General features: G+C 73.8%; 56 protein-coding genes and 1 pseudogene (1 of these 57 cut by a window edge). 22 read left to right on the forward strand and 35 right to left on the reverse strand.

The genetic code is table 11. The features are described 5' to 3' along the window. Positions 1 to 135: 135 nt before the first annotated feature. From AB0O40_RS02775 to AB0O40_RS02790, 4 genes are all read right to left on the reverse strand, one after another. Complete coding sequence (locus AB0O40_RS02775) at positions 136 to 1863, reverse strand: ABC transporter substrate-binding protein (protein ID WP_365034920.1); 1728 nt, start codon at positions 1861 to 1863, stop codon at positions 136 to 138. A 193-nt stretch (positions 1864 to 2056) separates the two neighbouring features. Then, positions 2057 to 2152, reverse strand: coding sequence for an Ms4533A family Cys-rich leader peptide (locus tag AB0O40_RS02780; RefSeq protein ID WP_365034922.1), 96 nt, complete (start codon positions 2150 to 2152; stop codon positions 2057 to 2059). Between the two features lie 79 nt (positions 2153 to 2231). Continuing rightward, entirely contained in the window at positions 2232 to 3923 is a 1692-nt protein-coding gene (locus AB0O40_RS02785; RefSeq protein ID WP_365034923.1) for a DUF3152 domain-containing protein, read from the reverse strand. Between the two features lie 8 nt (positions 3924 to 3931). Further along, on the reverse strand, positions 3932 to 4900 hold the full coding sequence (locus AB0O40_RS02790; protein ID WP_365034925.1) for an alpha/beta hydrolase: 969 nt from the start codon (positions 4898 to 4900) through the stop codon (positions 3932 to 3934). Between the two features lie 138 nt (positions 4901 to 5038). Between AB0O40_RS02790 and AB0O40_RS02795 the strand changes: the two genes are divergently transcribed. The 4 genes from AB0O40_RS02795 to AB0O40_RS02810 all read left to right on the forward strand — a co-directional run bounded on the left by AB0O40_RS02795 (position 5039) and on the right by AB0O40_RS02810 (position 6913). Further along, the gene (locus tag AB0O40_RS02795) at positions 5039 to 5251 is read left to right on the forward strand and encodes a hypothetical protein (RefSeq protein WP_365034926.1); all 213 of its coding nucleotides are present in this window, start codon (positions 5039 to 5041) and stop codon (positions 5249 to 5251) included. A gap of 210 nt (positions 5252 to 5461) precedes the next feature. Continuing rightward, positions 5462 to 6103 (forward strand): TetR/AcrR family transcriptional regulator, encoded by a 642-nt coding sequence (locus tag AB0O40_RS02800; RefSeq protein WP_365034928.1) that lies wholly within the window; start codon positions 5462 to 5464, stop codon positions 6101 to 6103. Between the two features lie 132 nt (positions 6104 to 6235). Further along, complete coding sequence (locus tag AB0O40_RS02805; protein ID WP_365034930.1) at positions 6236 to 6463, forward strand: DUF3107 domain-containing protein; 228 nt, start codon at positions 6236 to 6238, stop codon at positions 6461 to 6463. 153 nt (positions 6464 to 6616) lie between these two features. Continuing rightward, positions 6617 to 6913: a hypothetical protein gene (locus AB0O40_RS02810; protein ID WP_365034932.1), complete on the forward strand. Its 297-nt coding sequence runs from the start codon at positions 6617 to 6619 to the stop codon at positions 6911 to 6913. Positions 6914 to 6983: 70 nt separating this feature from the next. Here the strand turns inward: AB0O40_RS02810 and AB0O40_RS02815 are convergent, their stop codons facing one another. Next, positions 6984 to 7772: a ferritin-like fold-containing protein gene (locus AB0O40_RS02815; protein ID WP_365034934.1), complete on the reverse strand. Its 789-nt coding sequence runs from the start codon at positions 7770 to 7772 to the stop codon at positions 6984 to 6986. 340 nt (positions 7773 to 8112) lie between these two features. Here AB0O40_RS02815 and AB0O40_RS02820 point away from each other — a divergent pair, with 340 nt between their 5' ends. Both AB0O40_RS02820 and AB0O40_RS02825 read left to right on the forward strand, forming a co-directional pair. Beyond that, positions 8113 to 10044 (forward strand): DEAD/DEAH box helicase, encoded by a 1932-nt coding sequence (locus AB0O40_RS02820; protein WP_365034936.1) that lies wholly within the window; start codon positions 8113 to 8115, stop codon positions 10042 to 10044. Positions 10045 to 10147: 103 nt separating this feature from the next. After that, positions 10148 to 11005, forward strand: a complete 858-nt coding sequence (locus AB0O40_RS02825) for an alpha/beta hydrolase (RefSeq protein WP_365034938.1) — start codon at positions 10148 to 10150, stop codon at positions 11003 to 11005. A gap of 581 nt (positions 11006 to 11586) precedes the next feature. On the opposite strand, the gene AB0O40_RS02830 is transcribed toward AB0O40_RS02825, so the two are convergent. From AB0O40_RS02830 to AB0O40_RS02850, 5 genes are all read right to left on the reverse strand, one after another. Next, positions 11587 to 11739: a hypothetical protein gene (locus tag AB0O40_RS02830; RefSeq protein WP_365034939.1), complete on the reverse strand. Its 153-nt coding sequence runs from the start codon at positions 11737 to 11739 to the stop codon at positions 11587 to 11589. A gap of 112 nt (positions 11740 to 11851) precedes the next feature. After that, complete coding sequence (locus AB0O40_RS02835; RefSeq protein ID WP_365034941.1) at positions 11852 to 12457, reverse strand: MarC family protein; 606 nt, start codon at positions 12455 to 12457, stop codon at positions 11852 to 11854. 169 nt (positions 12458 to 12626) lie between these two features. After that, the gene (locus AB0O40_RS02840) at positions 12627 to 13493 is read right to left on the reverse strand and encodes a PHP domain-containing protein (RefSeq protein WP_365034943.1); all 867 of its coding nucleotides are present in this window, start codon (positions 13491 to 13493) and stop codon (positions 12627 to 12629) included. 107 nt (positions 13494 to 13600) lie between these two features. Next, complete coding sequence (locus AB0O40_RS02845) at positions 13601 to 14239, reverse strand: DUF6758 family protein (protein WP_365034945.1); 639 nt, start codon at positions 14237 to 14239, stop codon at positions 13601 to 13603. 153 nt (positions 14240 to 14392) lie between these two features. After that, a complete protein-coding gene (locus AB0O40_RS02850; protein ID WP_365034946.1) occupies positions 14393 to 14977 on the reverse strand; it encodes a suppressor of fused domain protein in 585 nt (194 codons plus the stop codon). Between the two features lie 493 nt (positions 14978 to 15470). On the opposite strand from AB0O40_RS02850, the gene AB0O40_RS02855 reads away from it, so the two are divergent. Then, positions 15471 to 16595, forward strand: a complete 1125-nt coding sequence (locus AB0O40_RS02855) for a magnesium and cobalt transport protein CorA (RefSeq protein ID WP_365034948.1) — start codon at positions 15471 to 15473, stop codon at positions 16593 to 16595. A 147-nt stretch (positions 16596 to 16742) separates the two neighbouring features. After that, positions 16743 to 17642, forward strand: a complete 900-nt coding sequence (locus tag AB0O40_RS02860) for an AfsR/SARP family transcriptional regulator (protein ID WP_365034950.1) — start codon at positions 16743 to 16745, stop codon at positions 17640 to 17642. 213 nt (positions 17643 to 17855) lie between these two features. On the opposite strand, the gene AB0O40_RS02865 is transcribed toward AB0O40_RS02860, so the two are convergent. The 5 genes from AB0O40_RS02865 to AB0O40_RS02885 form a co-directional block, all read right to left on the reverse strand. Then, positions 17856 to 18377 (reverse strand): flavin reductase family protein, encoded by a 522-nt coding sequence (locus AB0O40_RS02865; protein ID WP_365034951.1) that lies wholly within the window; start codon positions 18375 to 18377, stop codon positions 17856 to 17858. 7 nt (positions 18378 to 18384) lie between these two features. Continuing rightward, positions 18385 to 20523: a tetratricopeptide repeat protein gene (locus tag AB0O40_RS02870; RefSeq protein WP_365034953.1), complete on the reverse strand. Its 2139-nt coding sequence runs from the start codon at positions 20521 to 20523 to the stop codon at positions 18385 to 18387. A 46-nt stretch (positions 20524 to 20569) separates the two neighbouring features. Next, the gene (locus AB0O40_RS02875) at positions 20570 to 21796 is read right to left on the reverse strand and encodes a hypothetical protein (RefSeq protein ID WP_365034955.1); all 1227 of its coding nucleotides are present in this window, start codon (positions 21794 to 21796) and stop codon (positions 20570 to 20572) included. Positions 21797 to 22188: 392 nt separating this feature from the next. Next, complete coding sequence (locus tag AB0O40_RS02880) at positions 22189 to 22698, reverse strand: hypothetical protein (protein ID WP_365034956.1); 510 nt, start codon at positions 22696 to 22698, stop codon at positions 22189 to 22191. 88 nt (positions 22699 to 22786) lie between these two features. Beyond that, positions 22787 to 23599: a hypothetical protein gene (locus tag AB0O40_RS02885; RefSeq protein WP_365034958.1), complete on the reverse strand. Its 813-nt coding sequence runs from the start codon at positions 23597 to 23599 to the stop codon at positions 22787 to 22789. 217 nt (positions 23600 to 23816) lie between these two features. Here AB0O40_RS02885 and AB0O40_RS02890 point away from each other — a divergent pair, with 217 nt between their 5' ends. The 3 genes from AB0O40_RS02890 (at position 23817) to AB0O40_RS02900 (ending at position 26856) form a co-directional block, all read left to right on the forward strand. Continuing rightward, a complete protein-coding gene (locus AB0O40_RS02890) occupies positions 23817 to 25088 on the forward strand; it encodes a CBS domain-containing protein (RefSeq protein WP_365034960.1) in 1272 nt (423 codons plus the stop codon). Positions 25089 to 25104: 16 nt separating this feature from the next. Then, positions 25105 to 25653 carry a DUF1003 domain-containing protein gene (locus AB0O40_RS02895; RefSeq protein ID WP_365035195.1) on the forward strand — a complete coding sequence of 183 codons (549 nt, stop codon included), beginning with the start codon at positions 25105 to 25107 and terminating at the stop codon, positions 25651 to 25653. A 69-nt stretch (positions 25654 to 25722) separates the two neighbouring features. After that, positions 25723 to 26856, forward strand: coding sequence for an Mrp/NBP35 family ATP-binding protein (locus tag AB0O40_RS02900; protein ID WP_365035196.1), 1134 nt, complete (start codon positions 25723 to 25725; stop codon positions 26854 to 26856). A 54-nt stretch (positions 26857 to 26910) separates the two neighbouring features. On the opposite strand, the gene AB0O40_RS02905 is transcribed toward AB0O40_RS02900, so the two are convergent. The 5 genes and pseudogenes from AB0O40_RS02905 to sigE all read right to left on the reverse strand — a co-directional run bounded on the left by AB0O40_RS02905 (position 26911) and on the right by sigE (position 31374). Beyond that, entirely contained in the window at positions 26911 to 27642 is a 732-nt protein-coding gene (locus tag AB0O40_RS02905; RefSeq protein WP_365034962.1) for a hypothetical protein, read from the reverse strand. Between the two features lie 112 nt (positions 27643 to 27754). Next, positions 27755 to 28186 (reverse strand): sec-independent translocase, encoded by a 432-nt coding sequence (locus AB0O40_RS02910; protein WP_365034964.1) that lies wholly within the window; start codon positions 28184 to 28186, stop codon positions 27755 to 27757. 156 nt (positions 28187 to 28342) lie between these two features. Next, complete coding sequence (locus tag AB0O40_RS02915; RefSeq protein ID WP_365034966.1) at positions 28343 to 29806, reverse strand: trypsin-like peptidase domain-containing protein; 1464 nt, start codon at positions 29804 to 29806, stop codon at positions 28343 to 28345. 375 nt (positions 29807 to 30181) lie between these two features. After that, positions 30182 to 30619: pseudogene (locus AB0O40_RS02920) on the reverse strand (zf-HC2 domain-containing protein); the annotation flags it as partial. Next, positions 30616 to 31374, reverse strand: a complete 759-nt coding sequence (sigE, locus tag AB0O40_RS02925; protein ID WP_365034968.1) for an RNA polymerase sigma factor SigE — start codon at positions 31372 to 31374, stop codon at positions 30616 to 30618. The pseudogene AB0O40_RS02920 and the gene sigE, both read right to left, overlap by 4 nt. Positions 31375 to 31517: 143 nt before the next feature. Between sigE and AB0O40_RS02930 the strand changes: the two genes are divergently transcribed. After that, the gene (locus AB0O40_RS02930) at positions 31518 to 32180 is read left to right on the forward strand and encodes a class I SAM-dependent methyltransferase (RefSeq protein WP_365034970.1); all 663 of its coding nucleotides are present in this window, start codon (positions 31518 to 31520) and stop codon (positions 32178 to 32180) included. 112 nt (positions 32181 to 32292) lie between these two features. Here AB0O40_RS02930 and AB0O40_RS02935 read toward each other — a convergent pair whose 3' ends face one another. Beyond that, the gene (locus AB0O40_RS02935) at positions 32293 to 32460 is read right to left on the reverse strand and encodes a DUF3117 domain-containing protein (RefSeq protein ID WP_003966491.1); all 168 of its coding nucleotides are present in this window, start codon (positions 32458 to 32460) and stop codon (positions 32293 to 32295) included. A gap of 342 nt (positions 32461 to 32802) precedes the next feature. On the opposite strand from AB0O40_RS02935, the gene AB0O40_RS02940 reads away from it, so the two are divergent. Continuing rightward, complete coding sequence (locus AB0O40_RS02940; RefSeq protein ID WP_365034972.1) at positions 32803 to 33603, forward strand: enoyl-CoA hydratase-related protein; 801 nt, start codon at positions 32803 to 32805, stop codon at positions 33601 to 33603. A 35-nt stretch (positions 33604 to 33638) separates the two neighbouring features. Here the strand turns inward: AB0O40_RS02940 and AB0O40_RS02945 are convergent, their stop codons facing one another. Together AB0O40_RS02945 and AB0O40_RS02950 are read right to left on the reverse strand one after the other, a co-directional pair. Continuing rightward, positions 33639 to 34208, reverse strand: a complete 570-nt coding sequence (locus AB0O40_RS02945) for a DNA-3-methyladenine glycosylase I (RefSeq protein ID WP_365034974.1) — start codon at positions 34206 to 34208, stop codon at positions 33639 to 33641. Next, on the reverse strand, positions 34205 to 34597 hold the full coding sequence (locus AB0O40_RS02950) for a DivIVA domain-containing protein (RefSeq protein WP_365035198.1): 393 nt from the start codon (positions 34595 to 34597) through the stop codon (positions 34205 to 34207). Before AB0O40_RS02950 ends, AB0O40_RS02945 begins: the two co-directional genes overlap by 4 nt. Positions 34598 to 34687: 90 nt before the next feature. On the opposite strand from AB0O40_RS02950, the gene folP reads away from it, so the two are divergent. Then, complete coding sequence (folP, locus tag AB0O40_RS02955; RefSeq protein WP_365034976.1) at positions 34688 to 35548, forward strand: dihydropteroate synthase; 861 nt, start codon at positions 34688 to 34690, stop codon at positions 35546 to 35548. Between the two features lie 9 nt (positions 35549 to 35557). Here folP and AB0O40_RS02960 read toward each other — a convergent pair whose 3' ends face one another. Beyond that, positions 35558 to 36313 carry a TIGR00730 family Rossman fold protein gene (locus AB0O40_RS02960; RefSeq protein WP_365034978.1) on the reverse strand — a complete coding sequence of 252 codons (756 nt, stop codon included), beginning with the start codon at positions 36311 to 36313 and terminating at the stop codon, positions 35558 to 35560. 65 nt (positions 36314 to 36378) lie between these two features. Continuing rightward, on the reverse strand, positions 36379 to 37458 hold the full coding sequence (gene dapE / locus AB0O40_RS02965) for a succinyl-diaminopimelate desuccinylase (RefSeq protein ID WP_365034980.1): 1080 nt from the start codon (positions 37456 to 37458) through the stop codon (positions 36379 to 36381). Positions 37459 to 37544: 86 nt separating this feature from the next. Here dapE and AB0O40_RS02970 point away from each other — a divergent pair, with 86 nt between their 5' ends. Both AB0O40_RS02970 and AB0O40_RS02975 read left to right on the forward strand, forming a co-directional pair. Then, positions 37545 to 38459, forward strand: a complete 915-nt coding sequence (locus AB0O40_RS02970) for a hypothetical protein (protein WP_365034982.1) — start codon at positions 37545 to 37547, stop codon at positions 38457 to 38459. Positions 38460 to 38696: 237 nt separating this feature from the next. Next, positions 38697 to 39011, forward strand: coding sequence for an ATP-binding protein (locus tag AB0O40_RS02975; protein ID WP_365034984.1), 315 nt, complete (start codon positions 38697 to 38699; stop codon positions 39009 to 39011). A 73-nt stretch (positions 39012 to 39084) separates the two neighbouring features. On the opposite strand, the gene dapC is transcribed toward AB0O40_RS02975, so the two are convergent. Together dapC and fdxA are read right to left on the reverse strand one after the other, a co-directional pair. Continuing rightward, positions 39085 to 40179 (reverse strand): succinyldiaminopimelate transaminase, encoded by a 1095-nt coding sequence (gene dapC / locus AB0O40_RS02980; RefSeq protein ID WP_365034986.1) that lies wholly within the window; start codon positions 40177 to 40179, stop codon positions 39085 to 39087. Between the two features lie 110 nt (positions 40180 to 40289). Further along, entirely contained in the window at positions 40290 to 40619 is a 330-nt protein-coding gene (gene fdxA, locus AB0O40_RS02985; RefSeq protein WP_365034988.1) for a ferredoxin, read from the reverse strand. A gap of 117 nt (positions 40620 to 40736) precedes the next feature. On the opposite strand from fdxA, the gene AB0O40_RS02990 reads away from it, so the two are divergent. The 3 genes from AB0O40_RS02990 (at position 40737) to AB0O40_RS03000 (ending at position 43658) form a co-directional block, all read left to right on the forward strand. Further along, positions 40737 to 41795: a GNAT family N-acetyltransferase gene (locus tag AB0O40_RS02990; protein ID WP_365034989.1), complete on the forward strand. Its 1059-nt coding sequence runs from the start codon at positions 40737 to 40739 to the stop codon at positions 41793 to 41795. Beyond that, positions 41792 to 42631 carry a transglutaminase-like domain-containing protein gene (locus AB0O40_RS02995; RefSeq protein WP_365034991.1) on the forward strand — a complete coding sequence of 280 codons (840 nt, stop codon included), beginning with the start codon at positions 41792 to 41794 and terminating at the stop codon, positions 42629 to 42631. The genes AB0O40_RS02990 and AB0O40_RS02995 overlap by 4 nt, the downstream gene beginning before the upstream one ends. 94 nt (positions 42632 to 42725) lie before the next feature. After that, positions 42726 to 43658, forward strand: a complete 933-nt coding sequence (locus AB0O40_RS03000) for an alpha/beta hydrolase (protein WP_365034993.1) — start codon at positions 42726 to 42728, stop codon at positions 43656 to 43658. On the opposite strand, the gene AB0O40_RS03005 is transcribed toward AB0O40_RS03000, so the two are convergent. The 7 genes from AB0O40_RS03005 to mshB all read right to left on the reverse strand — a co-directional run bounded on the left by AB0O40_RS03005 (position 43632) and on the right by mshB (position 51187). Beyond that, entirely contained in the window at positions 43632 to 44249 is a 618-nt protein-coding gene (locus AB0O40_RS03005; protein ID WP_365034995.1) for a response regulator transcription factor, read from the reverse strand. The genes AB0O40_RS03000 and AB0O40_RS03005 overlap by 27 nt on opposite strands. A gap of 58 nt (positions 44250 to 44307) precedes the next feature. Then, complete coding sequence (locus AB0O40_RS03010) at positions 44308 to 45504, reverse strand: sensor histidine kinase (RefSeq protein WP_365034997.1); 1197 nt, start codon at positions 45502 to 45504, stop codon at positions 44308 to 44310. Further along, complete coding sequence (locus AB0O40_RS03015) at positions 45501 to 46244, reverse strand: ABC transporter permease (RefSeq protein WP_365034999.1); 744 nt, start codon at positions 46242 to 46244, stop codon at positions 45501 to 45503. Before AB0O40_RS03015 ends, AB0O40_RS03010 begins: the two co-directional genes overlap by 4 nt. Beyond that, positions 46241 to 47164 carry an ABC transporter ATP-binding protein gene (locus tag AB0O40_RS03020; protein WP_365035001.1) on the reverse strand — a complete coding sequence of 308 codons (924 nt, stop codon included), beginning with the start codon at positions 47162 to 47164 and terminating at the stop codon, positions 46241 to 46243. The genes AB0O40_RS03015 and AB0O40_RS03020 overlap by 4 nt, the downstream gene beginning before the upstream one ends. Before the next feature lie 149 nt (positions 47165 to 47313). Beyond that, complete coding sequence (locus AB0O40_RS03025; RefSeq protein WP_365035003.1) at positions 47314 to 49497, reverse strand: peptidoglycan binding domain-containing protein; 2184 nt, start codon at positions 49495 to 49497, stop codon at positions 47314 to 47316. 335 nt (positions 49498 to 49832) lie between these two features. Next, complete coding sequence (locus AB0O40_RS03030) at positions 49833 to 50297, reverse strand: DUF6113 family protein (RefSeq protein ID WP_365035005.1); 465 nt, start codon at positions 50295 to 50297, stop codon at positions 49833 to 49835. Next, positions 50294 to 51187: an N-acetyl-1-D-myo-inositol-2-amino-2-deoxy-alpha-D-glucopyranoside deacetylase gene (mshB, locus tag AB0O40_RS03035; RefSeq protein ID WP_365035006.1), complete on the reverse strand. Its 894-nt coding sequence runs from the start codon at positions 51185 to 51187 to the stop codon at positions 50294 to 50296. Before mshB ends, AB0O40_RS03030 begins: the two co-directional genes overlap by 4 nt. A 145-nt stretch (positions 51188 to 51332) precedes the next feature. On the opposite strand from mshB, the gene AB0O40_RS03040 reads away from it, so the two are divergent. After that, positions 51333 to 51749, forward strand: a complete 417-nt coding sequence (locus AB0O40_RS03040) for a hypothetical protein (RefSeq protein ID WP_365035008.1) — start codon at positions 51333 to 51335, stop codon at positions 51747 to 51749. A 36-nt stretch (positions 51750 to 51785) separates the two neighbouring features. Here the strand turns inward: AB0O40_RS03040 and AB0O40_RS03045 are convergent, their stop codons facing one another. Beyond that, a complete protein-coding gene (locus AB0O40_RS03045; RefSeq protein ID WP_365035010.1) occupies positions 51786 to 51980 on the reverse strand; it encodes a hypothetical protein in 195 nt (64 codons plus the stop codon). 520 nt (positions 51981 to 52500) lie between these two features. Between AB0O40_RS03045 and AB0O40_RS03050 the strand changes: the two genes are divergently transcribed. Next, positions 52501 to 53529, forward strand: a complete 1029-nt coding sequence (locus AB0O40_RS03050; protein WP_365035012.1) for an ABC transporter permease — start codon at positions 52501 to 52503, stop codon at positions 53527 to 53529. 83 nt (positions 53530 to 53612) lie between these two features. Continuing rightward, a protein-coding gene (locus AB0O40_RS03055) for an ABC transporter substrate-binding protein (RefSeq protein WP_365035014.1) crosses the window boundary here: on the forward strand, positions 53613 to 55204 show its 5' portion. 217 nt of this gene lie beyond the right edge of the window; only the first 1592 of its 1809 coding nucleotides appear in the window; it begins with the start codon at positions 53613 to 53615; its stop codon lies beyond the right edge, outside the window.

The raw sequence follows: 55204 nt of genomic DNA on the forward strand, positions 1-55204 counted from the left end.
TATAGTTATTTCGTGCGGAGTGCGCTTGGTGTCCCCGCTGTCTGCGGGGGGGCGCGGCGGGGCGCCGGCGGGGGGGGGGGGGGCCCCCCCCCCCCCCGGGCCCGGCCGGGGCCGGGCGGACGGACGGTACGGCGGTCACTTCACCGACACCTGCGAGATGTCGAGGACGCCGGTCCAGTCGCTGATGACGACGTTCTTGACGCTCTTGCCGACCAGGCGCTTGTAGACCGGGTGGAAGAGCGGGACGTCCAGCGCCTGCTCGCCGATCTTCTTGTCCAGGGCGCCCCAGCGCTTGGCGGCGGCGGCCAGGTCGGTGAGCTTGTTGATCTCGTCGACCTCCTTGTTGACCGCCGGGTCGTTCAGCTGCGCGTGGTTGTAGTTGGAGCCGTTGGTGACGATCTGCCGGCCGTCGAAGATCGGGGCCAGGAAGGGACCGCCGGAGGGCCAGTCGGCGCCCCAGCGGGAGATGAAGAAGCCGGGGGCCTTCTTGGCGTCCCAGCGGAGCTCGTTGAAGGCGTTGTTCTCCAGGCCCGCCAGCTTGACCGTGATGCCGGCGGCGGCCAGCGCCTGCTGGACGGCGGTGGCGACCTCGGGGCTGGTCTGGCGGTTCTGGGCGGTGGAGTGGGTGAGCGTGACGGTCAGGCCGTTCGGGAAGCCGGCCTGCTTCAGCAGCTCCTTGGCCTTGGCCGCGTCGCCCGTCTTGCCGGCCGGGAAGTGGTCGTACGGCGTGTAGCCGAAGGCGGCCTGGTTCGGCAGGAAGGTGGTGGCGGCCTCGGCGAGGGCGGAGCCGCCGGCCGCGTTGACCACGCTGGTGCGGTTGATCGCGTAGGAGATCGCCTGGCGCACCTTCGGGTTGTCGAAGGGCTTCACCTTCGGGTTGAAGGCCAGGTAGTTGGTGTAGCCGAAGTGGCCGGTGCCGACCCGGGCGGCCAGCTCCGCGTTGCCGCCGATCTGGGCGAGTTCGGCCGGGCCGAGGTTGGTGTCGGTGGTGACGGCCGCGGCGTCGGCGCCGGAGCTGGTGGAGAGCCGCTGGTTGATGACGGCCGCGTCGAGACCGGAGCGGACGTCGATGCTGTCGGGGTAGGCCTTGCGCTCGGCGTCGGTGGCCTCGGACCAGTTCGGGTTGCGCTCCAGGACCAGCCGCTCGCCGTCGTTCTCGTTCTTGACGACCTTGTACGGGCCCGAGGAGACCGGGTGCTCCTCGTACTTCGCGCCGGTGTCCTTGGCCTTGGGCACGGGGGCGAACTGCGTCTGGGTGGCGACGAAGGGGAACTCGCCCTCGGGCTTGCGCAGCTTGAAGACGATCGTCTTGGCGTCCGGGGTGACGATGGAGGCCAGCCCGTTCTTGTCCTTGTACGGGCCCTGGTACTTCTCGCCGCCGACCAGCCAGTCGCGCAGGTAGGGCGCGCCGCCCGACAGCTCGGCGGCGAAGGACCGCTCGATGCCGTACTTGATGTCGGCGGTGGTGATCGGGGTGCCGTCCTCGTACTTCAGGCCGTCCTTGAGGGTGTACGTCCACTCGGTGGCGTCCGCGTTGGGGCGGCCGGTGTCGGTCGCCAGGTCGGGGACGACCTCGGTGCCGGCGGCGCCGTTCTCGCGGTTGCGGGTGGTCAGCGTGCGGAAGACCAGGGACGGGACGTTGCCGCCGCCGGAGGTGTAGAGCCGGGCGGGGTCGAAGTCGTTCTGCGGCTCGGAGTTGAGGACGGTCAGGGTGCCGCCCTTCTGCGGCGCGCCCGCGGCGCCGGCCTTCGCACCGCTCTTCGCCGTACCGCCGTCGGGTCCGCAGGCGACCGCGCCGCCCGCCAGGACGATGCTGACGGCGGCCGCGGCCACGGCACGGGATATCTGGGACTTGGGGTACATCGGAAGGGGACCTCTCGGCGTGTTTCGGGAAACGGCGAAGGCCACGCGAGGGGCAGCGGTGTCCGGCGGCCGGGGCCGGGGACGGGAGGTGCCGCACCTGCGGGCGGGAACGCCCGGGCGCGGCGGAATGGAGACGGGGGAACGCTTCCCGCAGAGGTGCGGGAGGGGCCGTCGACGCGCGCTCAGGCTGCGGTCAGCGACAGAGAATGTCGGCCACGCTGTGCGCGGTCACGCCGAGGAGCGCCAGCTCGATGGCGGCGCTCGCGGAGGCGGCGTGGTGGTGCGACATGCCGAGAACAATTACCGATCGCCTGTGCGATGTCAACGCGGATCATCGCGCCCCGGCCGGGGCGCGCTCGAGCCGGTCGTCAACTGCCGGGGTACACCCACGGGTTGGGCCGGCACTTGATCCCGTCGATGTCCAGGGACTTCGTTTGCTGCTGCATGATCGGCGCGAGCGCGCCGGGGGTGCTGCAGCTCACGTGGCCGTGGCCGAGGCGGTGCCCGACCTCGTGGTTGATGAGCATCTGGCGGTAGGCGTACATCTTGTCCGCGCCGTAGGTGACGGAGCCCTGGGCCCACCGGAAGGCGTTGATCATCACGCGGTCGGTGGAGGCCGAGTCGCAGGAGACGTTGTCGACGGTGGTGTCCAGGCCGGACTTGGCGCACCAGGCGCCGGTGGTGCCGGGGCTGGCGAGGGTGATCACGAAGTCCGCCTCGCCGGAGGGCACCCGCTCGAAGGTCATCTCGCCGCCGTGCGACCAGCTGCGGCGGTCGTTGAGGGTGCGCTGGACGGCTTCGGCGAAGAGCGCGCCGTCGAGGCCGAGGCCCTTCTCGACGTCGACGCGGTAGCGGACCTTGCGGCCCTGGCCGGGAGCGGCGGCGACACCGGGCACGGTGTCGAACTCGCCGGAGCCCTTGAGCTTGGGGTCGATGGGGTACCGGGCCGCCATCTTCTGGTCGTACGAGAGTTCGGGGGCGACGGCCGGGGCGGAGGGGGTGCGCCGCTCGTCGGAGCGCGAGGCGGCCGAGGCGGTCCCGCCGCGCTGTTCGTTGTCGCCGGCGGCGCTGGTCTTGGCGCGGTCGCTCTCGTGCCCGGCGACCTGCCCGGTCACGACCACGGCCAGGACGGCCGTCACCGCGGCGGCGGCCAGTCCGGTGTAGAGCTTGCCGCGGCCCCGGCGCTCGGTGCCGGGGCGCCGGTGCGTGCCGGTGGTGCTGCCGTCCTCCTCGCGCCGCGGCCGCGGCACGGCCGAGGGGTCCGCGGCCGGGTCGGCGCCGGGCGCCCCGGGGTCCTGCACCGCCGGGAACGCCCCGGTCCCGCGCACCGCCTCGAAGCTCCCGGTGTCGCGGAAGGCCTCGAAGGACCCGGTGTCGTGCACCCGCGGGAAGGCGCCGGTGTCCTGCACGCGCGGGAAGGACCCGGTCTCCCGGACGGCCTCGAAGGAGCCGGTGTCCCGGACCGCTTCGAAGGAGCCGATGTCGTGGACCCGCGGGAAGGCGCCGGTGTCGTGCACCGCGCGGAACGAGCCGGTGTCGTGGACCGCCTCGAAGGAACCCGTGTCGTGGACCTGCGGGAAGGAACCCGTGTCCCGGACCGCCCGGAAGGAGCCGGTGTCCTGTGCGCGCGGGAAGGAGCCGGTGTCGTGCGGACGCGGGAAGGACCCCGTGTCGTGCGGACGCGGGGTGAAGGGGTCCGGCTCCTCGAAGGGCGGGAAGGGGTCGGCGGGGCGGGCGGGGGCCGTCGCGGCGGGGCGGCGGGTGCCGCGCCAGTCGCCGTAGACGGAGCCGGCGCCCTCGCCCCAGGCGCCGCCCGGCTCCCGGGCCTCCGGGTGGCCGCCCCGGACGTGCGCCGGTGCGGTGTAACCCTCATGAGTGACCGTCGGATCGACCGGACCCGGCCGCCCGGCCGGGTCACCGGCGCCCGCGGGTGCGGGGAAGGCGGCGGGGAAGTCGTCGGCCGGGAAACCGGCCCCGAGGAAGGCGTCGTCCGGGAAACCGGCGTCCTCGGACACCGTGCCGGCGCTCTCGGCCGGCCCCTTGCGGCTATGTCGTCCCACCGGACCCCTCAGCTCCCACCCTGTTCGGCGGCGCGGACCAGGTCGCGGAAGGCCGCCGCGACCACCTCCGGGTACTCCATCATCGCCACGTGCCCCGCCTCCGGCAGGCTCAGCAGCCGCGAACCGCGGAAGGCGGCGGCGGCCCGGCGCGCCATCCGGTACGAGACCAGCTGGTCCCGCCCGCCGTACACCAGCAGCGTCGGCGCGAGCACCCGCTCGGCCTGGCGCCACAGCCCATGCTGCCCGCCCAGCGTGTACGCGTCCACGATCCCGCGCGAGCTCCTTGTCATGGCGTCCCAGAAGTAGGGCAGCAGCAGCCGCCGCTCCATCTCCTCGACCGCGTCGCGCAGCCCCTCGGGGGTGACCCGCGACGGGTCTCCGTAACAGAGGCCGAGGATGCCACGGACCCGCTGCTCCGCGCTGAGGCCCTTCGTCAACCGGGCGAACAGCGCGGCCACCCCCGGAAGGGCGAGCAGTGCCGTCGGCACGGCCGAGGACTGCACGCGCAGTTCCGGCAGGGCGGGCGAGACCAGCGTCAGGGTGCGGACCAGGTCCGGCCGCGCCGCGGCGACCCGGGTGGTGACCGCGCCGCCCAGGGAGTTGCCGAACAGGTGCACCGGGCCCCGGCCGCTCGCGTCCAGGTGCCGGATGACGGCCCGGGCCAGCGCGGTGACGGAGTAGTTGCCGTCCTCGGGCGGCGGGGAGGCCCCGAAGCCCGGCAGGTCGACGGCCTCGCCGTCCACCTCCTCGGCCAGCTCGGCCATGAGGGAGGACCAGTTCAGGGAGGACCCGCCGAGCCCGTGCACGAACAGCGCGGGCGGCAGGCCGGTGCGGGCCGGCGGCCGGGACCGCACGGTCAGGGTCAGCCCGGGCAGCGAGACGCTGCGCAGCTGCTCGCCCTCGGCCACGCGCACGGTGCCCACCTGGGAGGACACCGCGGAAGTGGCGCGGATACCCGGCAGCTCGGTCGACGACATGCGGCCAATGTTACGAGACGATCACGCGGGGACCCGTGTGTTCGCGCTCACAGGCGGGGCCGGATCCGTATAGCGGCCCCACCCCGACTCTCCTAGGCTCGTAAGAACAGGGGAAGAGAAGGAAAAGAGGGGAGCCCCATGACTGCCGACCCGACGGAGCCGGACACCTTCCAGGACAGTTCCCCGGCGCTGGACGCCGAGGCCCCCGAGGCCGACGCGGCGGAGCAGCAGGCCGAGCTGACCCCGCGCGAGGACCAGCCGCTGACCGGACTCGAGCGCGGCGAGGCGGCCGACGGGGACGCCGCCGAGCAGGCCCGGGTGGTCGCGCTGGACGAGGACGACTACCGCTGACCGGGCCCGGGAGCAGGGCCCGGGCGGCGGGCGGCCCGCCAGTCCGGGGCATTCGTACAGGTCCGCACCGTGCGTGCGGGTGTCCGTAGACCGAGAAAACTCCGTCCGGACCCCCCACATTCGGTTACCGAAAAGTACGATGGCGGGCGCGGCGCACAGCGCACGTGGCGGCGCACAGTGCACGTGACACAGAAGAAAGTGGGAGGCGGCGTGACAGCCATCGAGCAGACCGAGGCGGCGCGCCCGCGGGGTACTCGCCTGCCGCGCCGGGCCCGGCGCAACCAGCTCCTGGGCGCGGCCCAGGAAGTGTTCGTCGCGCAGGGGTACCACGCGGCGGCGATGGACGACATCGCCGAGCGCGCCGGGGTCAGCAAGCCGGTGCTGTACCAGCACTTCCCGGGCAAGCTCGACCTCTACCTGGCGCTGCTGGACCAGCACTGCGAGGCGCTGCTGGTGGCCGTCCGCACGGCCCTGGAGTCGACCAACGACAACAAGCTCCGGGTGGCCGCCACCATGGACGCGTACTTCGCGTACGTGGAGGACGAGGGCGGCGCCTTCCGGCTCGTCTTCGAGTCGGACCTGACCAACGAACCGGCGGTGCGCGAGCGCGTGGACCGGGTCTCGCTGCAGTGCGCCGAGGCGATCTCCGACGTGATCGCCGAGGACACCGGGCTGGCGAAGGACGAGTCGATGCTGCTGGCCGTGGGCCTGGGCGGGGTCTCGCAGGTGGTGGCCCGCTACTGGCTGTCCAGCGAGAGCCCGGTGGACCGGGACAAGGCGGTCGGCCTGCTGACCTCGCTGGCCTGGCGCGGCATCGCCGGCTTCCCGCTGCACGGCTCCGAGCAGCACTGACCCCGGCGGCGGCGGGCGGCCTGTTCGCTCGCAGCGTGTCCGCCGCGGGCCGTTCCCGTCCCCTCTCCGGGCTAATGTGTCCGGGTAGGGCGCGGCAGACCGCGCGTGGCAGACCGTCGGAGGGACGAAGCCGTGGAGGTCAAGATCGGCGTGCAGCACGCACCCCGGGAGATCGTGCTGGAGAGCGGACTCAGCGCCGAGGAGCTGGAGAGCCTCGTCTCGGACGCCCTCACCGGCAAGGCGCAGCTGCTCAGCCTGACGGACGTGAAGGGCCGCAAGGTCCTGGTGCCGACCGACCGGCTGTCGTACGTGGACATCGGCGAGCCGAGCATCCGCAAGGTCGGGTTCGGCGCCGCGTAGTCCCGGCGTAACACACAACTGAGAGAAACGGCCCGGTGGTTGCTCCCACCGGGCCGTTTCCGTGTCCACGGGGGTTGCTGAGGGTTGCGTTCCGCCCACTCCGGGTAGGACCGCCTCGACCCGATTTGCCCCTGGCTGTGCGGGAGGGACCTCATGCTCGTGGAAGCGTTCGGCTCGGCTGTCCTGGGTCTCGCCCTGTCCTGGGCGGCGGTCCGGAGACTGCCCGGCCGGCTGCCCCCGGTCCGCGTGGTCCTGGCCACCGGCGCGCTCGGCGCGCTGTTCGGCGCCGCGCTGGTGCACTACTCCCTCGGGCCCGGGCACCGGACCCTGACGGCGACGTTCCTGGGCGCGGCCCTGGTGGGCGCGGCGGGGCTGTCACTGCTGCTGCGCCCGGGTCGGCCGGGTGCGGGGGCCGGGCGGGCCCCCTTTTCCGTCCCCTCGGGCGGCTGAGCGCGCCGCCCGGCTGGTGCGGTGGCGGCGGCGGTGAGCCCGCCGGGGTGCGGGCTCCTCCGGCGTCGGGTCAGGCGGCCAGGCCGAGGGCGGCCATGCGCTTGGTGTGGGCCTTGGTGATGCGGGTGAACATCTCGCCGACGGCGGCCAGGTCGAAGCCCGCGGCCATCCCGTCCACCCCGCCGACCAGCATGGTGGAGAGGGCGTCGCGCTCGGCGACCACCCGCTGGGCCTGCGACAGGGCCTCGCCCATCAGGCGGCGGGCCCACAGCGCGAGCCGGCCGCCGACCCGCGGGTCGGCCTCGATCGCGGCGCGGACCTTCTCCACGGCGAAGTTGCCGTGGCCGGTGTCGTCCAGCACGCCGAGCACCAGGGAGCGGGTGTCGGAGTCCAGGTGGGTGGCCACCTCGCGGTAGAAGTCGCTGGCGATGGAGTCGCCGACGTACGCCTTGACCAGGCCCTCGAGCCAGTCGGAGGGAGCGGTCTGGCGGTGGAAGTCGTCCAGGGCCTTGGCGAAGGGCTCCATGGCGGCGGTGGGCTCGGCGTCGACCGCCGAGAGCCGGTCGCGCAGCCGCTCGAAGTGGTGGAACTCCGCGGAGGCCATCTTCGCGAGCTCGGCCTTGTCCGCCAGGGTGGGCGCGAGCTTCGCGTCCTCGGCCAGCCGCTCGAAGGCCGCGAGCTCGCCGTAGGCCAGCGCGCCCAGCAGGTCGACCACCGCGGCGCGGTACTGCGGGGAGGCGGCGGCGGTGGCCCAGTCCTGGGCGGCGATGCCGACGGGCGCGGTCTCTCCGGCGGCGTTCCCCGCCGGCTCGGCGTTGGCGGCGTGCTCGGCGTTTTCAGCGGTCTCCATGCAGCGCACAATAGCCCGCCCGGGGGCGGGGGGAAGTGCCTGGTCAGTCACCCCGGACACGCCGCCCTGGTGAATTCGCCCGACACACCTGCGCGATTCCGGGGTACAGTGGTAATGCGCCTGCCGAGTAGTTCGGCGGGCCATCCGAATGAGGATGCCCGGTCGGTGGCCCGATCGGCTCCAACCGACCGCCCTCAACGGGGCGTGCACGTCCTTGCGTGCCGCCGTCCGAGAGGGGCCCCCTCAGCGGTATGAGCGCTTGAGCGAAGGCAGTGGTCCCGCGCCATCCCGGCCAGGCGGCTCTTTTCGAGCTGCGGCCCGGGTGCTCCCGGCAGCAGCCGGGGGCGACATGCCAGGCACGGTACGACCCCCCTCGCCGCCTCGTGCCGCGTCTCACAGAAGAGGCAGCACCCTGACTACGTTCCGAGACCTCGGGATCTACCCCGAGACCGCCGAAGCGCTTGAAGCCGTCGGCATCGTGTCCCCCTTCCCCATCCAGGAGATGACCCTCCCCGTCGCCCTCTCGGGCACGGACGTCATCGGCCAGGCCAAGACCGGTACGGGCAAGACCCTCGGTTTCGGCCTGCCGCTGCTGGAGCGCGTCATCGTCCCCGCGGACGTCGAGGCCGGCCGGGCCAAGCCCGAGCAGCTGACCGACGCCCCGCAGGCGCTGATCGTGGTCCCGACCCGCGAGCTGTGCACCCAGGTCACCAACGACCTGCAGACCGCCGGAAAGGTCCGCAACGTCCGCGTGCTGGCCATATACGGCGGCCGCGCGTACGAGCCGCAGGTCGAGGCGCTCAAGAAGGGCGTCGACGTGATCGTCGGCACCCCGGGCCGCCTGCTGGACCTGGCCGGCCAGAAGAAGCTCGACCTGTCCAAGGTCAAGGCCCTGGTCCTCGACGAGGCCGACGAGATGCTCGACCTGGGCTTCCTGCCGGACGTCGAGAAGATCATCAACCTGCTTCCGGCGAAGCGCCAGACCATGCTGTTCTCGGCGACCATGCCGGGCGCGGTCATCGGCCTGGCCCGCCGCTACATGTCGCAGCCCACGCACATCCGCGCCACCTCGCCGGACGACGAGGGCGCGACGGTCGCGAACATCACCCAGCACGTCTTCCGTGCGCACAACATGGACAAGCCGGAGCTCGTCTCCCGGATCCTGCAGGCCGAGGGCCGCGGACTGGCGATGATCTTCTGCCGCACCAAGCGCACCGCCGCCGACATCGCCGAGCAGCTGGAGCGCCGCGGCTTCGCCTCCGGCGCCGTCCACGGCGACCTGGGCCAGGGCGCCCGCGAGCAGGCCCTGCGGGCCTTCCGCAACGGCAAGGTCGACGTCCTGGTCTGCACCGACGTCGCCGCCCGCGGCATCGACGTCGAGGGCGTGACCCACGTCATCAACTACCAGACGCCGGAAGACGAGAAGACCTTCCTGCACCGCGTCGGCCGCACCGGCCGCGCGGGCAACAAGGGCACCGCCGTCACCCTGGTCGACTGGGACGACATCCCGCGCTGGCAGCTCATCAACAAGGCGCTGGAGCTGGACTTCCACGAGCCGGAGGAGACGTACTCCACGTCCCCGCACCTGTTCGAGCAGCTGAACATCCCGGCCGGCACCAAGGGCATCCTGCCCCGTGCCGAGCGCACCCGCGCGGGCCTGAAGGCCGAGGAGATCGAGGACCTGGGCGAGCCGGGCGGCCGCGGCCGCCGGTCCGCCGCGGCCCCGGCCGCCGAGGAGCGCCCGGCCCGCACCCGCACGCCGCGTCAGCGCCGCCGCACCCGCGGTGGTGCGGAGGTGGCCGAGGGCGCCGCAGCGGTGACCCCGGTCGCCGAGGCCCCGGCCGAGGAGTCGGCCGAGCCGCGCCGTCCGCGCCGTCGCCGCACCCGCGGTGCGACCACGGCCGTCGCGGCCGCCGCCGCGACCGCGGTGGCCGAGGCCCCGGTCGTCGAGGCCGCCCCCGTCGCCGGGGCCCCGGCCGAGGAGGCGCCGGCCAAGCCTCGCCGGACCCGCACCCGCAAGGCCGCGGTGGCCGAGCCGACCGTGACCGAGGCGCCCGCCGCCGAGGCCCCGGCCGAGGAAGCCCCCGCCAAGCCCCGCCGGACCCGCACCCGCAAGGCCGCCGAGGCCCCGGTCGTCCCGGCCCAGGCCACGGACGAGCCGGCCGCCAAGCCGCGCCGCACCCGCAAGGCCGCGGTCGCCGCCGAGGCCCCCGCGGCCGAGGAGGCGCCGGCCAAGCCGCGCCGTACCCGGACCCGCAAGGTCGCGGACGCCGCGGAGTAGTCCGAAAGCCCGGTCCGAAGGCCCGGTTCCCCCTCGGGGGAGCCGGGCCTTCGGCGTTCCCCCGGCCGCCGGGACGCAACCGACCGGCCAGTAACGTAGGGGCATGAGCAAGCCTCCCCGGCTGTCCCTGCCGCCGTACGCCACCGCCCGGACCCTCGCCACCGCCCGCGGCGAGTTCGCCGTCCACGACGCCGTCCCCACCGGGGCCGTCCGGGGCACCGCCCTGCTCGTGCCCGGCTTCACCGGCAGCAAGGAGGACTTCATCGGGCTGCTGGAACCGCTCGCGGTGGCCGGCTACCGGGTGGTCGCCGTGGACGGGCGCGGGCAGTACGAGAGCGACGGGCCCGCCGACGAGGCCGCGTACGCCCAGCACGAGCTGGCCCTCGACGTACTGGCCCAGGCCGCGGCACTGGGCACCCCGGTGCACCTGGTCGGGCACTCCCTGGGCGGCCTGATCTGCCGGGCCGCGGCCCTGCGGGACCCGGCCGCGCTGCGCAGCCTCACCCTCATGAGCAGCGGTCCCGCCGCGATCACCGAGGCCCAGCAGGAGCGGACGAAGCTGCTGGTGGCGGGCCTGGAGCTGATGGGCGACGACATGGAGGCGATCTGGCGGGCGATGCGCGCCCAGGACCCCGAGGACGCCCGCGAGGACTCCCCCGAGCTCGAGGAGTTCCTGCACCGCCGCTGGCTGGCCAACCGCCCGCAGCAGCTGATCGCCACCGGCCGGCAGCTGATCTCGGAGCCCGACCGGATCGCCGAACTGGCCGCCGGCACCCCGGGGCTGCCGAAGCTGGTGCTGTCCGGCGCCGTGGACTACGCGTGGCCGGTACCGCTGATGGACGAGATGGCCGAGCGGCTGGGCGCCCGCCGCGTGGTCGTCCCGGGCACCGAGCACTCCCCCAACGCGGAGGACCCCCTGACGACGGCGGCTGCGCTGGCGGCCTTCTGGGAGCGGCACTAACAGGTCAGCCCGGCCCGATGGGTCCGCCGCGCCCGTCCCGCTGTACGCCTCCCCAGGCCGTCCGTGGTGTGTGGGGCAGCCCCTTGACGGGGTGTGGCAGGCTGGTCCGGAGGCAGGCCCGGGCCGGGGATGACCGCAGGTCACGGCGAAGCCGCTTGTCCCCGGGTTGGGCCTGCCGCAGGGCCTGCAGGCCACCCCCCGTCAAGGGGCGCGGGGCCCCACACACCACGGACGGCCCCGCCGCTTGCCGCTGCGCGGAGCCACCCCCACCCCGCCCCTTCCCGAAACCGGTGGGCGCCGCCCCCGGACCCCCCGCGTCTCAAACGCCGGCGGGGCTGGAAGGGGGGACAGCCCGGCTCCGCCCCGAACCCCGCACCGCCGCTGCCGCGACGGTCGCCTCAAACGCCGGCGAGGCTGGGAGGGGGGACAGCGGGGCTCCGCCCCGAACCCCGCGCCTCAAACGCCGGCGGGGCTGAGAGGGGGGTCGGCGGGGCCGGCTTTGCCACCCCCTCGCACACGCGAAGCGCCCCCTCACCTGTGTGGTGTGGGGGCGCTGTCACGTGTGGTGCACGGCGGGCGTCTTACGAAGCCGTGCTCTCGGCCGGTCGGATCCAGATGCGCTGGCCGATTGCGGCGGCCTGCTGCACGATCCGGTTGACGGAGGCCGCGTCGACGACGGTCCGGTCCACGGGGGTGCCGTCCACGTCGTCCAGGCGCAGAATCTCGAAGCGCATGGGCTTCTCCCTTCGTCGGTTTCGCTGCTTGCACAGGTCATAACGAAGTGTAAGAGGCAAACATTCCCTACGCTAAGGAAATTTTTTCACTCGCTAAAGATTCAAGCGGGAGTCAGGCGGTGTGAACGACCTGGAGGACGCCGTTGATGATCTGCTGCACGGCGATCGCGGAGAGCATCATGCCCGCCAGCCGGGTCACCAGCACGACGCCGCCGTCCTTGATGATCCGGATGATGACCAGCGAGTAGCGCATGGTCAGCCAGAGCACGATGTGCATGGCGAGGATGGCCGACCAGACCGAGAGCTGCTGGCCGAAGCCGTCGGCCCGCTGGACGGCCAGGATCACCGAGACGATCGCACCGGGACCGGCCAGCAGCGGCATGCCCAGCGGCACCAGCGCGACGTTGACGTCCTTGGTCTGCTTGGGCTCGTCGGTCTTGCCGGTCAGCAGGTCCAGGGCGATCAGGAGCAGCAGCAGGCCGCCCGCGATCATCAGCGCGGGCACCGAGACGTGCAGGTAGTCGAGGATCTGCTGGCCGCAGATGCCGAAGACGGCGATGACGCCGAAGGCGACGCAGACGGCCTGGAAGGCCATCCGGCGCTGGACCTTGGTGGCCCGGCCCGAGGTCAGGGCGAGGAAGATCGGGGTGATCCCCGGGGGGTCCATAATCACAAAAAGCGTGAGAAAGAGGGATCCGAAGACAGCGAAGTCGAACACAGTGATGGCCTTGCAGGGAGTGGTCTTACCGACGGAAGTGGGGGCGCGCGGCATGCCGGCTCGGCGGCACAGGGCTCCGCGGCCCGCCCGGTCCGGCCACGGGGGCCGGGAAGAGGAAGGAAGGTGCCGGCGTCCCGGTCCGCGACGGGGCGGACGGGGCCGGCGGGGATCAGCGGTCCGCGGGTCCGCCCGCGCCCGGCACCGGGAAGGCCCCCGTCGCACGGCGGGTGATCTCGCCGTAGATCTCGGGGTCGGTGGTGTACTCGCCGAGCCGGCAGGTCTTGCGGCTGCCGTGGTAGTCGCTGGAGCCGGTGGCCAGCAGCCCGAGGTCGGCGGCGATCCCCCGCAGCCGGTCCCGGGTCGGGGCGTCGTGGTCCATGTGGTCGACCTCGATGCCGTCCAGGCCCGCGGCCGCCAGCTCGGCTATCACGCGCTCCGGCACGACCGCGCCGCGCTTGACGGCCAGCGGGTGCGCGAAGACGGTGACCCCGCCCGCGGCCTTGACCAGCCGGACCGCCTCGAAGGGGTCCAGCTCGTGCTTGGGGGCGTACGCGCGGCCGCCGTCGGCCAGCCACTCGGGCGTGAAGGCGTCCGAGACGGTCGCCACCACGCCCAGCTCGACCAGTGCGCTGGCGACGTGCGGCCGGCCGACCGAGCCGTCACCGGCGATCCGGGCCACCTGCTCCCAGGTCACCGGGACGCCGAGGGCCTGGAGCTTGGCGACCATCGTCCGGGCGCGCGGCACCCGGTCGTCGCGGACCAGCTCCCGCTCCCGGGACAGCTCGGGCTCCTGGGGGTCGAAGAGGTACGCCAGCAGGTGCATCGGTACCCCGCCCACCCGGCAGGAGAGTTCCGCGCCGGTGACGAGGGTGAGTCCCGCGGGGGTGGCCGCGATCGCCTCGGCGTAGCCGGCGACGGTGTCGTGGTCGGTCAGCGCCACCACGTCGAGCCCGGCCGCGGCGGCGGCCCGCACCAGCTCGGCGGGGGTGTCCGTGCCGTCGGAAGCGGTGGAGTGGGCGTGCAGGTCGATGCGCACGGCACGGCTCCAGGGGCAGGACGAACGGGGGACACCCCAGGATAACCGGGCCTTCGGGCCCTTCCGGACAGGCGCCCCGGCCGCTCAAGGCGCCGGAAGCGCCCCGGCTACTCCAGGATCCGCGGGCTCAAGGCCCCGCACGGCAGGAGTTCCACCTCGGCGCCCGCGTCCCGCAGGTCGGTCAGGACCAGTTCGTCGTAGAGGAGGAGGCCGGACTGCTCGGGCCAGACCACCGCCCACAGCCACAGGCCGCGGGCCTCGCCGGCGAAGACGGCGCGGTCGTCGGGGGTGCCCGGGACGTGCCACAGCGGGGTGGGGCGGCCGGCGGCCACCACCTTGGCGTGCGGGGTGGCCGAGACGTTGATGTAGGGGCCGGGGTCGGGGCCGTCGATGCCGGCGTACCGCGCGCCGAGGCCGACGCCCAGCTCCTCCGCGATCAGCAGCAGCTCGCCCATGCCGCCCAGCGGGCCCGGACCCGAGCAGGCCACCGCGGTGGCCCGGCCGCCGCTGCGGTCGTCCCCGGCGGTGGCGATGCCGGTGAACAGCCAGCCCAGCGGCAGCGGCCAGGGCATCCAGACCGGCACCTGGGCGCGGTTCACGACCACGCCGAGCCCTTCGACGCTGGGCGGGATCACGGGTTGCAGGGGGTGGACGGTGCCGTGCAGCGTGCACTGCCAGGAGTCGGCGAAGAGTCCGGGCGCCCTGACCCGGCCACCGCACTTCGGGCAACTCGGTTCGCCCCTCATAGGGATCCACGCTCCTCCCCGGCCGCCGCCCCGTCAAGGGACGATCACCCGTCCGGATGCGATGCGTACCCGCGGTGGCGGGTATCAGTCACATTCCGGCGGCCTAGTCCAGCAGGACGGCCCAACGACGCCCGGGTCGCGAGGGGTCGGCTGCTAGTCGAGCGCCACCGAGGTGCGCAGGGGGTCGCGCAGGTCCGTGCCGCCGGCCAGCCAGCGCTCCTGGAGGGCCGCCGCGCCGTGCACCCGCTTCCAGGCGGCCTCGTTGTGCGTCATGGGGAGCAGCGGGAGGAAGCGGACCGGGTCGCGGGGGGCGTCCAGTTCCAGGTCCTCGACCAGCCCGCCGGGCTCGGCCACCAGCACGGAGCTGAAGGGCGCCCCGGGCCAGAGCGGTTCGCCGGTGTCCAGGGAGGCGCCGGGGCTCACCACCAGTCCCTCGACCTGCGGCGAGGCGCCGAGCACGGCCAGCGGCCGGAGCAGCTTGTCGGTGTCCGCGAGCCCGGCGCGGACCGAGAGCACCAGCTCGGCGCGGGGGCCCCGGAGCGGGTCGGCGACCACCTCGGTGGGGTCGGCCATCGGGTGGGCGGACATGCCGAGGGTCGCGTAGCGGACCAGGTCCCCCTCGGTGAAGCGGAGCACCTCGATCCGGTCCGTGCCGACGAAGGTGATCGAGGCGCGCGCGTCGGGTTCGCCGAGCGCCGTGCGCAGCCGGGCTTCCACAAGAGCCAGAACTTCTGCCATGCGGTGAGCATAGAACGCCTATTGGGAGGGTAAAGGCGCGCATCTGAGGGACAGTCGGCTGATACTGTTGACCGCTGGTCGGGGCAGTCGCCTGAGGTGACTTTCCAGCCCCCGCCAAGTGGACGTCCCCCACGGGGGACCGGCCGGAGGAGGTGGGGCGGCGGTGGACGACCGAAGTCGATCGTGCAGTACCAATCGCTCTTCCGCAGTGGTCTGCCTCCCGGCTGATCTTCAGATCTGATCAGCCGTTCTCCCGCCGGACATCAGGGACACACACCGGCATCGGCCCGCTTCACGGCGGGCCCGGGCACACCCGGGCGGCCCGCTCCGCACCCGCCACCCGGCCCGCCCCGGCGACCGGACCCGTACGGGGCACGCGCGACGGAAGAGCGACGGAACACCATCCCGACCGCCCGCCCCCGCCCGGCGTTCCGCATGCGCCCCGCGGAGGTCTCCCGTCAGCGGCACCGTCTGCCGCGCGAAGGAGCCTGCCATGTCGATGATCCGTGACCTGCGCGCGGTGGTGCGCCCCGCGCTGCGCCCGGGACTGCGCAAGAGCAGCCCGGTGTACAGCAACTACGACCCCACCCGCGACCCGTCGGCGAGCAGCGCCGTGGTGGACTGCGCCGTGTACCGCGACGGCACCCGGATCCAGGGCGGCTGCCTGACCCCGCGGGAGGCGATGCGCCAGGTCCGCGAGGCGGGCGGGTTCGCCTGGATCGGCCTGCACGAGCCGACCGAGCAGGAGTTCTCCGGCATCGCGGCGGAGTTCGGGCTGCACCCGCTGGCCGTGGAGGACGCCGTCCACGCCCACCAGCGGCCCAAGCTGGAGCGGTACGACGACACCCTCTTCACCGTCTTCAAGACGATCCACTACGTCGAGCACGCCGAGCTCACCGCGACCAGCGAGGTCGTCGAGACCGGTGAGGTGATGTGCTTCACCGGCCGGGACTTCGTCATCACCGTCCGGCACGGCGGCCAGGGCTCGCTGCGGGCGCTGCGCCACCGGCTCCAGGAGGACGCCGAACTCCTCGCCAAGGGCCCCTCGGCGGTGCTGCACTCGCTCGCCGACCACGTGGTCGACGGGTACATCGCGGTGGCCGCGGCCGTGCAGGACGACATCGACGAGGTGGAGAGCGAGGTCTTCGCCGCTCCCGCCAAGGGCGGTCCGCGCGGCGCCGACGCCGGCCGGATCTACCAGCTCAAGCGCGAGGTGCTGGAGTTCAAGCGGGCCGTCTCCCCGCTGCTGCGGCCGATGCAGCTGCTGAGCGAGCGGCCGATGCGGCTGGTCGACCCGGACATCCAGAAGTACTTCCGGGACGTGGCCGACCACCTGGAGCGGGTGCACGAGCAGGTGATCGGCTTCGACGAGCTGCTGAACTCCATCCTCCAGGCGAACCTGGCGCAGGCGACGGTCGCGCAGAACGAGGACATGCGCAAGATCACCGCCTGGGCGGCCATCATCGCCGTCCCGACGATGATCTGCGGCGTGTACGGGATGAACTTCGAGCACATGCCGGAGCTGCACTGGCGGTACGGCTACCCGATGGTGATGGTCTCGATCGTCGGCATCTGCTTCACCATCCACCGCGCCCTGCACCGCAACGGCTGGCTCTGACGCCCCGTCTCCTTTGGCTGGTTCGCCCCCCTGACAGGCCGTCGGGCAGCCTCGAACCTATGGGGTGGCGTCGACCGGAGAACCCCCGGCGCGCCGGCCCAGTTGGCGGGCGCCCACCGGCGCCGGAGCGCGAAGGTGGCGGGTCACTTGTCCGAGGAGCTGTCCAGACCGTTACGGGCCCCGTGGTTCCCGCCCGGGACGCCGGAGCCCGGGTTCGCCCCGAAGTACCTGCTGCTGGGCCCGCTGGAGCTGCGCAGGGAGGGGCTGCCGTGCACGCCGACCGCGCTCAAGCCGCGGGCGCTGCTGGCACTGCTCCTGCTGCACGCCAACCGGCCCGCGTCGGTCTCCTCCCTCATCGAGGAGCTGTGGGACGGCCGGGCGCCGCAGTCGGCCGTGTCGGCCCTCCAGATGTACGTCTCCCGGCTGCGCCGGGTCCTCGACCCCGGGCACAGCCGCGGCGGCGGTGACGCCCGGCGGCACCCGGTACTGCGCACCGCCGGCGCCGGCTACCTGCTCGCGGTGGGCCCCGGCGAGCTGGACCTCGACCTCTTCCGGGCCCGGGCCGAGTTCGGCCGGAGCCTGCTGCTGCGGGGGGACTGCGCCAAGGCAGCGGCCGTCTTCCGCTCGGCCCTCGGGATGTGGCGGGGGCAGCCGCTCGGCGACCTCGTCCAGGCCTGCCTGCCCCCGTACTACGCGGTGCGGCTGGCCGAGGAGCGGCTGGCGGTGCTGCACGACCGGATCGGCGCGGACATCTGCGCCGGCCGCGCCCGGGAGGTGGTGGGCGAACTGGAGGAGCTGTGCGCCCGGCACCCGCTGCGCGAGGCCTTCCACGAACAGCTGATGCTGGCCCTGTCCCTGACCGGGCGGCGGGCCGAGGCCCTGGAGGCCTTCGGCCGGGCCCGGCGGACCGTCGTCGCCGAGACCGGGATCGAGCCCGGCCCGGGGCTCCAGGCAGCGCAGCGCGCCCTGCTGGCCGGTCAGCGGCCCCCGCAGGCCGGCCACGAACGCTGCTGCCCCACCGCCCGCCTCCAGCCGCTGGCTGGCTGAACGCGGGTGGCCGTGGTGCGTGGGGAGCGGCGCTTGACGGGGGTGGCAGGCTGGACCGGAGGCAGGCCCGGGCCTGGGATCGCCGCAGGCGACGGCGAAGCCGCGAAGTCCCAGGGGTGGGCCTGCCGCTGGGGGAGGCCTGCGGGCCGCCCCCGTCAAGCGCCGCGGGGACCCACGCACCACGACCGCCCGCCCCCGCTTACCCCCGCCGCCTCACTCCCCCGCCGGACCCCGGCCCGGTCGCAGCCGCCAATCCAGCCGGCGCCGGTAGTAGACCAGCGGCTCGCCCCCGGCCAGCGCACAGCCGGTGACCTCGCCCACCACGATCACGTGGTCCCCGTGCGGGAAGCGGGCCGCCGTGCGGCAGGTCAGGTAGACCGGCACCCCGGCCAGCCGGGGCACCGGACCGTCCCACTCCCAGAGCACATCGGCGAACTTGTCCTCGCCCCGGCCCGCGAAGACCTGCGCCAGGGCCGCGTCCGCGGCCCCCAGCAGGTGCACCCCGAAGGGGGTGCCGGGCCGGTCGAGCTCGCGGCGGGTGCGCGAGGACCGGGCGAGCGCCAGCAGCACCGACGGCGGCTCGACGCTGTACGAGCTCACCGAGGAGACCAGCAGCCCGGCCGGGCGGCCGTCGGCGCGGCGGACCGAGACCACCGCCACCCCGGCCGCCAGGTGCGCCATCGCCTCGGTGAAGGAGGCCTTGGCCCCGGCCCCGGCCCGCTGCCGCAGTTCCATCGGCCGGCTACCGGGCCGCGCCGGAGCGGCCGGCCGCCCGCAGGCAGGAGTCCCGGTGCTCGCGCGCCTCGGGGTCGCCGGTGGTGGCCAGCAGCTCCTCGAACTCGGCGGCGGCCGTGCCCCAGTCGCCCAGGGCCTCGCGGACCACGGCCCGGTTGAAGCGGAACTCCGCCCGCTCCGGCGCCAGTGCCACGGCCCGGTCGAAGTCGGCCGCCGCGGCCGGCAGTGCGCCCTCCTCGAAGCCCAGTTCGCCGCGGACCGCCCAGGCCTCGGCCAGCTCGGGCGCGGCGGCCAGCGCCGCGTCGAGGGCGGTACGGGCCTCCGGGCGGCGGCCCTCCTCGGCGAGCAGCCGGCCGCGCAGGCACAGCAGGTGGGCGTGGCCGGGGGCGTGCCGCAGGCCGGTGTCCACGTCCGCCAGGGCGGCCTTCGAGTCGCCCTGGTCGGCGAGCAGCCCGGCCCGGGCCAGCAGCGCCTCCAGGTGGGCGGGCTCCAGCTCCAGGGTGCGGCTGAAGTCGGCCAGCGCGCCGTCGGTGTCGCCCAGTTCGAGCCGGGCGTCGCCGCGGTTGTAGTACGCCTCCGGGAAGGGCGGTTCCAGGGTCAGGGCCCGCTGGTAGTCGGCGGCGGCCTCCGCGGGGCGGCCCAGCCGGCGCAGGATGTTGCCCCGGTTGAAGTAGTGGTCGGCGAAGTCGTCGTCCGAGGCGATGATCTCGGCGTAGTCGGCGAGCGCGTCCTCGAAGCGCCCGCTCATGCCGTTGACCTGGGCGCGGTTGTAGCGCAGGCCCACCCGGTGCCAGGTCCGCTCGCCCAGGCCCAGTTCGCGGTCGAGCCGGGCGATGCCCTCGTCGAGCAGGCGCAGCGCCTCGTCGGGCCGGCCGGCCCGGACCTCGACCAGGGCCAGGCCGTTGCGGTTGAAGACCGAGTAGAAGGCGCGCTCCTTCGGGTCGGGGAGCAGCCCGGCGATGGCGATGGACTGGTTGACCCAGGCCCGGGCCCGGCGCTCGTCGCGGCGCTCCTCCGGGTAGTGGCGGGCGTACAGCATGCCCGTCTCGTAGGCGAGCTTCATGTGGTGGGCCGGGTCGGTGGTGGCTGTGCGGGCCTCCTCCTGGAGGACGGCGGACTCGTCGGGGCGGCCGGAGGCGGCCAGGCACACCCCGGTCTCGCGGGTGAAGAGCCACCACAGGTCGGGGCGCAGGGCCGGGTCGGCGCCCCGGCGTCCTTCGTGCCCCAGTTCGGCGGCGGCGTGGTAGAAGCCGAGGTACTTGCAGCGGTCCATGGCCCAGCGCAGGGCGTCGAGGCCGGCGCCGTCGGGGTCGCTGCCGCGCATCAGGTGGAAGGGCAGGGCGCCCAGCCGCCAGGAGGTCTCGCCGGCCTCGGCGCGGGCGGCGAGTTCGGCGGCCCGGGCGTCGTGCAGCGGGGCCCGGTCGGCCGGGGCCAGCGCCTCGTAGGCGGCCCGGGCGGCGGGGTCCTCCTCGTCGGTGCAGTCGCCGGCCACGTACCGGCGGGCGTCCGCGGGGCCGCCCGGGGCGCCCGGGGCGTCGTCGGGGGCGGGGCGGGCCGGGCCGGTGATCCGGGTGGTGTGCGCGAGCAGGGCCTCGGGCAGCGAGACGGAGGGCGCGCCGGGCGGGTCGGCCGGGGCCTCGGTGCCGGTGGACAGCACGAGGGTGAGCAGTTCGGGCGGGATCCGGCGGACGGCCGCGGCCAGGAACTCCCGGTCGGTGACGTCGGCGTGCTCGACGTGCTGCACCACCAGGGCGCGCGGGCCCCGGTCCGCGTCGGCGAGGGCGGCGAGCAGGAAGTCGACCAGGCCGTGCGCCACCCGCAGCGAGTGCAGCCGGGCCGGGTAGCGGCTGACCTCGCCGGGGGCGGCGGTCTTCTGCTGTTCGAGCCGGCGGCGGATCGGCGGTACCAGCGGGGCCAGTTCGGGGGTGCTCTCCTGGAGTTCGATGTAGTGCCGGGCGGCCAGCTCGGGGCGGCGGCGCAGCGCCTCGGGGGCGAGGAGCCGCAGGATGGTGCCGGCGGCGGTGTAGGGGCCGCGCAGCCTGCGGTGCGCGTCCACGGTCGCGAGCACCGGCGGCAGGCCGAGGCCGGCCCGCAGCCGCTCGTGCTCCCGGCGGGCGGCGGCGGAGATCCAGTAGTGGCTGCTCATGGGCCTGCCTTTCACAGGTGGGCCGTCGGGTCCCGTGAGGGGCCGGTCAGGCGATGACGTGGGCCGGCCGGGCACGGCGGTTGCGGATGCGTTCGCGTGCGTAGATCACGGCGGTGAGGCCGACCTGGGCGAGGGTCAGCAGCAGGAAGACGGCGGCGTCCAGGAGGCGCACGCCGTCGGTGTGGGCGCCGGCGCCGAAGCGGTCCAGCGACCCGGTGATCATCTGGAGGAAGACCGGGCCGATGCCCAGCAGGAAGGTGCTCAGGCTGACGGTGTAGCCGCCCAGGATCAGCCAGGAGTACCAGCGCCCGACCCGGCGGTCGACGGGGTGCCAGGCGCTCTCGTCCGCCGTCCGCTCCGGGCGGCGCAGCAGCCGCAGGAGCCGGTTGCGCAGCAGCTGGACGGCGGTGGTGTGCAGGTCGACGCAGCCGAGCCAGGTGGTGATCAGCACGTAGACGTCGGTGCGCAGGTAGAGGAAGAACTGCCACAGCAGCCGCATCAGGGTGGCGAAGGCCAGGCCCAGGCAGACCCGGCCGGTGAGCGTGAAGTCCCCGCCCGGCCCCCGGGCCGCGTCGGCGACGGTGACCATCACGCTGAGCAGGACCACGTCGGCGAGCATCCCGGCGAGGATCGGCAGGTAGCGCTTGCGGCGCGGCACCGAGACCAGCCCGTCGAGCTGGGTCTCCACGACCAGGAAGTAGAAGCGGTACGAGAGCCGGGTGCGCGAGCGCAGTCCCAGGCGGCGGCCGGCCAGCGCGTGGTAGCACTCGTGGATCGCGATCAGCGGCACCGCGACCACCAGCAGGACCAGGTTGACCACCGCGTAGTAGTCGCTGAAGAGCAGGTCATGGGGGCTGGGCACGAGGTCCGGCGAGCGGACGGTGCGCCACGCCGCCCAGCCGGTCAGGGCCGCGTAGCAGGCCCAGGCGGCGGGCGAGAAGAGCGCCCGGCCCAGCCGCTGCCAGCGCACCGGGGCCGGCCCGGCGCCCGCCGCCTCGTCGCCGGTGCGGACGAAGCCCAGCTCGTGCAGGGCCTCGACGACGTCCCCGACGTCGGCCCGCTCGCCGTACTCCGCCTCGTACCAGTCGGCCGCCTCGGCGGGGGTGGCGCCGTCCTGGAGCCGGCGGACCAGCTGCGCCCCGTCCGGCGGGAAGATCGCGTAGGAGTCGGTGTCCGGCCGGCCGATGGTGACCTCCTCGCCCTCGTCGAGGTAGACCAGCGGGTGCAGCGCCAGCGGGGTGTCGGCCGGCGCCCGCGGGCCCTCGTCGGCCATGGGGTCCTCCCTCTCGTCCGGCCCGTCGTCCTCGGCTGTGCAGGCGCCGGCGTGTCGCGGGGACACGCCGGCGCCCGGGCCCCGGTGACCGGGGCGTCGTCACCTGGCCCCGGTTCAGCTGGGGTTCGGGTAGACGTGACAGGCAGAAGACGTCAGGCGGACCGGGCCGGCCTTACGGATCTGGATCTTCTTCATGGGAAGCACCTCCCTCGGGTGACTGGCGGCTGGGACGTCCCCCATGCTGCAAAGGGCCGCCATAGGACCTCCAAACTCCCGCCAAACCTCCTTCACTTGCGGAGGACGCAGCAGGTCGCCGGGGTCGTCCGGGCCGCCCCGGGAACGCGGACGCCCCCGCACCGGGTGGGTGCGGGGGCGTCCGTGCGGGTCCGGGCTCAGCGGCGCTTCTTGCGCTTCAACAGCAGCTTGGGCAGCGCCGCGGGGACGGGCCGGCGGGTGGTCGCGGAGGTGGGCAGCGGGTGCGCGGCCAGCGAGGAACCGGGCAGCTCGGCGTGGACCGCGACCGGGGTGAGCCGCACCAGCCGGCACTCGCGCGCCCAGCGCTCGGTCATCGCGTCGGAGTCGGGGGCGTTGAGCCGCTTGCCCTTGAGCTCGGCCACCGCGGCCTGCCACTCCTCGCCGCCGGGGGGCAGCTCGCGCACCGCGGCGGACCAGGCGACGAGCCGGCCGCCCTTGTCCTTGCTGCGGACGGTGACCTCGGCGGTGCCGCCGTCGGCCAGGCCGGGGAAGGGCTGCTCGCCGGGACCGTCGCCGAGCAGGTGGGCGGCGCCGTCCACCCAGGCGTGCCACAGCCCCCGGGCCGGGGCGCTCCCCTCGACCCAGATGAGGCCGGACTTCTTGGTGGCCTCCTCGACGAGGGCCTGCTCGAGCAACGTCAGCGTCATGGGGGCCAGCGTAGGGGGTGCGGCGGGCTCTTCCCGCAGCGGTCCCTCAGGCTCCCTCGAGGGCCGCCGGACAGGCCCCGAGCCGTGGTCAGCCGTTGGGCAGCGCGCTGCCGTAGTCCACGGTCGAGCCGGCCGGCGGGGCCTCCAGGGTGAAGGGGGCGCCCCAGTCGGCCAGCTCCACCACCCCGGCGCCGCCCGCGCGCTCCAGCCGCAGCGGATAGGCGGTGCCCTGGAGGGAGACGGAGAGCCGGCCGCCCGCGCCCTCGTCGCCGTCGACCTGGATGACCCGGGTGGCGCCGATCTTGGTGTAGTCGCCCTTCGACAGCTTGCCGTGCAGCCCGAGCACCCCGTCGAGCAGCACCTTCATGTCGGTGAAGACGCGCAGCTGCTTGTACGCGGCGTCGCCCTCGGGCACCTTCACGTACTTGTCGCCGAGCTTCCCGGCGGCGGCCGTGGCGTCGGCGGAGGGCTCCCCGCCGTCGGTGCCGGCCGGGTCGGCGGAGCCGGAGCCGGAGCCGTCGGAGGCCGCGCCCGGCTTCTCGCGGTGGCTCCAGAAGGCCGCGTCCGCCTTCAGGTACAGCTCCTCGCCCAGCCGCAGCAGTTCGAAGGTGGAGTCCTTCGAGGTGACCTCGCCGCTGGCACCGTCGGCCTTCAGGCGCATGTCGAGCTTGTAGGACGTGCCGGAGCTGACCAGCGTGCCGGACAGCCGCACGGAGTCGGCCGCGCCGGCCGCGGCCCGGGCCTTGGACTCGATCTGGTCGGCGGAGAGCTTCCCGACGCCGTTGGTGCCCTCGTCGGGGTCGGCGCCGCAGCCGGTGACACCGGCCACGGCCAGTCCCGCGCAGACCGCGCCGAGCAGCGCGGCGCGGCGGAGCCGCAGGGCCGGGGGGAACACGGTCACGGGCGGGCTGCCTCTCTCCTGTCCGACGTGCAGCAGGCAGCGTACCCGGGGGCCCGGCGGGAACCGGAGCGGGGCGGTCGCCCCGGCCGGCCGGGCCGCTCCCGCCGGGCCATCCGGGCGGCGGCCCCCACCAGGGCGTGCCCCGGTGCGACGGGCTAGCCTGAAGGCCGGTACGACGGCCCGGCCGGAGAAACGGTTCACGAGGAGGCGCACGAGCATGGCAGCAGGCGCCCCCAGGATCTTCGTGTCGCATCTGGCGGGCGTGCCGGTCTTTGACCCCAACGGCGACCAGGTGGGCCGGGTCCGGGACCTGGTGGCGATGCTCCGGGTGGGCGGCCGGCCGCCCCGGCTGCTGGGCCTGGTGGTGGAGGTGGTCAGCCGGCGCCGGATCTTCCTGCCGATGACCCGGGTGACGGGCGTGGAGTCCGGCCAGGTCATCACCACGGGCGTGGTGAACATGCGGCGCTTCGAGCAGCGGCCCACCGAGCGGCTGGTGATGGGCGAGCTGCTGGACCGCCGGGTGACGCTGGTCGGCTCCGGCGAGGAGGTCACCGTCCTGGACGTGGCCATCCAGCAGTTGCCGGCCCGGCGGGACTGGGAGATCGACCGGATCTTCGTCCGCAAGGGCAAGGCGGGGGCGCTGCGCCGCCGCGGCGAGACCCTGACGGTCGAGTGGTCGGGGGTGACCGGCTTCTCGCTGGAGGAGCACGGGCAGGGCGCCGAGAGCCTGCTGGCCACCTTCGAGCAGATGCGCCCGGCCGACCTGGCCAACGTCCTGCACCACCTGACGCCCAAGCGCCGGGCCGAGGTGGCCGCCGCCCTCGACGACGACCGGCTGGCCGACGTCCTGGAGGAGCTGCCCGAGGACGACCAGATCGAGATCCTGGGCAAGCTGAAGGAGGAGCGGGCGGCCGACGTCCTGGAGGCGATGGACCCGGACGACGCGGCGGACCTGCTCTCCGAGCTGCCGGCGGACGACCAGGAGCGCTTCCTGACCCTGATGCAGCCGGACGACGCGGCCGACGTGCGCCGGCTGCTGTCGTACGAGGAGCGCACCGCGGGCGGTCTGATGACCACCGAGCCGATCGTGCTGCGCCCGGACGCCACGGTCGCGGACGCGCTGGCCCGGGTGCGCCAGCAGGACCTGTCCCCGGCGCTGGCCGCGCAGGTGTACGTGTGCCGGCCGCCGGACGAGACCCCGACCGGCAAGTACCTGGGCACCGTGCACTTCCAGCGGCTGCTGCGGGACCCGCCGTTCACGCTGGTCTCCTCGATCGTGGACACCGACCTGCCGCCGCTGCGGCCGGACGCCTCGCTGCCGGCCGTCACCAGCTACCTGGCGGCCTACAACATGGTCGCGGTGCCGGTGGTGGACGAGAGCGGTTCGCTGCTGGGCGCGGTGACCGTGGACGACGTGCTCGACCATCTGCTGCCCGAGGACTGGCGGGAGACCGACTTCCACTCGGAGGAGAACGTACGTGGGCACTGACCGCGGCAGGGAGTCGGTGGCCGACCGTCCGGAGCGGGGCGAGAAGCCCGCGGGCGGGCCAGCCCGTCCGCGGGTGCGGCTGGACCTGCCGCGGGCGCCGCGGCGGGCGCTGCTGCCCGAGTACGACCCGGAGGCCTTCGGCCGGCTGTCGGAGCGGGTCGCCCGCTTCCTGGGGACCGGCCGGTTCATCGTCTGGATGACCCTGGTCATCGTGGTGTGGGTGCTGTGGAACATCTTCGCGCCCGAGCACCTGAAGTTCGACCAGTACCCGTTCATCTTCCTGACGCTGATGCTGTCGCTCCAGGCCTCCTACGCGGCCCCCCTGATCCTGCTCGCGCAGAACCGGCAGGACGACCGGGACCGGGTCAACCTCGAGCAGGACCGCAAGCAGAACGAACGCTCGATCGCGGACACGGAGTACCTGACGCGGGAGATCGCCGCACTCCGGATGGGTCTGGGCGAGGTCGCGACCCGCGACTGGATCCGCTCGGAGTTCCAGGACCTGATCAAGGAAATGGACGAGCGCCGTCTATTCCCGCTCGAGAGTGACGAAGGCGACCGCTAGCGGCCTTTCCCGGGGTGTGCTACTGAGCCGTACCATCTGCTCATGGCTACCGATACCCCTTCCGCCGCCGTGCCGACCGAGGACGCGGTCCTCGAAGCGCTGGCGACGGTGAACGACCCCGAGATCCACCGGCCCATCACCGAGCTCGGCATGGTGAAATCCGTGGAGATCGGCGACGGCGGATCGGTCGCGATCACGGTCTACCTGACCGTCTCCGGCTGCCCGATGCGCGAGACGATCACCAAGAACGTCCGCGAGGCCGTCGAGCGGGTCGAGGGCGTGACCTCGGTCGCGGTCGAGCTGGACGTGATGAGCGACGAGCAGCGCAAGGAGCTGGCCGCGGCCCTGCGCGGCGGCACCGCCGAGCGCGAGGTGCCCTTCGCCAAGCCCGGCTCGCTGACCCGGGTCTACGCGGTCGCCTCCGGCAAGGGCGGCGTCGGCAAGTCCTCGGTGACGGTCAACCTGGCCGCGGCGATGGCGGCGGACGGCCTGAAGGTCGGCGTGGTCGACGCGGACATCTACGGCCACAGCGTGCCGCGGATGCTGGGCGTGGACGGCAAGCCCACCCAGGTCGAGAACATGATCATGCCGCCCTCGGCGAACGGCGTGAAGGTCATCTCGATCGGCATGTTCACCCCGGGCAACGCCCCGGTCGTGTGGCGCGGCCCGATGCTGCACCGCGCGCTCCAGCAGTTCCTCGCGGACGTCTTCTGGGGCGACCTGGACGTGCTGCTGCTCGACCTGCCGCCGGGCACCGGCGACATCGCGATCTCGGTGGCCCAGCTGGTGCCCAACGCCGAGATCCTGGTCGTCACCACCCCGCAGCAGGCGGCGGCCGAGGTGGCCGAGCGGGCCGGTTCGATCGCGGTGCAGACGCACCAGAAGATCGTCGGCGTGGTCGAGAACATGTCCGGCCTGCCCTGCCCGCACTGCGACGAGATGGTCGACGTGTTCGGCACCGGCGGCGGCCAGATGGTCGCCGAGGGCCTGACCAAGACCACCGGCGCCACCGTGCCGGTGCTCGGCCAGATCCCCATCGACGTCCGGCTGCGCGAGGGCGGCGACAACGGCAAGCCGGTCGTGCTCGCCGACCCCGACTCCCCCGCCGGCGCCGCGCTGCGCGCCATCGCCGGCAAGCTCGGCGGCCGGGCCCGCGGCCTGTCGGGCATGTCCCTGGGCATCACCCCGCGCAACAAGTTCTAGGACACCGCAAGGGCGCCGCTCCCCCCGGGGGGAGCGGCGCCCTTGCGCGTTCCGCTACTGGTACAGGGCCAGGTCCCCGGCCTGCGAGAAGGCGAGCCCGTAGGCGCTCATGCCCCGGCCGTACGCGCCCAGGTGCACCCCGGACGCGGTGGAGCCGGCCAGCACCCAGCCGAACTCGGACTCCCGGTAGTGGAAGGGCGTCGGCACCCCGTCCACCGGCAGGGACAGCGTCGACCAGTCGGACCCGGCCAGGTCGTCGGCCAGCTCCCAGGCGGTCTCGGTCTGCTGGTCCAGCCACTCGCTGCGCCGGGTGTGGTCCATCTGGCCGGGCCAGGTGAAGGCCAGCAGCCCGGAGCCGGCGAGCCAGGCCGCGGAGGAGACCGAGGTGGCCTCCAGGACGCCGGTGCCGTCGCCGCTGCGCCGGTTCGGGTTGCTGGCCACGGTGATCACCACCGCGAACTTCTCGCGCTCGTTCGCGCCGGTCTCGCTGCGCACCACCGGCTCCTCGCCGTGGCCGACCGAGCCGTGCTCGACGGTGCCGTCCGCGCCCACCCCGACCTGCATCAGCCAGCGGGGGCCGGTGAAGGCCTCGTCCAGGCCGTACCAGGGGAAGTCGGCGCGCAGGTAGCCCTGGGCGGTGCGCCGGGCCGCGGGCACGGCCGCCGCCTCCTGGGGCGCGGCCGCGGTGGGCGGTGGTGGCTGGTCCGCCGTGGGGGCCGGTGCACCCGGCCCGTCCGTCTGCGTGGGCTGGACCGGTTGAACCCCTACCCGGCTGGTCGTCTCCATCAGGGCCGCCTCTCGTTCCGTGGGTCCGGAGTGGCCCGCCCCCCTCGGGCGTCCTGGATCCGGACAGGATGGAGGATAGCCATCCGAGTCCGGCAGGCCGGGCAGCCGAGGGTCAGGTGGCGTCGATGTCGAAGCGGCTGCGGGGCGCCTCGGCCGGCTCCGCGGGCTTCTTGGCCAGGTCCGGGCCGGGCAGTGCGGCGGCCGGGTCGGCGGCGGCGACGGGCTCGGTGCCCTTGACGCTGTCGGCGACCTCGTTGAGCTCCTTGCGCAGGTCGAGGCTGCTGCGGATCTCCCGCAGGTCCTCGTTCTCCGTGAGCTGCTTGCGGATGAAGGTCTTCGGGTTCAGGTCCTCGAACTCGAAGTCCTTGAAGTCCGGCCCCAGCTCGGAGCGGATGTCGTTCTTGGCGCTGTCCGAGAACTCCCGGATCTTGCGGATGAAGCGGGAGGCGTCCTGGATGACCTTCGGCAGCTTGTCGGGGCCGAAGATGAGCACGGCGAGGACCACGAGCGTCACCAGCTCGAGTGCGCCTATGTCGTTGAACACCTTGCCGCTCCTCGGTTGTCTCATCCGGTGCCGTCGGGCTGCCACGCATCCGGTGCCGTCGGCCACTGTCGCATCCGGCCCGCACCACGGTACCCGGCGCCCCCCGGGCCCGGATACCGCGTGCGCCGCGGCTTCCGTGGATTCAGCCGCCCGACGTCAGCCGTTCGCCGAACCGAGGACCAGCCGCACCTCGCGGGCGCGTCCGTCGCGGACCACGGTGAGGGTGAGCGGATCCCCCGGCCGGTGGGCGCGGATCTTGATGATCAGCTCCTCACCGCTGTGCACCCGGGTGCCGTCGACCTTCGTGATCACGTCGCCGGGGCGGATGCCGGCCTTGGCTCCCGGGCCGCCGGGGACCACCGGGGTCTTGGTGTCGCGGTCCTTGCTGCCGACCCGCGCTCCGTCGCCGGTGTACTGCATGTCGAGGGTGACGCCGATGACCGGGTGGCTGGCGCGGCCGTGCGCGATCAGCTCCTCGGCCACCCGCTTGCCCTGGTTGACGGGGATGGCGAAGCCGAGGCCGATGCTGCCGGACTGGTGCTGCTTGCCGTCCTCGCCCTTGTCCTCGTTGGCCGCGCGGATGGCGCTGTTGATGCCGATGACCCGGCCCCGGGCGTCCAGCAGCGGGCCGCCGGAGTTGCCGGGGTTGATCGGGGCGTCGGTCTGGAGGGCGTCGACGTAGCTGATGTCGCTGCCGTCGCCCTTGTCGCCGCCGGCGGTGATCGGGCGCTCCTTGGCGCTGATGATGCCGGCGGTGACGGTGTTGGAGAGGTCGAAGGGGGCGCCGATGGCGACGACCGGGTCGCCGACCCGGACGCCGTCGGAGTTGCCCAGCGGCAGCGGGCGCAGCCCGTGGACGCCGGTGACCTTGACGACGGCCAGGTCGTAGCCGGTGTCGCGGCCGACGATGGTGGCGACGGCGCTCTCGCCGCCGCTGAAGGTGACCGTTATCCGGCCGCCGTTCGCGGCGGGCTCGACGACGTGGTTGTTGGTCAGGATGTGGCCGCGGCCGTCGAGGACGAAGCCGGTACCGGTGCCCTGTTCGCCGGAGCCGGAGACGTGCAGGGTGACCACGCCGGGCAGGGCCGTGGCCGCGATGCCGGCCACGCTGTCGGGGGCCCGGTCCGGGCTGCCGGGGGCGGCCTGGGCGAGCTGGACGCTCTGGGTGGCGTTGCGTTCGGCCCAGACCCCGATCCCGCCGCCGAGTCCGCCGGCCACCAGCGCCACGGCCAGCGCCCCGGCCCACAGCTTCCCGGCCGTCACCCCGCCCTTGTCCTTCGCCGGCTTCGCCTCGGCCGCCTGCAGCGGCGCGGCCCAGGGGTCGTAACGGGGGGCGGGCGCGGCGCCGTACGGAGCCGGGGCGGGTGCCGGGTACCCGGCCGCCGGCGCGTCCGGCGCGGGGGGCTCGGCGGGCGTCGGGGGGTCGGCCGGTGCCGCGGGCTCGGCAGGTGCGGTCTGCGCCGGTACCGGCGCGGGCTCGACCGGGGCCGGTACCGGCTCGGGTACGGGGGCCTCGGAGGCGGGGCGCGGCGGCGGGAGGGGGGTGGTCGAGCCGGGCCGGCTCCACCACTGTGGACGCGGCACGGTGTCCGTCGGCTCCGTCGGACGGCCGTCGCTCATGCGCTACTCCCGCGGCATCGGGGCACGCCCCGGGGCGGGGTGCCTGACCTGGATTCAACCAGGTTGCGGCGGCGGGCCGCCGGTGCGGGGTGATTTCCCCCACCCGGCCCGCCCCGGGCCGGGGCCCGGACCCCGGCACCGCGCTCGCGGGCCGGGGTGCCGGGCGGGGCCGGCTCAGCGCGAGAGGGTCGCGGTGGGGGTGGCGTGCCGGACGGGGGCCGGCTGGAGGTAGGGGATGACCGTCACCGGGGGCAGCGGGGCGGGCTGCCCCGCCGGCCGGTGCGAGCGGTCGCGGTCGTCCCGGTCGGAGACCGAGAGGAGCCCCGGACGCCCGGGGCCGACTCCTTCACCCACCGGTGGCGGATCCGCCACCGGGTCCAACGGCAGGGAGCCGCCCAGCGCGAAGGCCGCCAGCGACACCGCGCCGGCCGCCGCGAAGGCGAACCGGCGGCCGCGCACGGCGGAGTGCCGGCCCGTCGCCGGGACGGCGTGGACCGGGAAGGCGAACCGCGGCTCCGGTTCGGCGCCCGCGAAGCCGGGGCCGCCGGAGCCCGGCAGGCCGGGGAAGCCGCCGTCGCCCCCGGGCAGGCCCTGGAGGCGCGCCAGCAGCCCCTCCGAGGGCATCGGCTGGGTCGTCTCGACGAAGAGGTTCTTCACGCGGCGCTGGGCGTCGGCCTCGGCCTTGCACCGGGCGCAGGTGGCCAGGTGGGCGAGGACCCGCTCGCGCGCGTCGTGGTTCAGTTCGCCGTCCACCAGGGCCGCGAGCCGGTCGCCGAGATGGTGTTCCGCTGGTGACGGACTGACTCCGCTCACTCGGTTCCGCCCTCTCCTCCCACCGCCGCCAGCGCCCGCTGCTCCGCCCGGACCTCCGGGGACCGGTGCTTGAGAGCCTTGCGCAGGTGCGAGCGGCCCCGGTGGATGCGGCTGCGCACGGTGCCGAGCTTGACGTCGAGGGTCGCGGCGATCTCCTCGTACGACAGGCCCTCGATGTCGCACAGCACCACGGCCGCGCGGAACTCAGGCGCCAGGGTGTCCAGCGCCTGCTGGACGTCGGCGTCGAAGTGGGTGTCGTGCAGCACCTGCTGGGGGGACGGCTCGCGGCTGGGCAGCCGCTCGGCGGCGTCGTCGGCGAGCGCGTCGAAGCGGATCCGCTGCTTGCGGCGGACCATGTCCAGGAAGAGGTTGGTGGTGATCCGGTGCAGCCAGCCCTCGAACGTGCCAGGGGTGTAGGTCGACAGCGACCGGAAGACCCGCACGAAGACCTCCTGGGTGAGGTCCTCGGCGTCGTGCTGATTGCCCGTGAGGCGGTAGGCGAGGCGGTAGACCCGTGCACTGTGCGTGCTGACGATCTCCTCCCACGAAGGAGGGGTCCACGCCTGCGAACCCGCATCTGCGGCAAAGGTCGCGGTGGTTGCGCTGGGAGCGGAGTGGAAACGGTCAGCGATGTCAGTCACGGATTTCGGCTCACCCGCCGACCTGAAGAGGCGTCTGATCACGCCCCCACGATCCACAGGCGCAGCCGCACCTCCCCTATCGGCTCTGGTGGTGTCCAGTGGAGCCCCTACCATAGCCACCCCGTCCGTCAGCTCCGGATAAGCGTTTTTGCGTGAACTTTGCACGGGGTCCCGGCCGTCCGGCGGACGGTGCCCCACGAAGCTCTCAACGCCCGGTCCCATCTGCGGGTTCCCGCGGCCAACGGATACAGTCACCGTTGCGCCAACTATGGGGACAGGAGAGGGTCATTACCGGCAACCGGCAGACGAGCTGGGCGTTCGCCGACGCGTTTGTCGCCGAGGACGACGCTCTGCGGTGGGCCCGCGACCGGGCGAGGGAGGCGGGCCTGCGCCCGATCGCCCCCGGCACCGGCGCCGCGCTGCGCCTGCTCGCCGCCGCCGCGGACGCCAAGGCGGTCGCGGAGATCGGGACCGGGACCGGAGTCTCCGGCATCCACCTGCTGCACGGGATGCGGCCGGACGGGGTGCTGACCACCGTCGACCCCGAGCCGGACCGGCAGGCCTTCGCCCGCCAGGCCTTCCGGGCCGCCGGCTTCGCGGGCAACCGCGCCCGCTTCATCCCCGGCCGGGCCCTGGACGTGCTGCCGCGGCTCGCGGACGGCGGGTACGACCTGGTCTTCTGCGACGGCGACCCGACCGAGTCCCTCGACTACCTCGCTGAATCGTTGCGCCTTCTGAGGCCCGGCGGGCTGGTGTGCTTCGAGGGGGTCTTCTCCGACGGCCGTACCGTCGACGCCGCCACCCAGCCGCTGGAGGTGCTGCGGATACGGGAGCTGCTGCGCGCCGTCCGGGAGAGCCCGGCCCTGCAGACCGCACTGCTCCCGGTGGGTGACGGGCTGCTCTGCGCGGTCCGGCGCTGAGCCCACGGCCGGCCCCCCGAGCCCGACCGGACGCCGCCCGCACCCCGGACGCAGCACTGCCCCGGTCGCCAGCTGGCGACCGGGGCAGTGGAAGATCAGATTTGCTGACGCGTCAGCCGACGACCTTCTTCAGGGCGTCTCCGAGAGCGTCGGCCTCGTCCGGGGTCAGTTCGACGACAAGCCGACCGCCGCCTTCGAGCGGTACGCGCATGACGATGCCCCGCCCCTCCTTGGTGACCTCGAGCGGGCCGTCGCCCGTTCGCGGCTTCATGGCCGCCATGCTCGTTCCCCTTCCTGAAACCAGCTCATCGTCAGCCGACGGCCCCATTCAGGCGCCTGGAACCCGGCATCGAACACATTGCTTCCCGGCCATTATCCCGCATGTCAGGACCCGATGACCAACCTCGGCTGTGAACGCTTGGGCAACGCGCTTGGCCAAAACCACTCATTTCGGGGATCCAGCTGCGATACTTCGCCGCCGCGCCTCGGGGTCCGGCGGGGCGGGCGATCCGGATTCTTTGACGCACATCACATGCCGGTCCCGGGTGATCTCCGCCATGCTGACCCTGTACCGGCCAGTACCGACCTGGCCGGGTCCGCGACGGAGGGGACCTCACCTGCCATGGCCGACAGCCTGCTCTACGACGTGACCGACGGTCTCGCGACGATCACCCTGAACCGTCCCGAGGCGTACAACTCGCTCGACACGGAGCTGAAGGTCGCGCTGCGGGACACCCTCCGGGAGGCCGGGGCCGACCCCGCCGTCCGGGCGGTGCTGCTCACCGCCACCGGCAAGGCCTTCTGCACCGGTCAGGACCTCAAGGAGCACGTGGGCAGCCTGCGGGCGGCACGCGAGGCCGGCGGCGGGAACGCCCTGAGCACGGTCAGCGAGCACTACAACCCGATCGTCCGGGCGATCACCGAGATGCCCAAGCCGGTGGTGGCCGGGGTCAACGGCGTCGCCGCGGGGGCCGGCTTCGGCTTCGCGCTGGCCGCCGACTACCGGGTGGCCGCCGACACCTCCTCCTTCACCACCGCCTTCGCCGGCGTGGGGCTGACCTCCGACTCGGGCATGTCCTGGACGCTCCCCCGGCTGATCGGCCCCAGCCGGGCCATGGACCTGCTGCTCTTCCCGCGCAGCATCACGGCCCAGGAGGCCCTGGAGCTCGGCATCCTGAACCAGGTCGTGCCCGCCGAGGAGCTGGCCGGGGCGGCGCTGGCCGTGGCCCGCAAGCTCGCCGCCGGTCCGACGGTGGCGTACGCGGCCCTCAAGGAGGCGGTCGCCTTCGGTGCGGGCCGCTCGCTGGCCGACGCCCTGGAGAAGGAGGACGAGCTGCAGACCCGGGCCGGGGCCTCCGAGGACCACGCCACCGCGGTGGCCGCGTTCGTCGCCAAGGAGAAGCCGGCCTTCCGCGGCCGCTGAGGACGGCGGACGGCCGGCCGCGCCGGCGCGGGTCCCTACCGCGCCGCGCAGTCCTCCAGGTGGTCGTTGACCAGCCCGCAGGCCTGCATGAGGGCGTAGGCGGTGGTGGGGCCGACGAAGCGGATGCCGGCCTTCTTCAGCGCCTTGGACAGGGCGGTGGACTCCTCCGTCACGGCGGGCACCTCCGCCAGGGAGGCCGGCGCGGGCCGGCCGGCCTCCGGGGCGTACGACCAGATCAGCGCGTCCAGTTCGCCCGGGGCCCAGCCGGCCAGCACCTTCGCGTTGGCCAGGGTCGCCTCGATCTTCGCGCGGTTGCGGATGATGCCCGGGTCCTCGAGGAGCCGGGCCGCGTCCGTGGCGTCGTACTCCGCGACCGCCGCGATGCGGAAGCCGGCGAAGGCGCTCCGGAAGCCCTCCCGGCGCCGCAGGATGGTGATCCACGACAGGCCGGACTGGAAGGCCTCCAGGCACAGCCGCTCGTAGAGGGCGTCGTCGCCGTGGACCGGCCGGCCCCACTCCTCGTCGTGGTACGCCAGGTAGTCCTCGGCGCTCACGCCCCAGGGGCAGCGCAGCCGGCCGTCCGGGCCCGGTACCGCCCCGCTCACCGCCGGCCGTCCCCGGGCTCGTCGCCGGCCTCGCGCGGCGGCTCGCCGGCGTCCCGCCGGAAGAGGTCCGCACCGCCGACCGCGTGGGCCTGGGCCCCGGCCAGCGCGGCCTCCAGACCCGCGATCCGGGCGTCCCGCTCGGCCAGCTCGGCGCCGAGCCGGGACAGTACGTCGTCCACCTCGGCCATCCGGTAGCCGCGGGCGGTCACCGGCAGGCGCAGCGAGTCGACGTCGGCGCGGGTGACCGGCCGGGCCGGCGGCAGCGCGTCCGCGACCTGCTCGGGATCGGCCTCGGGCAACACCGGCTGCTCACCGCCGCCCACCACGGCGAGGGTGACCCCGGCGACGACCACCACCAGCGCGATCAGCAAGAACCAGAACACGATCAACTCCCCAGGGCCGGACTGTCCGGTCACGATCGTGCCATGCGGCCACGGCGGTTAAGGTCGCAGGCGACGATACGAGGAGGAAGACAGCGGATGCTGCGACTGGGCAGGCGTGAGTTCGCCGCGCACGAACCGGTGATCATGGCCATCGTGAACCGGACCCCGGACTCCTTCTACGACCAGGGGGCGACCTTCCGCGACGAGCCGGCCCTGGCACGGGTCGAGCAGGCGGTGGCCGAGGGCGCCGCGATCATCGACATCGGCGGGGTCAAGGCGGGCCCGGGCGAGCACGTGGACGCGGCCGAGGAGGCCCGCCGCACGGTCGGCTTCGTGGCGGAGGTCCGGCGCCGCCACCCGGACGTGGTGATCAGCGTGGACACCTGGCGGCACGAGGTCGGCGAGGCGGTCTGCGAGGCCGGGGCCGACCTGCTCAACGACGCCTGGGGCGGGGTGGACCCGAAGCTGGCCGAGGTGGCCGCGCAGTACGGCGCCGGGCTGGTGTGCACGCACGCCGGCGGGGTGGAGCCGCGGACCCGGCCGCACCGCACCGAGTACGACGACGTGATGGCCGACATCCTGCGCGTGACGGTGGGGCTGGCCGAGCGGGCCGCCGCGCTGGGCGTGCGGCGGGACGCGATCATGATCGATCCGGGCCACGACTTCGGCAAGAACACCCGGCACTCGCTGGAGGCCACCCGCCGGCTCGGCGAGATGGCGCAGACCGGCTGGCCGGTGCTGGTGTCCCTGTCCAACAAGGACTTCGTCGGCGAGACCCTGGACCGGCCGGTCAAGGAGCGGCTGCTGGGGACCCTGGCGACCACGGCCGTCTCGGCCTGGCTCGGGGCGCAGGTCTACCGGGTCCACGAAGTGGCCGAGACCCGGCAGGTCCTGGAGATGGTGGCCTCGATCCAGGGCCACCGGCCCCCGGCGGTCGCCCGCCGGGGACTCGCCTGAGGCGGGCTGCTACTTCCCGACTTCCTTCGTGACCAGGGCGATCGCCTCGTCGACGTCGTCCGTGACGTGGAAGAGCAGCAGGTCCCGCTCGGAGGCCTTGCCCTGGGCGATGACCGTGCCGCGCAGCCACTCGACCAGACCGCTCCAGTACTCCGTGCCGAACAGCACGATCGGGAAGCGGGTGATCTTCTGCGTCTGGACCAGGGTCAGCGCCTCGAACAGCTCGTCCAGGGTGCCCAGTCCGCCCGGCAGGACCACGAACCCCTGGCTGTACTTCACGAACATCGTCTTGCGGACGAAGAAGTACCGGAAGTTCAGCCCGAGGTCGACGTGCGGGTTGAGGCCCTGCTCGAAGGGGAGCTCGATGCCCAGGCCCACGGAGACGCCGTGGCCCTCCCGGGCGCCCTTGTTGGCGGCCTCCATCGCGCCGGGCCCGCCGCCGGTGATGACGGCGAAGCCGGCGTCCACCAGCGCCCGGCCGATCCGGACGCCCGCCTCGTACTCCGGCGAGTCCGCCGGGGTACGGGCGGAGCCGAAGACGCTGATCGCGGGCGGCAGCTCGGCCAGGGTCCCGAAGCCCTCGATGAACTCCGACTGGATGCGCAGGACCCGCCACGGGTCGGTGTGCACCCACTCGCTCGGGCCGGCCGAGTCGAGCAGCCGCTGGTCGGTCGTACTGCCCGCCTGCACCTGGCCCCGCCGTCGCAGTACCGGGCCGAGCTGCTGCTCCTCCGGCTTGCGCCGCATGCCCTCCGGGTTGCCCATGATGTGCTCCCTCCTGCTGATCGTTCGCATCAGGGTAGGCACACAAGGGTGAAGACAAGCGGAATTCAGTCCGTCAGCCAGGCTCGGAGTCGGTCCTCGCAGTACAGGATGGCCTTGGTGTCGACACGCTCGTCGACCTTGTGGGCCAGCATCGCGTCGCCGGGACCGTAGTTGACGGCCGGCACGCCCAGGGCGCTGAAGCGGGAGACGTCGGTCCAGCCGAACTTGGGCATCGGCAGGCCGCCGACCGCCTCCATGAAGGCCAGCGCGGCCGGGTGGGAGAGGCCGGGCAGGGCGCCGCCGCTGTGGTCGTCGACGACGATCTCGGCCACGCCGCAGTCCGCGAAGACCTCGTGGACGTGCGCCAGCGCCTCCTCCTTGGTGCGGTCGGGGGCGTAGCGGAAGTTCACCGTGACGGTGCAGGCGTCGGGGATCACGTTGGTCGCGACCCCGCCCTCGATGCCGACGGCGTTCAGGCCCTCGTGGTACTCGAGGCCGTCGATGACCGGCTTGCGCGGCTCGTAGGCGGCGAGCTTCGCCAGGATCGGGCCGGCGGCGTGGATGGCGTTGGAGCCCATCCAGCTGCGGGCGGAGTGGGCCCGCTCGCCCTTCGTCCTGAGCAGCACCCGCAGGGTGCCCTGGCAGCCGCCCTCGACCTGCGCGTTGGAGGGCTCCAGCAGGACCGCGAAGTCGCCTTCGAGCCAGTCCGGGTGCGCCTCGGCGACCTTGCCGAGGCCGTTGAGGTCGGCGGCCACCTCCTCGTTGTCGTAGAAGACGAACGTGAGGTCGCGGTTGGGCTCGGGGACGGTCGCGGCGATCCGCAGCTGGACGGCGACCCCGGACTTCATGTCGGTGGTGCCGCAGCCCCACAGCACGCCGTTCTCGTCCAGGCGGGAGGGGACGTTGTCGGCGATCGGGACGGTGTCGAGGTGCCCGGCGAGCACCACCCGCTCGGCGCGGCCGAGGTCGGTGCGGGCGACCACGTTGTTGCCGTACCGGTCCACCGTGAGGTGCGGCAGGGCGCGCAGCGCGAGTTCGACGGCGTCGGCGAGGGCCTTCTCGTTGCCGCTGACGGACGGGACGTCGACGAGCCGGGCGGTCAGCTCGGCGGCGTCAAGGCTGAGGTCGAGCGCGGTATCTGGCATGCTCCCGACCCTAGCGCCCCGGACCTGGATGAGCCTGTGGCGTCCGTCCGGTGGACCACGAGACCGACTCAAGTACGGTGGGCGGCGTGCCCGCTCCCGTGTCCGAATCCAGCCCCCGGCCCCGCCGGCGCCGCCGGCCGCTGCGCCTCGCCGCGGCCGTGTGCGTGCTGCTCGCCCTGGCCGGGTACTTCGCCGCCCAGTACGCCTCCAACGGCGGCGCCGGCGCCCCGCGCTGCACCGTGCGCGCCGCGGGCGGCGGCAGCGGCGAGGGCGCCACGTACGAGATGACCCCCGAGCAGGCCTCGTACGCGGCGACGATCGCCGCGGTGGGCCTCCGCAAGGGGATGCCGGAGCGGGCCCTGACCATCGCGCTGGCCACGGCGATGCAGGAGTCGGGGCTGCGGAACCTGCGCCACGGCGACCGGGACTCGCTGGGGCTCTTCCAGCAGCGGCCCTCGCAGGGCTGGGGCACCGCCGCGCAGATCCTGGACCCGGTGTACTCGGCGGGCATCTTCTACGACCGGCTGGCGGAGGTCCGCGGCTATTCGCGGCTGCCGCTGACGGTGGCGGCGCAGCGGGTCCAGCTGAGCGGCTTCCCGCAGGCCTACGCCAAGCACGAGCCGGACGCGCAGCTGCTGGCCGGGGCGCTGGCCGGGCGGGAGCCGGCCGCGCTGTCCTGCGGCGGACCGGCCGGGCAGGTCGAGGGCTCGGCGGCGACGGTGCGGACGGCGCTGGTACGGGACTTCGGGCCGGGGGTGCTGCGGGGCGGTGCCAAGGGCGCCTCGGCGCCGGCCCCGGGCTCGCCGGTGACCGTGCCGGTCGCCTCCGAGCGGCGGGGGTGGGTGCTGGCGCACTGGGCCGTGGCGCGGGCCGGGGCGCTCCACCTGGCGTCCGTCTCGTACGACGGGCGCGTCTGGACGGCGGGGGCGCACGGCGGGCGGTGGCGGGACTCCGACGCGCGCCGGACCGGGGTCGTGATGACCCCGGCGCCCCGGCCGTAGCGGCCACCGGCCGCTGCACAGGCGTGCGGGACGTCCCCCGTGAGGGGGCGGTGCGCCCCGCGCGGGGGAACCTTCCGGCAGCGGCCTGACCAGGCATTCGAACGGTTTCCCCGGAGACCGATAATGCGATGCGTTACCGATCCTTTACCGAGCGGTACCGCAACCAACCCCGCCCCGCGGCCGGTTGTCATGGCGTACTCGGCGCCCATGCCGGTGACCCCGTCCGTAAGGAGCACCATGTCCCACCCCCTGACCCGCCGGATCGCCCGCACCGCGCTGCTGCTCGCAGCGGGAGCGGCACCCGTGGTCGGTGCGGCCGGCGCGGCGAGCGCGGCGGATGCCACCTCACTCCCGCAGCTCGGTTCGCTCACCGCCGCGGACGGCGCCACCGACCTGGTCGGCGAGGCGACCGGCGCGGCCTCGCACACCGGTCTGGCCACCGACGGCCTCGCGGCCCAGGTGCCGACCGAGGGCGTGCCGGCGGCCCCGGCCGGTCTGGTGCCCGCCGCCCCCTCCCTGGGCGGGCTGCCGCTCGGCGGCCTCGGCGGCTGACCGGCACCGCACGATCCGAAGGCCCCCGGAGCGCTGCTCCGGGGGCCTTCGGGCGTACGGGACGGGGGCCGGGTCAGCCCAGCCGCTTGACCGCCGCCGCGATCCGCTCGTCGGTGGCCGTGAAGGCCACCCGGACGAAGCGCTCGCCCGCGGTGCCGTAGAAGTCGCCGGGCGCCACCAGGATGCCCCGCTCGGCCAGGTACGCGACGGTCTCCCAGCAGGGCTCGTCGCGGGTGGCCCACAGGTAGAGGCTGGCCTCGCTGTGCTCGATCCGGAAGCCGTGCGCCTCCAGCGCGCCGCGCAGGGCCGTGCGCCGGGCGGCGTACCGCTCGCGCTGCTCGGCCACGTGCGCGTCGTCGCCGAGCGCGGCGACCGTGGCGGCCTGCACCGGGGCCGGGGTCATCATCCCGCCGTGCTTGCGGATCTGGAGCAGTTCGCCGAGGACCGCCTCGTCGCCGGTGAGGAACGCGGCCCGGTAGCCGGCGAGGTTGGAGCGCTTGGAGAGCGAGTAGACCGCCACCAGGCCGTCGTACGAGCCGCCGCAGACGTCGGGGTGCAGGACCGAGACCGGATCGGCCTCCCAGCCCAGCTCGAGGTAGCACTCGTCGGAGAAGACCAGCACGCCGTGCTCGCGCGCCCAGGCCACGATCCGGACCAGCTCGTCCTTGGCCAGCACCCGACCGGTCGGGTTGGACGGGGAGTTGAGCCACAACAGCTTCAGGCCGGCCGGGTCCAGGTCCGTGGGGTCGTCGTACACGACCGGTTCGGCGCCGCACAGCCGCGCGCCGACCTCGTACGTCGGGTACGCCAGCCGCGGGTAGCCGACCTTGTCGCCCGGGCCCAGGCCCAGCTGGGTCGGCAGCCAGGCGACGAGCTCCTTGGAGCCCACGACCGGCAGGACGTTGCGGTGGCCGACCGCGGTCGCGCCCAGGCGCCGCTGCGCCCAGCCGGCGATGGCGTCCCGCAGCTCGGCGGTGCCCCAGACGGTGGGATATCCCGGGGAGTCGGCCGCCGCGACCAGTGCCTGCTGGATGTGCGCCGGTACCGGGTCGACCGGGGTACCGACCGACAGGTCGACGATGCCGTCCGCGTGGGCCCGGGCGGTCGCCTTGTACGGCTCCAGTTTGTCCCAGGGGAAGGCGGGCAGGCGGGCGGAGACTGCGGCCACGGGATGTGCTCACTTTCTCGTACGGTCCCCCGCACGGGCGGCGACCCGTACGGGCGGAAAACACATCGGTCCTGTACGGCAGGGCTGCCGTACAGGACCGGGGCGCCGGATCAGTGCTCGGCGTTGATGTCGGCCGGGAGGGCCGCCACGAAGGGGTGGTCGCGCTCGATCAGACCGAGCTTGGAGGCACCACCGGGCGAACCGAGCTCGTCGAAGAACTCGACGTTCGCCTTGTAGTAGTCCTTCCACTCCTCCGGGGTGTCGTCCTCGTAGAAGATCGCCTCGACGGGGCAGACCGGCTCACAGGCACCACAGTCGACGCACTCGTCCGGGTGGATGTACAGGGACCGGGAACCCTCATAGATGCAGTCGACCGGGCACTCTTCGATACAGGCCTTGTCCTTGACGTCGACACAAGGCTCCGCGATGACGTAGGTCACGCTCTCGTTCCTCCTCGGTAGGGCTTTCCATATCGCGCGGGAGCGCGGCGTCGTCGATGCCCGCACCTAGTATCTCCGTTCCCGGGCACGATCCGAACAGGAGGGGCGCACACAGCCGTGGAAATCACTGCCGGTGGACGGTTTGAGGTCCGCATTAACCCGTCTGACGTGGGCAAACGCGTATCGGTACGGCGCCTGAACCCCGAGCGGGACGGCACGGGCACGTTCACTGACACGGTCGGTGTTCTCACATCCTGGAACGGGGGTGTGCTCGTGATCACACGACGAACCGGAGAAACCGTCCACATCGCGGAATCGACGCTGGTTGCGGGCAAGATTGTGCCCCCTGCCCCGGCCCGCAGACGCGGTCCTGCGGCGGGTTTCGAGGAACTTGCGAGCGTGTGCGCCCGGGCCTGGCAGCCCGTGGAGAGCGCCCGCCTGGGCGACTGGGAGCTGCGTGCGGCGGCCCATGACGCCCCCGGCGAGGTGCCCGCGGGCGGGGCCCGGGCCCGGGTGGGCTTCACCCGGCGGGCCAACTCGGTGCTGCCGCTCGGGGAGCCGGGCATACCGCTCGACGATGCACTCGCGCGGGTGACGGCCTGGTATGCGGAACGCGGACTTCCGGCCTATGTGCAGGCGGCCACCGGCGCGGCGGGCACCCAGGAGGTGCTGTGCGCGCAGCTCGAGGCGCGCGGCTGGGTCCGCGAGGTCTCGGCCGAGGTGCGGATCGCGGCGCTGGCGCCGATCGCCGACCGGGTGGCGGACGTCTCCCGGGTCCGGCTCTCGCGGACCGCCGACGCGGCCTGGACGGCGCGCTACCAGCGCTCCGCCGCACCGGCCCCGGAGGTCGCCCAGGTGCTGGCGGCCGGCCCCTCGGTGTGGTTCGCGACGGTGCCCGGCGAGGACGGCACGGCGGCGATCGGCCGCTGCGTGGTGGACGGCCGGTGGGCCGGCTTCATGGCCGTGGAGGTCGATCCGGCCGCCCGCCGGCAGGGGTTGGCGACCCTGGTGATGGCCGCACTGGCCGGGCGGGCGCTGGCGGAGGGCGCCTCGGCGGCCTGGCTCCAGGTCGAGGCCGGCAACGCCGCGGCCCTGGGTCTGTACGACGGGATGGGCTTCGCCCCGCACCACGCCTACCACCACTTCCGGGGTCCCGAGGCCCCGGCGGCGCCGTGAACCGGCGCGAGGAGTTCGCCGCCGAGGCCCGCGCGGAGCGGCCGGACCTGGCGCGGCTGTGCCTGCTGCTGGCCGCCGAGCTGGACCCGGACCCGGCCGGGCCGGCCGCGGCCGAACGCACCCTGGACGAGGCCGAGATCGAGCTGGACCGGCTGGCGGGCGAGCTGCCGTACGCGGCCGGCGGGGCCGGCGGGGCGCGCGGCTGGGCCTCGGCGCTGGCGGAGCTGCTGGGCGGCCGGTACGGCTTCCACGGCGCCCCCGCGGACTACCAGCGGCTGGACTCCTCGCTGCTGCACGCGGTGCTGCGGCGGCGCCGGGGACTGCCGATCCTGCTGTCGGTGGTGTGGATGGAGGTGGCCCGGCGGGCCGGCGCCCCGGTCTACGGGGTGGCGCTGCCCGGGCACTTCGTCGTCGGCTTCGGGGATCCGGCCGAGCGGGTGCTCGCGGACCCGTTCGCCGGCGGCCGGCCGCTGACCGGGACCGACGCGGAGCTGCTGGTGGTGAGCGCCACCGGAGCCCCGCTCGACCCGGCCTATCTGGAGCCGGCAGCTCCGCTGGCCATCGTGCAGCGGGTGCTGGGCAACGTCCGCGCCTGGGCGGCGACCCGGCCGGAGCACTCCGGGGTCCAGCTGGCCGCCCTGGAGCTGGCCCTGCTGCTGCCCTCCCATCCGGCCAGGCTGCGGTACGAACGGGGCCAGTTGCTGGTCCAGCGCGGGGAGTTCGTCCTCGGGGCGCGGGAGCTGGAGTCGTACGCGGAGGTGGTGACGGCCTACGACCCGCCGGCCGCGGAGCGGATCCGGGCGGAGGCGGCCGCGGCCCGGGCGATGCTCAACTAGTTCTCGCGGGGCGCGGGCTAGCTTTCAGCGGATGGCCGCCCGCTGCCCGGGCGGTGGCGCCACCCCCTGGGAACCCACCCGCTGGAGGCATGTGATGAGCCTGGCCCCGATAGTCCACCGCTACGTCGATGTCGGCGACGTGTGCGTCTTCTACCGGGAGACCGGACCGGTCGACGCGCCGGTCCTGCTGCTGCTGCACGGCTTCCCCTCGGGCTCCCAGCAGTACAAGCGGCTGATGGCGGCGCTGGGCGGCGAGTTCCGGGTGATCGCCCCCGACTACCCGGGCTCGGGCCGTACCGAGGTACCGGCCGGGTTCACGTACAGCTTCGAGGCGCTGGCCGAGGTCACCGAGGGCTTCGTCGAGGCCCTGGGGCTGGACCGGTTCACCCTCTACCTCTTCGACTTCGGGGCTCCGGTCGGCTTCCGCCTGGCCGAGCGGCAGCCCGCGCGCGTGGCCGGGCTGATCGTCCAGAACGGCAACGCCTACAAGGACGGACTGTCCTACGCCGCACGGGAGTTCATCGCGCTGCGACGGGAGAACCCGGGCGACGCCGAGCACATCCGGGGGCTCGCGACGCTGGCCGGCAGCCGGTTCCAGTACGAGGCCGGGGTGCCGGACGCCGCGCTGCTCGACCCGGACGCCTGGACGCTGGACCAGCACTTCCTGGACCTGCCGGGCCGCAAGGAGGCGCAGGTGGACCTGGCGCTGGACTACCGGTCGAACGTCTCCCGCTACCCGGTCTGGCAGGCCTGGCTGCGGGCGCACCGGCCGCCGGCGCTGATCCTGTGGGGCACCGGGGACCCGTTCTTCACCGAGGCGGGCGCCCGCGCCTACCTGCGGGACCTGCCGGACGCCGCGATGCACCTCTTCCCCACCGGGCACTTCGCGCTGGAGACCCATCTGCCGCAGATCGCCCCGCTGGTGGCGGACTTCCTGCGCGGGCTGCGGCGGCCGGTCCCGGCGGCCCCGGAGCCGGCGGTCCGGGCCGCGTACGCGGCGTCAGAGCCAGCCCTTCTCGCCGGCTAGCCGGACCGCCTCGGCACGGTTGCGGACGGCCAGCTTCTGGATGGCGGTGGAGAGGTAGTTGCGGACGGTGCCCTGCGACAGGTGCAGGGCGGCGGCCAGTTCGGCGTTGGTGGCGCCGCCGGCGGCGGCCCGCAGCACCTCCCGCTCCCGCTCGGTGAGCGGGTTGGCGCCCTCGGCCAGGGCGGCGGCGGCCAGGGTCGGGTCGATCACCCGCTCCCCCGCCAGGACCTTGCGCACCGCCTCGGCGAGCTGGGCCGCGGGGGCGTCCTTGACCAGGAAGGCCGAGGCCCCCGCCTCCATCGCGCCGCGCAGGTAGCCGGGGCGGCCGAAGGTGGTCAGGACGACGATCTTCAGGGCGGGCAGCGCGGCGTGCAGTTCGCGGGCCGCCTCGATGCCGGTGCGGCCCGGCATCTCGATGTCGAGCAGGGCGACGTCGACCTCGTGGGCGCGGGCGGCGGCCAGCACCTCGTCGCCGCGCGCCACCTGCGCGACCACCTCGATGTCGGGCTCCAGGCCGAGGAGGGCCGCGAGCGCCTCGCGCACCATCGACTGGTCCTCGGCCAGCAGGACGCGGATGGGGGTGCTGGTCATGCTGCCGATCCTAGGGGGCGGGGCCGGGAGGCGGTCCGGGCGGTCGGGGCGGGGCCGGTCAGGCGTCCGGGGACGGGGCCTCCAGGGGCACCCGGGCGCGCAGCGTGAAGCCCTTGGCGGTGCCGGCGGCCGACAGCCGGCCGCCGACGGCCGCCAGACGCTCCGTCAGCCCGGTCAGGCCGTTGCCGGCCTGGACGGCCCCGCCGGCGGAGCCGTCGTCGCGGACCACCAGCTCCAGCTCGGGCCCGTCCAGCGTGTTGCGGCTGACCAGCTCGACGGTGCAGCGGCGGGCGCTGCTGTGCCGCACGACGTTGGTGACGGCCTCCCGCAGCGCCCAGGCGAGCGCCGACTCGGCCTCCTCGGGCAGCTCCGGCAGCTCCGGGTCCAGCGGGAGGTCGGCGGCGATCCCGGCGGCGGTCAGCGCGGTGCGGGCGCCGGCCAGTTCGCCGGGCAGGGTGGGCCGGCGGTAGCCGCTGACCGCCTCGCGCACGTCGACCAGCGCCTGCCGGCAGACCTGCTCGATGTCGGAGATCTGCTGGGCGGCCCGGTCGGGGTGGTCGGGCAGCATCCGGCCGGCCAGCTCGCTCTTGAGCGTGATCAGGGAGAGCGAGTGGCCCAGCAGGTCGTGCAGGTCCCGGGCCAGCCGCAGGCGTTCCTCGTTGGCCGCCAGCTCGGCGACGGTGGCCCGGGCCTGGCGCAGCTCGACGGTGGTGGCGATCAGCTTGCGGACGCCCGCCATGGCGAACCCGCCGAGCAGGGCCGGTACCAGCAGCCCGGCCAGGTAGTCGGCGCCGCCCGGGACGACCGGGACGAGGAGGGCGAGCAGGGCGCTGGTGCCGGGCACGGTCCAGCGGGAGTACCGGCTGGGCAGGGCGGCGCCCGAGGCGATGGAGACGTACACGAACAGCACCAGCCACTCGCGGCCCAGGCTCAGGACGAGGAGGGTGGCCAGGCCCGCCATCACGCCCAGCGAGGTCAGCACCCGCCGGGCGTCGAAGGGGCGCCCGGTACGGAAGACCAGCACCAGGTACCAGGCCACGAAGCCGGCCAGGCCGAGGGCGCCGAGGGCCCGGGCGCCGACGGAGTGGCCGCCGCCGACCAGGTCCGAGACGGGCGCGCCGAGGTAGAGCAGCCAGATGCCGACCCACAGCGACTTGACGACCGTCTGGCGGCGCCCCACCGGCCGGGCCCCGATGCGGACCAGGCCGTCGCTCTCCAGAGCGTCGGCCGGGTCGCGGGTGGTCTTCACGTTCATGCCTTCAGTGTGTCCTTGCGGTAGAGCCAGGCGGCGCCTCCCGCGAAGATCACGAAGTAGACGGCCAGGATGGCGACGTCCTTGGCCTGCGGGGCGTTGCCCAGCTCGATGGCCTGGCCCAGGGCGGCGTAGGCGTGGGTGGGCAGCCACTCGGCGATGTCCTGGAGCCACTGCGGGTAGACGGTGGTGGGCATCCACAGGCCGCCGAGGATGGACAGGCCGAAGTAGATGATCATCGTGACCGGACGGGCGGTGTCCCCGCTGACCAGGTAGCCGATGGCCACGCCGAGGGCGGCGAAGACCAGGCTGCCGGCCCAGATCGCGCCGGTCAGGGCGAGCCACTGCCAGGCGTCGAAGCGGACGTTCTTGGCCGCCGCGGCCACCGCGAAGACCACCACGATGGACGGCAGGGAGACCACGGCCGCGCTGGCGACCTTGGCGAGCACGTAGGCGCGGCCGGGCAGGGCGGTCAGCCGCAGCTGGCGGACCCAGCCCTTCTCGCGCTCCTTGGCGATCCGCTCGCTGTTGCCCATCAGGACGGCGGTCAGCGCGCCGAAGGAGGCCATCGCGACCATGTAGAAGGCGGGCAGCGCCAGGTGGGTGCCCATCACGTCGACGTCGCCGTTCTGGGTGCCGCCGATCATCAGGAACAGGGCGGAGGGGTAGATCACCGTGAAGAACAGGAACTTCTTGTTCCGCAGTGCGCGGACGATCTCCAGGCGGACCAGTGCGGTGCTCATGAGCGGGCCTCCTCGGCCTCGGTGAGGGCGATGAAGGCCTGCTCCAGGCCGAGCCCGGCGACTTCCAGGTTCTGCGGGTACAGGCCGGCGGCGTAGACGGCGTGCACGGTGGCGTCCGCGTCGGCGGACTGGAGGCGGACGGTGCGGCCGTTGACCTCCAGGCGGGTGAGCGCCGGCAGGTCGCGCAGCTGCGCCTCGTCGATCGGACCGGCCAGGTCGAAGGAGACCCGGCGGGCACCGGCCCGGGCCTTGATCTCGGATGCGGTGCCGTCGGCCAGCAGCCGGCCGCGGTGCAGGACCAGGACGCGGTCGGCGATCGCGTCCGCCTCCTCGAGGTAGTGGGTGGCGAAGAGGACCGTGCGGCCCTGGTCGGCCTGCTCGCGCATGGTGGCCCAGAAGGCCTGGCGGGCGGTGACGTCCATGCCGGTGGTGGGCTCGTCCAGGACGATCAGGTCGTTCTCGCCGGCGGTGGCGAGGGCGAAGCGGACCCGCTGCTCCTGACCGCCGGAGAGCTTGTCCACCCGCCGGTCGGCGATCTCGGTGATGCCGGCCCGGGCCAGCACCTCGTCGGTCTTGTGGGCGCGGGGGTGCAGCGCGCAGCCCAGGGCGACCAGCTCGCGGACGGTGACCTCCTCCATCAGGCCGCCGCTCTGGAGCATGGCGCCCACCCGGCCGGCCGCGATGGCCTGCTGGGGGGTGCCGCCGAACACGCGGACCGTGCCGGAGTCGGCGGGGCGCAGACCGAGCAGGAGGTCCAGGGTGGAGGACTTGCCGGCGCCGTTGGGGCCGAGCAGGGCGACGGTCTCTCCCGGGTGCAGCTCGAGGGAGAGGCCGTCGACCGCGCGGACCGGGCCGTAGCTCTTGGTCACGTTCTCGAAGCTCACCACGGTGGTGGAGTTCTTCACGGTCGTCGTCGTCATGGCTCAAGAATCGCTGCAGCAGGGGCCCGGGCGGCAGTGTCGTGCGTCGTGATCGCCGCATGACAGATGTCATGCGGCAGACATGACGGAGCCCCCGCCGGGGGCCGGCGGGGGCTCGGTCGGGCGGGCGCCGGGGCGCCCCGCGCAGGTCAGCTCGGGTCGGTCTCGATGACGCCGACCCGCTCGGCGGTGGTCTTGCCGCGCAGCGCCTGGCGCAGGGCGACGACCACGTCCTCGGGGGTGACCGCGGTGCGCTGGCCGGAGCCCCGCATGATCGTCACCCCGTCGAAGGTGTCGCCGTACAGCTCCTTGAGGGCTGCGAGGTCGTAGGTCTCGACCAGCTTGCCGTCGACCGCCTTCATGCCCAGGATCTTGGGCAGCGAGCGGGCCGGGCCGAACGGGATGGACTTGGCGCCGGCCTTGATGACGACCTGGGCCGACATCGCGGGCTTGGCGAACTCCTCCATGGCGCGGTCCAGTTCGGCCTGGCCGATGACGGGCTCGCGGGTGGTGACGGGGAGTTCGACGGCCGGGGCCTTGCCGGTGGCGAGCTGGGTGCGGTACGCCTCCTCGACGGCGGCCATGGACTTGTCGACGTCCAGGGCGGTGCCGGCCTTGCCGGGGACCGGGGTGACCTTGTTCGGCGCGAACGTGATGGTGCCCTCGACGGCCGAGCCGGAGGCGCCGGCCAGGTCCTGGAGGGCGACCTGCAGCTTCTCCTCGTCGACGTGGACCACCGGGTCGGCGGCGCGTTCGTTGCCGAACAGCGAGCCGATGACGGAGAGCGGGTTGTAGTCGCTGCCTTCCGCGTTGCGGACGGTGGTCTGGTCGTCGAGGGTCAGACCGGCCTTGTCGGGCTTGAGCTCGACCTGCTTGCCGCCGACGGTGAGCTGGATCGGGGCGGTGGCGCGGGCGCCGAAGGCCTGGCGCATCTTGTCCAGCGCCTCCTCCTTGCTGCCGCCGATGTCGGTGCCGAGCACGGTGGTGCCCTTGGGCACGTCGGAGTGGTTCAGCAGCAGGCCGGCGCCGTACGCGACACCGAGCAGGGCGACCGCGCCGGAGCAGGCCAGCACCAGCTTGGAGCCGCCCTTGCGGGCCGCGGCGGCCTTCTTGGCCTTGGGCAGCGGGCGCCGGGGCGCCTGGGCCGGGCTGCTCAGGCCCGGGCTGTCGCCGGGGCCCGCGGGGGCACCCGCCGGACCACCGGCGGGGCCGCCCATCGGGGCGGCGCCGGGGCCGCCGGGGCCGCCCATCGGGGCCGGGCCGGGGCGCGGGGCCGGCGGCGGGACCACCGGCAGGGCGCTGGTGGGCGCGTCGCCGCCGAGCTCGGGGCCGGGCCACTGCGGGGTGAGCGCGGTGGTGTCGTCCTCGGCGCGGGGGGCGACGGGCATGGCGCCCATGGCGGGGCCCGTGGTGGGGCCGGTGGGCGCCGGGATGCCGTTGAGGGCTCCGGCCGCGCCGCGGGAACCGGGGGCGCCGGGGACACCCGGGGCGCCCGGGCCGAAGCCGGCGGGGGCCGGGCCGGTCTGGGCCGGGCCGGTCGGCGCGCCGAAGGCGTTCTGGGCCGGCGGCGGGCCGGCCGGGGCGCCGAAGGCGTTGTCCGTGGGCGCCGGGCCGCCGGGGGCGCCGAAGCCCTGGCCGGTGGGGGCCGGGGCGGGCGGGGCGCCGAAGGCGTTCTCCATCGGGGCGGGGGCGCCCGGAGCCTGGCCCGCCGGGCCGCCGAAGCCCTGGCCGGGGCGGGGGCCGGGGCCGCGGGTGGGCAGGCCGGGGGCCGGCCCGCCGGGGCCGCCGAAGCCGGTGCCGGTGCCCGCGCCGCCGGCGGGGCCCGCGGCGGTGCCCGCACCCGGGCCGCCGGCGCCGAAGCCTCCGGGCGCGCCGGGCCGGGCGGCCGGCCCGCGGCCCACCGGCCGCTGCGGCAGGCCCGTGCGCGGGGCCGCCGGGCGCTGGCCCGGTGCCGATGCGTTCATGTCCGTACCCCCGTTGTCAGAGCCCCCCGCAGGGGCTCCGGCGGCGGGTCCGCCGCCCGGGCCCGGAAGGGCCGGACGGGGCGCCGCGGGCGGGGCCGAGGACTTGCGCGGGGCGAACCATCCGCCGCCGTCCGGCTTCGGCTCGGCGGCCGGCTCCGGCGCCGCGGACTCCTGGGACGGGGACGCCTCGGAGGGGGCGGCCGGTTCCGGGTCGGCGGACGGACCGTCCGCGTCGGACGCGACGGACTTGCGCACGACCACCGGCGGGATCGGCCGGGAACCCGGGATGTTGATCCGGATCCGGGTGGTCAGCGTGGTCTCGGTCTTGGGCTCCTCGGGCAGCGGCGAGGGCGCGGGCTTGGACGTCATGGTGTGCTCCTCCGGGGCGCTCGGCCCGGTGTCCGTGGACGGATACTGGCGGGATCCGTACGGCGGCGTACCCGACGGGTAGGCGGCTCCGCCGCGCCCCTGGGGCCCGGAGGACGAACTGTCAGTTTCACGGCTCAAGGCAGGTTCTCCCGGTTGGCTCCGCCGCCCGTCATACCGTGCGCGGGCAGCTCGGCGGCGCCGTCCACCATACTGGCCGCCGCCCGGAGGCAACTGACCACCGGGGGAAGCCCGGTTCCGGTACGCGCCCCCGGGAGCCCCCGCGGGGCCTGCTCACAACCCCCGCGCACCGATGCGCCGTCGGCCGCAAGGGCACGTCACCCGCTGCGCGGGGCGGCCGAAACCGGCCGGGCCGCCGGGAGCTGGAGGGTGGCACAGATCACAGCGGCGACGATTCCGCCCAGCATGTAGACATATGTGCTGATTCCGGCAACGAACACGGCGTCACCTTCCGGGCGGGGCCCGGACAGCCACATGAAGACGGCCAGCCAGCCGACGGCCGGTGCGGCCACGCCGAGCGCGCCCCGTGCGGCGATCCGGCCGCCCAGGAAGCAGCCGGCGGCGGCGAGCAGCGCGAGCACCAGCCCGGCCGGGAACCAGGCCTCGATGACCAGGGCGCCCGCGATGCCGACCAGTGCGCCGGCGAGCAACAGGCCGAGCAGCAGGGCGACCCGGCCGAGGGTGACCGGGCGGGGCTCCTGGGGTCCGGCCGGGACCGGCCGGGCGGCGGGGGCGGCGGCCGGCGAGCCGTGCGCCCGGGCGCGCTTCTTGGCCCCGGTCACACGCCCACCCCGGCGAAGAGGTCCTGCTCCCGCTCGCCCTCGGGTGCACCCGAACGGCCGCGGACCAGCTCGTAGTACTCCTTGACGAAGAGCGGCTGGGCCAGGTCGTTGGAGAGCGCGAAGAAGGTGCCGTCCACGGAGATCTGGGTGACGTGCGCGCGCATCGCGGCGGCCTTGGCGGCGGCGTAGGCCGGCGCGTCGATCTCGGCGGTGATCCGGGCGTCCTCGACCACGCCGGGCACGTCGTCGACCTGCGCGACGCCCGGGAAGGGGGTCTTCGTGCCCTCGGCCCGCAGCAACTCGAAGCCGGCCTCGACCACCGAGCGGGGGACGCGGTTCCAGTAGATCTTGTCGATCTCGTGCGGCTCGCCGAGGTCCTTGCGGAAGGCCTTCTCGGCGGCGAGTTCGGCGGCCCGCATGGCGACCCGGTGGGCCTGGATGTGGTCCGGGTGGCCGTACCCGCCGTCGGGGTCGTAGGTGACGAGCACCTGGGGGCGGACCCGCCGGATGACCTCGACCAGGTAGGGGGCGGCGTCGTCGACGGCGGTGTTCCAGAAGGCGCCGGGGCGGCGGTTCTGCGCCAGGCCCATCATCCCGGAGTCCCGGAACCGGCCCGGGCCGCCGAGGAAGGCGTGGTCGGTGACGCCCAACTCGGCCATCGCCGCGTCGAGTTCCCCGATGCGGTGGGCCCCGAGGGTGTCCTCGCGGTCGGCGACGAGGTGGGCGAGACCGGCGGGGATGACCTCGCCCTCCTCGCCCAGCGTGCAGGTCACCAGCGCCACGTGGGCGCCCTCGGCCGCGTACTTCGCCATGGTGGCGCCGTTGTTGATCGACTCGTCGTCGGGGTGGGCGTGCACCAGGAGCAGACGCCGCGCGGGAAGACCGTTCATCCCCCCAGCCTAGTCCGCCCCCACCCCCACCCCGGGAAGCCCACAAGAACAGAATCCGACCCCCGCCGACCACCGTCCACCGGCCCACCGCGGGGCCGTGATCCCCCTCGCGCCCGGCTCGGCGCCCCGCCTACCCTTCCTGCCCATGACCAGCACTCCCGCGGCCCGCGACCGCGTCCTCGGCACCTACCGCGAGCTGCCGCACGGCGACACCGCCGGCCCCTCCCTCGCCGATGCGGTCCGCGACCACCCGCAGCCGGACGAGCAGCGGCTCGTGGCATACCTGCGCGCGGGGTCGGTGATCGCCGTCGCCGGGGTCGGCGTGCACGACCGGCTCAGCCCGGGTCGCGAATTCATCGCCGGGCTGGACTTCCGTACCGACGGCAGCTGGTACTGGTATTCCGACCTCGCACACTACGTCGAGCGGTACCACGTGCCGCTGGACCCCCGCTTCGCGGCGCACGCCCGCGGGCGGGGGTGGGTACAGCCACGCCTGAGCGACGAGGAACTGATGCGGGCCGACGCCGTGTTGGCGGCGGACGCCGGGCCGGGGGACGGCTGACCGGGCCCGGCGGCGGTTCGCCGGGGGCCCGGGGGGTCAGAACTTCAGGTCGCCCAGCATGCCGGCGACGCTGTTGGTCAGGTCGCTGATGGTGGGGGCGATGGTGGAGCTGGCCAGGTAGAAGCCCAGCAGCATGCACACCACCGCGTGGCCCGCCTTGAGTCCTGATTTCTTGATCAGGAGGAAGACGATGATCGCCAGCAGCACCACCGCCGAAATCGAGAGTGCCACGGCGGTTCACCTCCACATTCGTTCGCGGGCCCGGACGGCTTCGTTGTGACAGCGGACAGCAAGGAGCAGCACGTGGCGGAGTCATACCCACCATGCGCTACGGATCATAACTTTCCGTGCGAGGACATCGGTCGGAGCACGGGTGCACGAGGGGGCGCATGGCCCCCGGACCGAGGGGGCGCGCGGTTGTGCGCACGGGCGCGCGGAAGGCCGGTCGAGTGACCTCCGTCTCCCGACCGGCCGACGGCACCCGCACGGCCGTACGCTGGCCAGCGTGGCTGGTTCGCATATCGGTTCTGCGACAGTCAAGTTGCCTGCGTGTTAACGAAGTTGATGGGTATTTATCGCCCATGTCAGCACAGCCGCAGCACTGGTCAAGCACGTTACGGCGGCGATCAGAACACCCTTTGCTCAAGTTGTGGCGGTCGCCCCCGCCAAGCCCGTCCTGCCCCTTGACTGGCCTGTCCCGCGACAAGAGAGTTCCGCTCAATTCCACGACTGAGCGCGGGGGCTGTACGCGATGACGAGTCCTTCCCAAGCCGCAACCGGAGCGACCGAGGATCCGCCGTCGGATCCGCTCGCACCCGTCGGTCCCGCCGATGCACAGGAGTTGGCGGGGCGCTCGCCCGGGCAGCTCATGTGGCGCCGCTTCCGGCGCGACCGGTCGGGGGTGATCTCGGCCTACGTGGTGCTGTTCTTCTTCGCCGCCGGGCTGCTCGCCCCCGTCATCTCCAAGCTGTACGGCAAGAACCCGTACACCGTCTGGGCCGACGAGCGCATGGAGCTGTTCGACAGCGCCGGCACCCCGGTCGGGCCCAACGGCGGGATCAGCGGGGAGTTCTGGTTCGGCCTCGAACCGGGCAACGGCTACGACGTCTTCACCAAGCTCCTCTACGGGATCCGCACCTCGCTGATGATCTCGCTGGCGGTCACCGTGGCCACGGTGCTGACCGGCATCCTGCTGGGCGTCGCGGCCGGCTACCTGGGCGGCCGTACGGACTACTGGATCGGCCGGGTCATCGACCTGCTGCTGGCCTTCCCGGCGCAGCTGTTCTTCATCGCGTCGATGCCGGTGGTGGTCTCGCTCTTCGTCGACCCGCAGGACGAGACGCCGACGTACGTGCGGGTGCTGGCGCTGATCGTGGTGCAGTGGTTCCTGGGCTGGATGGGACTGGCCCGGCTGCTCCGCGGTACCACCCTCACGCTGCGCGAACGCGAGTTCATCGAGGCCGCCAAGGTCAGCGGGGCCTCGCCGGGACGGATCATCCGCAAGGAGATCCTGCCGAACCTGATCACCCCGATCCTCGTCCAGGGCACCTTCATGCTGCCCAACTTCGTCACCGCCGAGGCGGGGCTGTCCTTCCTCGGCGTCGGGGTGGTCGAGCCGACCCCCGACTGGGGCGCGATGTTCGCCAAGGCGGCGTCCGTCTACGAGGTCGACCTCACGTACATGTTCTTCCCGGGCATCGCCATGATCGTCTTCATCGTGGCGTTCAACCTGCTCGGGGACTCGGTCCGGGACGCCTTCGATCCCAAGGCCGCGCGCTAATCACGACGTCCACAGGGCCGAGGCGTTCGCGCCCAGGCACCGGATGGCTGACATCTCTTCGATGACGGACGGCAGGTGGAACAGTGACTCCTCAAGGTGGACGCAGAGCGTACGCCGCCATCACGGTGGTCGCCGCGAGCGCCCTCGCGCTCACGGCCTGCGGCGGCGGGGGCGGTGGCTCCAAGCACGACAGCTCGAAGGACAACGAGAAGGCCAAGAGCCAGCAGGCGCAGATCAAGTTCGGTGACGCCGCCGCGTCCACCGGTCCGGCCGCCCCGGTCGCGGGCGCCAAGCCCGGCGGCCAGCTCAACGTCTTCCAGCGGGACAGCTATTCGCACCTGGACCCGGGCCAGATCTACGTCTCGGACGAGATGGAGCTCTCGCAGCTGATCCACCGCGGCCTGACGGGCTACAAGGCGGACGCCACCGGCAAGGGCCACACGGTCGTCGGCGACCTGGCCACCGACAGCGGCACCCCCTCCGACGGCGGCAAGACCTGGACGTACACGCTCAAGGACGGGATCAAGTTCGCCGACGGCACGCCGATCACCTCGAAGGACGTCCGGCAGACCTTCGAGCGGCTGTTCTCCCCGGTCATCACCGAGGGCCCGACCTTCATCCAGCAGTGGATGGCGGACAAGCCGGGCGCCGAGTACCGCAAGCTGCTGCCGGACGGCCCGTACAAGGGCGCGCACCTGCCCGCGACGATCCTGGACACCCCGGACGACAAGAAGGTGGTCTTCCACTTCGCCCAGCCCAAGGGCGACCTGCCCTATGCGCTGGCGATGGCCGGATACAGCGTGGTCTCGGCCAAGGGCGACACCCAGAAGGCCTACGACAAGGCCCCGGTGACCTCCGGCCCGTACAAGATCAAGGAATTCAAGTCCGACAAGTCGATGACCCTGGTCCGGAACCCGAACTGGGACCCGAAGACGGACCCGATCCGCAACGCCTACCCCGACCAGTTCAACATCACCTTCAACCACCAGTTCGAGGACTCCAGCCGCCGGCTGATCGCCGACACCGGCGAGAACAAGACCGCCCTGAGCTTCAGCAACCAGGTGGACGCGACCAACCTGGCCAAGGTGAAGGCCGACCCGGCCCTCAAGGCCCGCACGGTCTCCGGCTTCCAGCCGTACGTCGGCCAGATGAACATCAACATGCACAAGCCCGAGCTCCAGGACGTCAAGGTCCGCAAGGCCATCGCCTACGCCCTGCCGGTCTCGCCCTTCGTCCGCGCCTACGGCGGCGAGGACGCGATGGGCATCGCGGGCGGCCTGATCTCGCCGACCGTCTCCGGCTTCGAGGAGGGCTACGACCCGTACGGCAAGAAGGAGCACCCGGCCGGTGACCCGGCGAAGGCCAAGAAGCTCCTCGAGGAGGCCGGCAAGGTCGGCATGAAGCTGACCTTCGGGTACATCAACACCCCCGAGGGCCAGCAGTACTCCACCGGCATGGCGGAGGGCCTGAAGAAGGCCGGCTTCGACGTGCAGCGCCAGGAGATCCCGAAGGACACGTACTACGACGTCGTCAGCAAGATCAACAACAAGTACGACATCTTCCACACCGCGTGGGGCGCGGACTGGCCCTCGGCCTCGACCGTCATCCCGCCGCTGTACGACGGCCGCCAGATCCAGGACGGCGCGCAGAACTACTCCCAGGTCAACGACCCCAA

This window comes from Streptomyces sp. NPDC089919, assembly GCF_040684615.1.
Lineage (GTDB): Bacteria > Actinomycetota > Actinomycetes > Streptomycetales > Streptomycetaceae > Streptomyces.

Coding starts and splice junctions, on each gene's coding strand:
- AB0O40_RS02775 (WP_365034920.1), bottom strand. CDS start 1,863: ATGTACCCCAAGTCCCAGATATCCCGTGCCGTGGCCGCGGCCGCCGTC.
- AB0O40_RS02780 (WP_365034922.1), bottom strand. CDS start 2,152: ATGTCGCACCACCACGCCGCCTCCGCGAGCGCCGCCATCGAGCTGGCG.
- AB0O40_RS02790 (WP_365034925.1), bottom strand. CDS start 4,900: ATGTCGTCGACCGAGCTGCCGGGTATCCGCGCCACTTCCGCGGTGTCC.
- AB0O40_RS02795 (WP_365034926.1), top strand. CDS start 5,039: ATGACTGCCGACCCGACGGAGCCGGACACCTTCCAGGACAGTTCCCCG.
- AB0O40_RS02810 (WP_365034932.1), top strand. CDS start 6,617: ATGCTCGTGGAAGCGTTCGGCTCGGCTGTCCTGGGTCTCGCCCTGTCC.
- AB0O40_RS02820 (WP_365034936.1), top strand. CDS start 8,113: ATGCCAGGCACGGTACGACCCCCCTCGCCGCCTCGTGCCGCGTCTCAC.
- AB0O40_RS02825 (WP_365034938.1), top strand. CDS start 10,148: ATGAGCAAGCCTCCCCGGCTGTCCCTGCCGCCGTACGCCACCGCCCGG.
- AB0O40_RS02830 (WP_365034939.1), bottom strand. CDS start 11,739: ATGCGCTTCGAGATTCTGCGCCTGGACGACGTGGACGGCACCCCCGTG.
- AB0O40_RS02845 (WP_365034945.1), bottom strand. CDS start 14,239: ATGAGGGGCGAACCGAGTTGCCCGAAGTGCGGTGGCCGGGTCAGGGCG.
- AB0O40_RS02850 (WP_365034946.1), bottom strand. CDS start 14,977: ATGGCAGAAGTTCTGGCTCTTGTGGAAGCCCGGCTGCGCACGGCGCTC.
- AB0O40_RS02855 (WP_365034948.1), top strand. CDS start 15,471: ATGTCGATGATCCGTGACCTGCGCGCGGTGGTGCGCCCCGCGCTGCGC.
- AB0O40_RS02865 (WP_365034951.1), bottom strand. CDS start 18,377: ATGGAACTGCGGCAGCGGGCCGGGGCCGGGGCCAAGGCCTCCTTCACC.
- AB0O40_RS02870 (WP_365034953.1), bottom strand. CDS start 20,523: ATGAGCAGCCACTACTGGATCTCCGCCGCCGCCCGCCGGGAGCACGAG.
- AB0O40_RS02875 (WP_365034955.1), bottom strand. CDS start 21,796: ATGGCCGACGAGGGCCCGCGGGCGCCGGCCGACACCCCGCTGGCGCTG.
- AB0O40_RS02880 (WP_365034956.1), bottom strand. CDS start 22,698: ATGACGCTGACGTTGCTCGAGCAGGCCCTCGTCGAGGAGGCCACCAAG.
- AB0O40_RS02890 (WP_365034960.1), top strand. CDS start 23,817: ATGGCAGCAGGCGCCCCCAGGATCTTCGTGTCGCATCTGGCGGGCGTG.
- AB0O40_RS02905 (WP_365034962.1), bottom strand. CDS start 27,642: ATGGAGACGACCAGCCGGGTAGGGGTTCAACCGGTCCAGCCCACGCAG.
- AB0O40_RS02915 (WP_365034966.1), bottom strand. CDS start 29,806: ATGAGCGACGGCCGTCCGACGGAGCCGACGGACACCGTGCCGCGTCCA.
- sigE (WP_365034968.1), bottom strand. CDS start 31,374: ATGGTAGGGGCTCCACTGGACACCACCAGAGCCGATAGGGGAGGTGCG.
- AB0O40_RS02935 (WP_003966491.1), bottom strand. CDS start 32,460: ATGGCGGCCATGAAGCCGCGAACGGGCGACGGCCCGCTCGAGGTCACC.
- AB0O40_RS02940 (WP_365034972.1), top strand. CDS start 32,803: ATGGCCGACAGCCTGCTCTACGACGTGACCGACGGTCTCGCGACGATC.
- folP (WP_365034976.1), top strand. CDS start 34,688: ATGCTGCGACTGGGCAGGCGTGAGTTCGCCGCGCACGAACCGGTGATC.
- AB0O40_RS02960 (WP_365034978.1), bottom strand. CDS start 36,313: ATGGGCAACCCGGAGGGCATGCGGCGCAAGCCGGAGGAGCAGCAGCTC.
- dapE (WP_365034980.1), bottom strand. CDS start 37,458: ATGCCAGATACCGCGCTCGACCTCAGCCTTGACGCCGCCGAGCTGACC.
- AB0O40_RS02975 (WP_365034984.1), top strand. CDS start 38,697: ATGTCCCACCCCCTGACCCGCCGGATCGCCCGCACCGCGCTGCTGCTC.
- AB0O40_RS03000 (WP_365034993.1), top strand. CDS start 42,726: ATGAGCCTGGCCCCGATAGTCCACCGCTACGTCGATGTCGGCGACGTG.
- AB0O40_RS03005 (WP_365034995.1), bottom strand. CDS start 44,249: ATGACCAGCACCCCCATCCGCGTCCTGCTGGCCGAGGACCAGTCGATG.
- AB0O40_RS03010 (WP_365034997.1), bottom strand. CDS start 45,504: ATGAACGTGAAGACCACCCGCGACCCGGCCGACGCTCTGGAGAGCGAC.
- AB0O40_RS03015 (WP_365034999.1), bottom strand. CDS start 46,244: ATGAGCACCGCACTGGTCCGCCTGGAGATCGTCCGCGCACTGCGGAAC.
- AB0O40_RS03020 (WP_365035001.1), bottom strand. CDS start 47,164: ATGACGACGACGACCGTGAAGAACTCCACCACCGTGGTGAGCTTCGAG.
- AB0O40_RS03025 (WP_365035003.1), bottom strand. CDS start 49,497: ATGACGTCCAAGCCCGCGCCCTCGCCGCTGCCCGAGGAGCCCAAGACC.
- mshB (WP_365035006.1), bottom strand. CDS start 51,187: ATGAACGGTCTTCCCGCGCGGCGTCTGCTCCTGGTGCACGCCCACCCC.
- AB0O40_RS03040 (WP_365035008.1), top strand. CDS start 51,333: ATGACCAGCACTCCCGCGGCCCGCGACCGCGTCCTCGGCACCTACCGC.
- AB0O40_RS03050 (WP_365035012.1), top strand. CDS start 52,501: ATGACGAGTCCTTCCCAAGCCGCAACCGGAGCGACCGAGGATCCGCCG.